This is a genomic window from Petroclostridium sp. X23, from assembly GCF_030013905.1.
Classification (GTDB): Bacteria; Bacillota; Clostridia; order SK-Y3; family SK-Y3; genus X23.
Genome location: NZ_CP124862.1, coordinates 57,672 through 115,342, shown reverse-complemented (window position 1 = coordinate 115,342; position 57,671 = coordinate 57,672). Strand labels below are relative to the sequence as shown.

The following is a 57,671-nucleotide window of genomic DNA, read 5'->3' as shown; positions in this document are numbered from 1 at the left end:
TTATCCAGTCCGTTTCCTGTAATCTCCGCTTCTTGTCCAACCTTTACTTTACCGATATCATATTCGCTAACATTTACTTTGATAATAAGACTGCCGGTATCTGCAATGGTAAATATCGCCATACCTGCTTCCATAAATTGGCCGTTAATGGTATCCAGCTTTGTGACTACACCGTCAATAGGACTGATAATCTTTCCATTTTGCCTATCCAGCTGCTCTTCCAGCCGTTCCAACCTTATATCCGCAAGCCTTACGTTATTTTTCTGAATCGCAATCTCATTTTGCAATTCTAATTGGGCTTTCTGGTTATCTTTTTTAATATTTTCCAATCTGTTTTTGGCACGCTGTAAATTAAGTGATGCATTATCCATTTTTATTTTCACTTCATTTAACTCAACCTGAGAAATGGCTTTCTGCTCATACAGCACTTGATTTCTTGCATAATCGTTTTCTGATTTTTCAAATGCAATTTGCGCTTCTTTTACATCCAATTCCACCTGGCGGGGATCCTGGAGCGTATCTTTTCCCTGTAATTTTTGCAGGTTAAGCCTTTCCATCTCCAGATTGATTCGTGCCTGCTCCACCTGGTTTTGCAGATCTTTAAGATCAACATCCGCCAGTAGATCTCCTTTTTTGACCCTATCTCCGACACGCACGTGTATTTTTTCAACTCTAAGGTCTCCTTCCGCATAAATAATAGAGCTTTCCTGCTCCTCTACCACGCCGGAAGTAGATACCTGAGAAATAATATCCTGTTTTGATGCTTCCACCGTATTCACCGGAAGTCCATTTGTACTTTTGTTTGCACCTGCCATATTTAATGCAATAATTGCGGCAATGACGATAACAATCGCAAGTCCTATCAATATTTTTTTCTTCAATGTGTATTCCTCCAATTATCCAATCATTTTTTGCAGCATTGGAATAGTAAAAAGAGCATAGTATGCTGCTGCTGCAGCTTTACCAATCAACCATGGAACAAATACCATGAGGGCTGCTTGATATTTCTTTATATTTTCTACAATGGAAATACCTACGACTGCAAATATTAATCCTATGAACGTAAAAATATTAATATTAGTGGTAAACCAAAACATAAATCCTGAATGATCTAGAAAGGGAAAGAATAAAGATAGATTTGTATTCATTTTTGCCGGATCTTTTGTAACAATAAGCAATATACATGAAATAAGCGTCCCTAATAGCGTAAACACATAGGTATTTGCAAAAATTGAAAGATCATGCTTATATTTTCCTTCCCCGACAAATATCATAGAAAACAATCTGCATATTACCGCCATTATAAGCCATCCGATAATTGCTAATACAATGGCTCCTCCCATTGTTAGCGCAATGGTTAGTGCATTAGGGATTTGCGCTTGATTTTGCATCATGGGATGGTCCGCAGAAATCCCCATCAGTTCATAAGTATATGCTTTTATCTCATCTTGGTAGGGTAGTGTAAAATATGTAGATATACATACTGCTATAATCATTATAACCGTTGGGAAAATAAAGTTCGGCTTTTCTTTGATCGCTTGAAATGCCTTAACCGGTTCAAAAAGTACCCCAAAATATTTCTTAAAGCTGTTGTAATCTTTTACCCCAGCTATATCGGTAGATTGTTGTACCTCTGTGTTCATTTGCTCATCCATTTTAACCCCTCCATAAATTGTTAAATATCTATCGTTCTATTATACTTACGTAAAAAAAAGTAATTTGTTTAAATTATTTCATACACATTTTTAAATTTCTTACATATGATAGTAATGAAATAAACAGTTGCTGTTATTTCTCTCGCTATCAACGGACAGTAGCTTCTGTTTACTGTTTGTTGTTGAGATACGCCGTGAAAAGGAAACCTTTTCACGGCATTTTATCATTTTGATATTTATGATTTTAATAAACAAGTATGAATTATCTCAATAGGGTAAAAATATAGATGGAGGTGATATTATGACGAATATAAATTGTACATCTAACTGCATATATCAAAAAGATGGTAAGTGTCACTTAGATAATGTCACCACAGTATCCGATTGTTTAAACGACTCATGTGTTTACTTTGTTGATAAAGATGAAAAAACAAATCAATAAATGCGATAATATAAAAAATAACAGCATTCGATAAGATCTGCTGTTATTTTTTATTGTTGCAAATCATAAAATTATGATAATATATTATATATTTCATATTTGGAGTTGATTAAATGCTTACACAAGAAATAAAGGAAATGGCTTCCGATATCAGGGACAAGCTCATTGAAACACGCCGCGCTTTACATATGCAGCCTGAATTGGCTTTTGAAGAGATCAAAACATCGCGGTTGATTGCTGAATATCTTAAACAAATAAATATTGAAACTACCGAGGGCGTCGCAAAAACCGGCGTTGTGGGGCTGATACGCGGCAGTAAGCCGGGCAAAACACTTGCAATACGTGCTGATATGGACGCACTGCCAATCACAGAAGAAAACTGCTGTGATTATAAATCTACCATTGATGGCAAAATGCACGCATGCGGGCATGATGCACATATCACCTGCCTGTTGGGTGCAGCTGAGATTCTAAACAATCTTAAAGACCGGCTGAGCGGCAATATCAAGCTGATATTCCAACCCGCTGAAGAAGGTGTGGGAGGCGCACTGCCTATGATTGAGGAAGGCGTGATGGAGAATCCGAAAGTAGATGCCTGTATAGCGGCTCATGTCTGGCCGGAAGTTCCCGCAGGAAAAATCGCGGTAAAGCATGGCGCCATCATGGCTTCTCCCGATGATTTTGAAATTATTATCAAAGGCAAAGGCGGCCACGGTGCCATGCCTCATGCTGTTATAGACCCTATCGTCATTGGATGCCAGGTAGTGAATGCACTGCAGACCATCGCCAGCAGAAAAGTAAATCCCCTCAAACCGGTGGTAATTTCCGTCTGCTCTTTTCACTCGGGAACATGCACCAATGTTATTCCGGATACCGCCGTCATTAAAGGGACCGCACGAACATTGGACAGAGATTTAAGAAACAGCATCGCAGGATTAATAGAAGAAATCATTGCAGGCATCGTACATTCCATGGGTGGTGAATATGAGTTTAATTTTAAATATTTATATCCTCCCACCATTAATGATACCACCATTACCGATTTGCTCGTCCATTCAACATCAAAAGTGATCGGCCAGGAAAATGTTCTTTGGGCGGAGGATCCTTCCATGGGCGGAGAAGATTTCGCCTTTTTCGCCGAAAAAGCGCCTTCTACCTTCTTCCGCTTAGGGTGCGGCAATGTAGCTAAAGGACTGGTATATCCTATCCATAATGCCCGATTCGATGTGGATGAAGATTGTATTACTGTAGGTGCTTCAGTATTCGCGCAATTTGCAGTGGATTATCTAAGTGAGGAAATGTAACACGGGGACGGTTCTCCTGTCACCCAAAATCATTGTGATATGAAAACCGTCCCCATGTCACATTTTTTCTTCTACGCCTGACTGTAATGTACTTAGTGTTATTTATATAGATAGAATATATGGCAAAAACAGCATAAAACAATGTTTACTTTCTTTCTTTTTATGCTATAATATAAGTAGAGGTAATCGGTACCGCATGGTGCGGTTGCCACGTTGTAGATCAATTATTAATTAATCACACTGCGGCCAGGCAGGGTGATTATTTTTTTATCCTAAAATTTAGGACTGCTATGATCAACATAGAAAACAAAATCATTAAAGACAATGCTTCATATGTACTCACGGCATCACCCCCTTCCACTTGGGAATGAGGTGGCAACCACACCCTGCTTTTCCGATTACCTCTATGCATATAATATCATAATGCCCTATCATCTTCAACAAAAAGACACTGACATAAAACGAATAATTATGAAATTTTTTCAAAAATAACAACTGGGGACATCCCCTCTATTTTTTGTGGTATGTCCCCAGTTGTTATTTTTTTATGCATCCAATAATTCTTTTAATATTTTGTTTATCACCTGTGGATTCGCTTTGCCTCTGCTTGCTTTCATGGTCTGTCCTACAAGGAATCCTATCGCTTTTTCCTTACCGGCTTTATAATCGGCAACAGACTGAGGGTTGTCATCCAGTACTTTTTGAACCATTTCAACCAACGCGGATTCATCACTGATCTGTACCAAACCTTTTTCCTTTACAATCACCTCAGGATCTTTCGCCTCATCAAACATTGCGTCTAAAACTTTCTTGGCTGCCGACCCGCTGATGGTTCCCTTTTCTATTAACGCAATCAATTTGGACATATGCTGTGCAGGGAAAGGAATTTCTTCCGGCTCGATATTCCGGTCTTTCAACATGCGCATCAGGTCACCCATCAACCAGTTGCTAACCGTTTTGGGATTTGCACCATGGTCCACACATTCTTCAAAAAACTGTGCCAACGTCCTCGATGAAGTAATAATCTCAGCATCATACTGCGGAAGCCCGTACTGCTCTACATAACGCACCCTCTTGGCATTGGGGAGCTCAGGAATCGTCTTTCTGACTTCTTCTATCCATTCATCGCTGATAACGATGGGAACAAGGTCAGGATCAGGGAAATATCTGTAATCATGCGCCTCTTCCTTACTTCTCATCGCATAGCTCACTGCTTTCGCATCATCCCATCGACGGGTTTCCTGTTCAACTACTCCTCCCGATTCAACTAATTCAATCTGTCTTTTGGTTTCGAATTCCATCGCTCTCACAGCAGCTCTAAAGGAATTAACGTTTTTCATTTCGGTTCTGGTACCGAATTCCTTCTGACCGAACGGACGAACCGAAAGATTGATGTCGCAACGCAATGAACCTTCCTGCATCTTACAATCGGATACATCGATATATTGGAGTATGGACTTTAAGGTTTCGAGTAAAGCTCTGGCTTCTTCCGGGTTTCTCATATCGGGCTCGGTAACAATCTCAATCAGCGGCACGCCACACCGGTTGTAATCCACCAGTGATCCGGTTCCCCATTCATCATGTATTAGTTTACCCGCATCCTCTTCAATATGAATTCTGGTAATTCCGATCCTTTTTTTCTCACCATTTACCTCGATATCCACATAGCCGTTTTTACATACCGGCAAATCGTATTGGGAAATCTGATATGCTTTTGGAAGATCGGGATAAAAATAGTTCTTTCTATCCTGTTTTCCATATTGGGTAATCTCGCAATTTGTAGCCAATCCGGCTTTTATCGCATAATCAACCACCTTTTTATTTAACATGGGAAGCACCCCGGGCATACCGGTACAAATAGGGCAGCAGTGGGTGTTTACTTCTCCGCCAAATTCGGTAGTACAGTCACAAAAAATCTTTGTTTTAGTCGAAAGCTCTGCATGGACTTCAAGTCCAATGACGGTTTCATATGTCAATTTAATCACCTCTCGATATTAGTGAATAGTGAATAGCGAATAGTGAATAGTTAAAAACCTTGAGAAGGATATAGCAAAACTATTCACACATCACGCTCCACTGATATTACAAATTCGGTCTTATTTTATGGAATTCCGTATTTTGTTCAAATGTATACGCAGTTCTTAATAATGTTGATTCGTCAAAAGCTTTTCCGATGAGCTGCATGCCTATTGGCAATCCCAGACTGTCAACACCGCAAGGAACCACCATTCCAGGCAATCCTGCTATATTCACCGATACCGTGCATATATCTGCAAGATACATTTCCAGCGGATCTTCGGATTTCTCTCCGATTTTAAATGCTGTGGTAGGTGTCGTCGGTGTAATAATTACATCATATTTATTAAAAGCTTCATCAAAAGCCTTCATAATTAAGGTTCTAACCTGCTGCGCCTTTTTATAATACGCATCATAATACCCGGAACTGAGGGCATAGGTTCCCAGCATAATTCTTCTCTTTACTTCTTTACCAAAACCTTCACTTCTGGTCTGCTTGTATAAATCCAGCAAATCGGTAAATTTCTCTGCTCTATATCCATATTTTATCCCATCATATCTCGCCAGATTGGAACTTGCTTCCGCAGAAGAAATCAAGTAATAAGCCGGCAGTGCATATTCTGAAATGGGCAGTGAAAACTCTTCATACTGCGCGCCCATTGCTTTTAGCACTTCTAACGATTTCATGACCGAATCTTTTACTTCACTGCTGATCCCATCACCCAAATACTCTTTCGGAATCCCTATTTTCAATCCTTTTACATCATTTACTAACGCTTTTGTGTAATCAGGATATTGAATATTCACCGAAGTCGCGTCCATAGGATCGTGTCCGGTAATCGCATTCAATACCAATGCACAGTCGGTCACATCTTTTGTTAAAGGTCCTATCTGATCCAATGAGGATGCAAACGCCACCAATCCGAATCGGGATACCGAACCATATGTAGGTTTCATCCCCACTATACCGCAAAAAGCCGCAGGCTGGCGGATAGAACCTCCGGTATCCGAGCCTAATGTAAAGATTGCTTCATCGGCAGCGACTGCAGCTGCAGAACCACCGCTGGAACCTCCGGGCACCCTTTCGAGGTCATACGGATTTTTTGTCTGTTTCATATGGGAGTTTTCTGTCGAAGAACCCATCGCAAATTCATCCATATTTACTTTTCCTAATAATACGGTACCTGCTTTATTCAACTTTTTGGAGACCGTAGCATCATAGGGCGGATTAAAGTTGTTTAATATCTTTGAAGCACAGCTTGTCAACACACCTTCGGTACACATATTATCCTTTAATGCCATAGGAATACCGGCCAAATCTCCCAGTTGTTCACCTGAAGCCATTTTTTTATCTATTTCTGCTGCATTTTCCAGTGCTTTTTCCGCAGTAACCGTGATATAACTTTGTACGCTTTCATCTACCGCACTGATTCTATCCAATACAGCCTGTGTTAACTCCACTGAACTTAGTTCTTTTTTCTTTAGCAAATCTCTTGCCGCATGGGCTGTCAATTTATACAGTTCCACTTGTTCTCACACTCCTTTTGTCTATTCTACAATCTTAGGAACTTTAAAGCATCCGTCTTCCTGCGAAGGAGCATTTTGTAAGATTTTTTCTCTATCGAAAGAAGTCTCAACTACATCTTCACGGAAAACATTTTGAATAGGTATCGCATGCGCGGTGGGCTCTACACCGGTTGTATCCAACTCATTGAGCTTGTCCGCAAAAGCAATAATGTTTTCCATTTCAACAGTCAGTCTTTCTTTTTCTTCTTCAGTCAGGGTTAAGCGCGCAAGATTTGCAACGTGCTCAACCTGTTCTTTGGTAATCTTCATTATCACACATCCTTTTGTCTGGTTATTTCTCAATTATTGCCACTAAATAAGTTATTAATAATTATACATTATCAATTCCTGTTATTCAATGTTTTATTTTCTTGTGTATGCTTCATATGCTCATAACATGAAATCGGCGTTAACACCTATAAAAAGCACCAACGCCGAGCTATCTTTTATTTAATTTTCAAGGGACCCAAAATAGTCGAGTTCCAATTCCATGAGTTAGACAGCTTCATCTTGATTTTTCTTCAAATGAAAATCTTTATGCATCTCACAAATGTCCAAATCCAATTTATCTGTAAAAACATGTACAAGCTGGTCGATTAGCTGCTCTTCATTAACAGGCTTTCTAAGAAAGTATTTGTATCCTAATGATTTCGCTTGTTGTATCTTATCCATGCTGTTATATTCACTTATCAAAATGACTTTATCTGCCAGAGGTTTTAGTAATGAAGGATTAACATAATTACTGAGTATTTGATCATCTATATTCGCTATCACAACATCTGCTTGCTTTACAGCAATATCCCCTTTCTCTTTTATATGGCCTGAAGTATAATCACATACTTCAATTTCAAAAAGAGATAAACTATCTTTTACGAATTTTTTAGTTGTCTCGCAATTTTCAAAAATTACAGCTTCAAACTTTGTCTTTTGACTTAACTCCATTGAAATCCCTCCTGTGCTGTATCAATAATGACCTATGTATTTTACATAAAACAGACTGCAGCATTTCTCCTATATAAAATAAAATGCCAACAATTAGCATCACTAATTGTTGGCAGGTTGCACCACTAGCTCCAAGTCCTCAAGGTGCCCATATTAAGAGAACTCTTCTTCGCTTCCAACTTCACTATATTCATATATCTCTTTTATAAAATCCTTACCCTATACTATATTTCCTCCTCGTTTTTTAATCTATATTACTATTATATAAGCTTTTATGCTCATTGTAAATTTCCGTATTGTTTTTTATAATTTTTGACACTTTATACAATATTCCAATATGTATTTTAGTATATTCTACTAATTATAATGATTAGAAAGATAGAAAGTTGCAACTCTTTATAGCATAATAAAAGTTATGTGATTCCACGCCTTAAAGCGTATGCTCAGAGACTTTTATAACGCTAAGTTACTATTAACAACTTTAGCATTTGACGTTATTCAATGATTAATAATTTTATTCCAGGATATGTTGAATGCTTTCTTCCATACAATGACGTTTGTAAGGAATACTGCCACCATATAGATATAAACGCCATAATCAAATAAAGTACAAACATAATGTATGCCTACAAAAACACCTATTAAAAACATCAGCGGCACTACGATCCAACCTTGTTGCTGTACAGCCTCAAAGGCTTGAGAAAAAGGCAGTGCTTTTTTCAATATTTTAAAACATATGATGGTAAACAATACTATATTTAAAAATACCACAATCAAATCGGGAAGAATCTGAAATCCGAAAATCCACAGAAACACGGTACATTCAATGATATATACCGGCAATATAAGATTAACAATCATTGCCTTTATTGTTCCTCTGAAAATGGGTGCTGTATCTTCGATAGGCATGACTTTATAAATCCATGCACCCTTATATTTTCCCGAATATTGTACCATCATGACCACCGTGGGCAGTAATAAAACGCAAAAATATATATTTAAATACATTCTTCCCGATGCTATATCCTCCCATGCCCCACCTCGAGAAAAATTAAAGATGAATATAAATGGAAAAATCAACGCGAATCCCAATGAGGGATATACTTTTAATTTAAATTCTCTTTCATTTTTCATCATTTTGGATGCAAATTTTAAAAAGACCCTTTCCTGTTGATTAAAACAAATTACTTTAGCCAGCGTATCCCATAACTTATTATTTTCTTTTACTGATCCTCCCGCATTATTATTTAACTTTTGAAGATTTCTCTCAAAAGACGGGATGAGCTTCACATAGATCATAATAGCTATGATGGGAATCATAAAAGCAAGCGTAGAAAAAGCGATCATATATATCCTCTGATCATTGTGGAACAACAACTCAAAGGGTGCGCCAAACCAAACAGGAAGAATAATAAACTGCCACCACTTCGGCTGAAACACCACATCAATATCTATAAAGCTGAATAATCTTCCTATAAGTTGATACCCTATCGTGATGGCTATGGATAGTCCTATTTGGATATAATTTATAATATCCTTTAACTTTTCCCCATCGAAAAACTTTAAAACGATTAAATACAATAACGCCGTCAATACTACAATGAGTAAATCCATAAGGATCACTTCCGCTATGAATAGCATGAAAAACAGAAACCCATGACGTATGAGTGCTGTTACTAGTGCGGCTCCCGAAAGAGAAACAGTAATAAAAAACATATAAATAAATACATGTATAATTTTTGCCAAACTCAAGGTGATGCTTTTTACCGGTTTTGTTAAAATAATATTTTTATCTCTGACATCTAACAGAACCGAGGAAAAATCAGAAATTAAGGTGGTGGTAATCATGAACATCAGTATTCCAAAAACAAAACTCATTTGGAATAAATAATTTTCTCCCATGACCACAAGGGGAATCATGGTTAATCCTATAAATCCATAAAACCACAACGACTTCATGAAACTATTTTCATGAGCTTTTGCAGGATCATCTTTCTTTTTAGACGAATTGCCGAAGACCGTTGGCACTCTCCTGCCATCCATCGTAAGCTTTACCTGCAGTATTGTTCTCATCACATGGTAATCAGCGCCAAACTTTTCAAAAATAATTTTAAATCTATCTAAAAGTTTTAGTACCTTAAAATCTTTCATATCACTGCTCCTTTTCAACAATAGATACAAATTCCCGAGCGAGAGACTGATGTTCATTGAAACCGGTAAGCTGGTTAAAGATCTGCTCTAATGACCCTTCCATGCATTTCTGTCTTAACTCGTCAAAACTTCCGTCAGCTACTATTTCACCATGATTGATTAGTACAATTCTATTGCTGATTTTTTCAACCACATCCATGATATGAGAAGAGTAAAATATTGTTTTGCCTTGCGCAGCCAGCTGCGCGAATATCTCTTTAACCACAATAACGCTGTTGGCGTCCAGCCCGCTTAGCGGCTCATCTAAGAATAATATGTCGGGATTGTGTAATAAACTGGATATAATCAGAACTTTCTGCTTCATCCCCTTGGAATAAGAGGTTATTCTTGTATCATATACTTGCTCTATTCCAAGGATTTTCATAAGCTTTTGTGCTTTGGTATCTGCTTCTTCTGCATCCAATCCGTACAGCTCACCTATAAACGTAATATATTCCCTTGCAGTAAGGTTATCATATATTTCTGCGATTTCCGGGACATACCCTATTTTTCTCTTATACTGTACATCACCTTCCGAGATGTCCTGGCCAAATATTTCTACCGTTCCCGAATATCCTTCCAAAAGACCCAATATGATTTTTATTGTAGTACTCTTGCCGGCCCCATTCGGCCCTATATATCCGATAATCTGACCTTTCCCTACGTCCAGATTGATTCCCTTCAAAACCTGCTTGTTTCCAAAGCTCATTTGCAAATTTCTTATGTTTATTACATTCTCACCTATAGATGTCATACGTTCCTCCATTTTTTTAATATATCCCTTATCATTTTGAATCATTTATATAATCAATATCAGTTAAACACCAAACAGCAAAGTACCCATCACCCAATATACGAATGGCAGTATGAATAGCATCACATTCATCACAAGACTGCACTTCGCGAGACGACTATCACGTTTCTTAAGAGATAGAAGGCCTAAAATAAATCCTACAGCACTTACCAAGGGTGCCAGCAGCAGCGGCATTCCTTCTAATTTCTGATATGGTGTTATTCTAAAAAACCAATTTAATATCAGAGAAATAAGAACTATCGGCATACTCATTGATATAATTCCTGTTAAATTGGTATTACTTTTTAATGACGGCTTGTTCTCCATGGACTGCACCCTCTTTCTTTTTAAAACTTAAATAATCATATCACTTCATCAAAGTCGAAGTAAAGAGAATTTTGTCGAAAGTTGAAAATCCGCTATCTAAGGTTGCTTTTAAATAACTCATTATATCCTCCCTAATGCAGTCGGTGAAGCCCAAACCTTACAAATTATAAAACAAAAAAAGACGCAAAACTCGTAAAGATTTTTGTGTCTTTTTTGACATTAAAATGGCAGTATTATATTTATATCACCATGCATCTTGAGGATTTTGCACGCAAAATTTACCACCTGAAATATCTATAAATGTACCTGTTACATATATAGATATTCCTATTCTAATATCTATGGGAATATTAGAATAAATCTTTTTAATATTGTTTGCTGGTAATTATTTCACCAGTAAATTTTGGCTTCATGATTTCATCGTATCTCCCCATCTTTTTACTAGATTATGTTCTAAACCCAATTGATCCAATATTCTTGCAATCAATTGATTGACTATTTCCTCAATAGTTACAGGATGATTGTAAAAAGCCGGCATAGGCGGTACGATCTCGACACCTAACTTTGCTAACTTCAGCATATTGTCAAGATGTATAGCATTTAGAGGTGTTTCACGGGGAACTAATATGAGTCTTCGACATTCCTTCAAACATACATCAGCAGCACGAATGATTAAATTCTCAGCATAACCGTGAGCAATTCCGGACAGAGTTTTCATACTGCAAGGTATTATGATCATGCCTTGATGCTGGAACGAACCGCTAGCTACCGGTGCTGTCATATCTGACTCCAAATAATAATAGTCAACCAGTTCTATTAAGGACTCTTTCTTCATGTTCATTTCAATTCGCAATGTTTCCTCTGCCCATTCACTTAAAATTAAATGCACTTCCACTTTTTTCGCTTTAAGTTCCTCCAATAGACGCATTGCATAAATTGCCCCGGTTGCCCCCGTAATCGCAACAACCAATCTCATGTTTATCTCCCCTTTAATCTTGCTGTCCATTAATTTAAATAACCGCATTTATAAAGTAGTCATATTGCTAAATCATTTACAACTACGCTAGTCCTAAATCCTGCAGTTTCTTTATGGTTGGTATCCCATTACTATCCCAACCACGAAATGCGTAATAGTCATCTAACATCGCTTCCAATGGGGGAAGATTGTCGGCTGCACCGCCACTTCCCCGCGGTTCCTTGAGAATCCTTTCAGGCAAAGTATCTTCTTTACGGTCAACACCGCATTGGATATTGAAGAGACGCTTTTTATTAAAAATACGCTCTCCACATTTCAGTAATTCTTCCCATGACCAATATATACCTGTTGCCAGAGATATCCACTCTGCAAGAATGGTTGGCGTTACCGCCCCGCCAAGCATAGTAAACTTACACAATGCCGCAGAATCAAAGAGCATCATATAGTTCTGTGACTTCGCTACCAGTTCACCCTTACCTTCCTTTGCAAATCTATCCATGCTTTTTTCAATCCCCAATTCGGGCATGGTTAGGCTTCGTTCAAAAGGATGACTGAATGCTTCACAGTGGCAAGCACCTCTATTTGCTGTAGCATAGCCAAGAGCAAGACTATTGTAAGCCCTTGGTTCGTGAGCCGGAAAGCTGAGTCCCTTAGCAACAATACTGATTTCTTTAACTGCATGTCCATACTTTTTGATTAAATCCGGAAATCCTTGCGATAAAATTGCTCCAAATCCTTTTACTTCTCCTATTTCTTTTACTAACTCAATAAATATTTCGGTATCTCCCCATTTGATTTCTCTGCCGTCCGTATCTTCCTTGGTAATAATGCCTTTTTCATATGCTTCCATACTAAAAGCAATTAGGTTTCCTACTTCTATTGTGTCTACACCATAGCGGTTACACAACTCATTTGCATAACAGATAGCTTCCAAGTCATCAATAAGACATGAACCGCCAAACAAACCAAGGGTCTCGTATTCCGGCCCTGCGCCATGCAAACCGCTATATTTCCCTTTTGTGATGGCAATTTGGCGTCCGCAGCCGATGGGACAAGCAAAGCAGTGAAAACGGCCGGTTAAATATTTTTCCTTCAATGCAACCCCACTGATCTTCATAGCGCCTTCTTCCCAGGAGCCAAGCGTCCAGTTCTTTACCGGAAAATCACCAATTTTCTCACAAGGTATCACTAGCCCGGCTGTTCCCAAATCCGAAGTGCCTTTTGCCCTTTCCCTGATTGTGGGTGTTACCTCTTTTATCTTCTTTAATAATGCTGCCTTATCTGCAAAATGAAGCGTTTTTTGTCCATATACAGCAATAGCTTTTACTTTCTTTGATCCGGCAATGGCACCTAAACCACATCTTGCGGCCGTCCGTCCTTCATGACCATCGGTAAAAATTCCAGCAATTTTAGAAAGTCTTTCCCCTGCAGACCCTATAGATGAAACCTGTGCTTTGGGATGAGTTAGTTTTCGGATAGCTTCCTCAATTTCATAGGTATCCATTCCCCATAAATTTTCTGCCGAACGGATTTCCACTTTATCTTCATGAATCCATATATAAACCGGCTCTGACGACTGCCCCGTAAGAACTACCGCATCGTAACCGGCATATTTCAAAGCCCGTCCCCAATTACCCCCGACACTGGCTTCACCCCAAATCCCTGTAAGAGGTGATTTACCCGCCACACTATGCCTCCCGGAGGACGGTACAGGCGTTCCTGTCAACGGTCCGGTAAAAAACCCTAGAATATTTTCCGGTCCCAGCGGATCTGCGTGGGGCGGTACCATTTCAGACACGACAGCCGCCGCAAAACCGCTGCCTCCAAGCCATGTACGTGCCATATCTTCAGTTACTTTCTCTTTGCGATACTGCCTATTGGTCAAATCTATCCATAATATTTCTCCCGCATAACCACCCAGCAAATTTCCCACTCCTTATCAACCTCCAGCCACATGAAGTAAAATTTTTACTACTTGCCCGTTATTAAGCAAGTAATTATTCTCAGCGATTTGGTCATCAACCATCACCAGCAATGCATTACAGCCATAGTCATCAAACACACCTTCATCTTTAAGACGTTCTAATAAATCCCCAATATTTAAATGCTGCTCTACATTCATTTGCCGTGTTTTATCTCCATTAGGAAACTTTAATGGCGGAAACAGTTCTACAAAAATATTCAACATTTCTCCTCCCAACCATATATTTGCTCTAGTCTATATTATCTTTTAAAACATTATTCTCTTCACTTCAGATATAAATCTTTAAAACTATCTGGATTACGCATCTAAAGGTACCGTGACATCAACGCGTATTTTATCACTGACACCATCCTTTTGGCGGCGTACAGGCATTGATAGAAATTCTCTAACTGCCATTAATATCACCTCCTAATATTGATCTGCGATAACCTAATGCTGCTGATATCTCTGCAGCTGTCTGCATAACGTGAGTAATAATTGTCTGTTTTCCTTCGCCTTCCATATGTGCGTACGAACCGGAAATACTTATTGCGGCACATACCTTATTATTGTAATTCCAAATAGGTACGGCCACGCAACGCAAACTGTCCATAATTTCCCCGTTATCTTCGGCATATCCCTGCTTTCGGATGCGCTCAAGTTCTTTTTCCAGTTCCAAAGGGTCGGTAATGGTATTTTTGGTATATGCCTGCAGCCCTTTTGCGTCTATAATGCGTTTGACTTCTTTAGAAGGCAGATAAGCCAAAAGTGCTTTTCCTACTCCTGTACAGTGGGATGGCAACCGCGCACCAATTTCTGATACGATTTTTAACGATTTATTACTCTCATGTTTGTCAATATACAGAACCTCTCCTTGATCAAGAACCACCAAATGAACTGTTTCGCCTGTTTCTTCCACTAACTTCATCAAATACGGAGCGGCAATTTTACGTACATCCCAGTTACTAGAGACTACGCAACCGATTTCAAAGAGAGTAATTCCCAAACTGTAATTTCCATCAAATTCCGATTGTTCTACATAACCAAAGTCTCTCAAAGTTGAGAGCAATCCATGCACTGTACTTTTAGCCAGGTTCATCTTCTTAGATATTTCTGCTAAAGACATACTGCGTTTATTGGTTGCAAACAGATTTAGAATACTTAAAGCTTTGGCAACAGAACGTATTTGAGATGATCCACTTTCTGATAAGTATCTTTTTTCAATCATTACACTAGCGTTCTCCCTTCCAAAATCGGCACGGCCATTCGTTCGTCATTACCGAATGCCTTTCGCTTTTTTTGATTAATAATATAAGTATTCTACAAAGATTATAAAACTCCTTCTAGTTTAATCTATTTTTTATTCGCTATTACCGAATTCTTTTTGACTATTCAAAATCTATATGGAGTTTATGATAAAACACTCTTAATAAATAAAACTCCTCCTTAGCTTTATATTTGTAATTCTTGCTAAAACCGCATTCACTTTTAAAGTTTTTACTATAATCTAAACTTACATGAAAATATATAGGAAAATTATAGAATAAAGAAAGAACTTTACAAAATGCAGATACAATAAGAAATGAGTACTCTTTTATTTTTAGCAGGTTTTTATGAAAAATGTAGAAGTAATGCCATGATTCTTCAATATACAGGATGGGCGGTGAGCATTTGTTTTTTGTTAGTTAATGAAAATTTAATCAGCAATTCTCAAAATTTGAGAACTATATGCTTAAATATACTCCTTCCCGGTCAAATATATCAAAAAGAAGGAGTATATTCGACTAGTGTACATTTGAGAGTAGAATAAGACCCCTGATTTTAACTAATCATTACTCATTATTTTATATATGCTTATAATGTCCGAGACTTTTAGAAATTTTAGACGCCGTACTTTTCAATGGTTCAATTAATTCAACTATTCTTTCGTCCGTCATCCTTGTGCTTGGTCCGGAAATACTTATTCCTCCCAGCAATTCTCCTTTGTAATCAAATATTGGAGCTGCTATACATCTTAACCCGATTTCAATTTCTTCGTTATCAATACTATAACCATTTTTTCTGATTTTATCAATTTCCTCATTCAGGTTCTTTGGGTCAACTATTGTATTGTCTGTGTATTTTTCAAGAGGTTCTTTTAATATCTCGTTTTGCTTTTCTTCGCTCATAAATGATAACAGGCATTTTCCAACCCCTGTGCAGTGCATCGGATTTCGTTTACCAATAGAAGATTTAATGACTAATGCCCGTGGACTCTCTATTTTATCAATATATACAACCATATTATCATCTTCTACTGCAAAGTGAACTGTCTCTTGATATTTTTCCGATAAGTCCCTCAAATACGGCTTGATGATCTGCCGAACATCCATATTTTCAAGAATTTCAGTACCTATTTCCAAGAACTTAAGGCCTAATCCGTACTTTCCCGTATCTTTATTTTGTGTTACAAATCCTCTGTTTTCAAGTGTGCTTAAAAGACCAAAAGTTGTACTTTTGTGCAAACCAATAATGTCAGCCAGTTCTGTGACCCCTAGTTCTTCTTTTGCATTATACATCGTCTCTACTATTGTTAATGCCCTGTCAACAGATTGTATGATTCCAGTCTTTTTCTTATTCATAAGCATTCCATCCTATATTATCGCTTTGCGCTTTATTTATTAAGTATTATATCATATGTTTTTCTATATGCAATGGTTTATCAAGAAGATTTTAACTATAAAAATTGGATTCATTCATGATATCTTAATGCAAAATCTCCTTAATGAATTTGCATAATCGCTGACTTATAAAATCATATAAATAACGGTGCAAACACCAATGCCACAATTGTCATGAGTTTAAGCAATATATTAATAGAGGGTCCTGCTGTATCTTTAAAAGGGTCCCCTACCGTATCTCCAGTTACGGCAGCTTGGTGTGCAGTACTACTTTTACCTCCATGGTTTCCTTCTTCAATATACTTTTTGGCATTATCCCAAGCACCTCCGGCATTCGCCATTTGAATCGCCAGCATTACACCTGTAACTAAAGCACCGGCAAGTAATCCTCCAAGTGCCTCTTTACCTAAAACCATTCCTACAATAAGCGGTGACAACACCGCAAGTAATCCGGGAGAAATCATCTTCTTCAAAGCAGCTCTGGTACTGATATCCACACACAGGGCATAGTCCGGTGTAGCTTCGCCTTCCATAAGCCCTTCTATCTCTCTAAACTGCCTTCTAACCTCTTGAATCATGGAAGAAGCCGCTTGGCCAACAGATTCCATTGCCATAGACGAGAATAAGAACGGCAGCATTCCTCCCAGTAAGAGACCTATGATGGTTTTAGCATCTACTAGATTAATGATTTCAAGCCCTACAGCCTGAGAATATGAAGCAAATAATGCCAAAGCAGTCAGTGCCGCAGAACCAATAGCAAATCCTTTGCCTATGGCCGCAGTTGTATTTCCAACCGAATCCAGTTTATCGGTAACTTTACGGATCGCTTTATCCAAATGCGCCATTTCAGCAATACCACCGGCATTATCGGCAATAGGACCATACGCGTCAACCGCCACTGTCATCCCGGTAATAGAAAGCATTCCTACCGCTGCTAAAGCAATACCATATAGTCCCATCGTTAGATATGAAATATAGATGCCGACACAGATGAGAAGAATTGGAAAAGCAGTACTCTTCTTTCCAAGAGCTAATCCCGAGATAATATTTGTAGCAGCACCTGTTTCAGATTGCTTTGCAATTTCTTTTACAGGATTATAATCTGAAGAAGTGTAGTATTCTGTTATTTGGCCTATCATAATTCCTACAACCAATCCCGTTATTACCGCCCATGCTCCTCTTAAGCTTTCCAAAACCAGCAAACTGATTACCAGTGCAGCAATGATAAACAATCCCCCACTTACATACGTTCCCACCTGAAGAGACATATGAGGATTTTCACTTTTTCCTTTTTTCACAAATATACTGCCGATAATAGATGCGATAATCCCTGCTGCTACTAACAACATCACAAATACCGTACCATTGATTCCAAAAGTCCACATCCCTAACGTTATGGCAGAAATAATGGCACCTACATAGGATTCAAATAAATCCGCTCCCATTCCGGCAACATCTCCTACATTGTCTCCTACATTATCTGCGATAACAGCGGGATTACGAGGATCATCTTCCGGGACACCCGCTTCTACTTTCCCAACCAGATCTGCTCCTACATCAGCAGCTTTCGTATAAATACCGCCTCCAACTCTGGCAAATAGCGCAACAAAGCTGGCTCCTAAACCAAAACCGGTAATTATGGTCGTATCTCTGAAAATGATCCATAAAACACTAAGGCCAAGTAGCCCTAATCCTACCACAGACATTCCCATCACCGCGCCACCTGAAAAAGCAACTTCCAAAGCGGGTTTAATACCCTGCTTTGCAGCATTGGCTGTCCGTACATTCGCTTTAGTCGCAATCTTCATACCAATATATCCTGCAAGCACCGAACAAAGTGCTCCTGCCATAAAACACAGTGCAGTATAAATTGAAATTTTCCATGCAAGCAATAGAAATAGCAGGACTGCAATACCACTTTGTACCCTATATTCCCTTTTAAGAAAAGCAAGAGATCCTTCATGAATATATTTTGCTATTTCCTGCATCCTATCATTACCAGGATCCATTTTATTAATATTCTGAGCTAAAAAATATGCAAATATCAGCGCAGCCAATGCACATAGCGGCGGAATATACAAGTAATCTATCATTTCCATGACACTGTCTCCTTTACTTTCACATCTCTTATAGATTAAAAAGCTTAATAGTTCTACTACTTTATGAATTTTGCTTTTACGCTGCCAACTCCATCAAAAGTAGCTGTAAAAACATCTTCTTCTTTAATCTCTAGAGCCTTGGTAAACGCGCCCGCCAGAATGATTTCACCCTTTTTTAATACAACATCGTATTTTGCCATTTCATTTGCCAGCCATGCAACCGCTAAAGCCGGATGTCCCAAAACTGCCGCACCTGCTGCGGTATCCACTATTTCTCCGTTCTTTTCCAAGACAAGACCTGTATATTTCAAATTAATGCTATCAACAGGAACCATTTTACTTCCCAACACAATCATTGCACTTGATGCATTATCGGCAATAGTATCCTCAAGCTTAATCTTCCAATCTTTAATCCTGCTATCAATAATTTCAAAGGATGCCATTATCCCTTCAGTTGCCTGCAATACTTTTGATATGGTGACGCCAGGTCCTTTTAGGTCTTCCTTTAATACAAATGCCAACTCTGCTTCAACCTTAGGTTGTATAAATCCCTTCAAACTTAGAGGAGTCTCTTCATCAGCAATCATATCCTCCATAATAAACCCATAATCCGGACTATCCACACCCAACATTTTCTGCATAGCTACACTTGTAAGTCCTATTTTTTTTCCGATTACACTTCTACCCATCTGTATTCTTTTTTCAATGTTCTCTCGCTGAATCGCATATGCCTCGGCAATACTCATTTCAGGAAACATCTTTGTTAGCTGTTCTATAGGCTCTTTAGTTTTACTTGCTTGTTCCAGTAGTGTTGAAGCTTTTACGATATCTTTTTTATCCATTTGGCCTTCTTCCTTTCATATAGTAATCAAGTGTCTATTGATGAGAAAGCTCATACGCAACATCAATAATCATATCTTCCTGCCCACCTACTGTTTTTCTTCTTCCCATTTCGATTAATATATCTCTTGCGTCTACGTTAAACTTTTCTGCTGCTCTTAAGGAATGAAGAAGAAAACTTCCATAGGTTCCTGCATAACCAATGCTCAAAGCCTCTCTTGTAATCACTTGAGGCCTATGAAGTTTCGGAGCTACTACATCATCAGCTGCATCCATAATTTTATAAAAGTCTATCCCCGTCTCATATCCCATCTTCTTAAATACCGTTGTTAAAACTTCTGTCATTGCATTTCCGGCAGCAGCGCCAAGGCCCTTACAGGTACCATCTATGATTTCCGCTCCTGCTTCAACTGCTGCTAGGCTATTCGCGATGGAAAGGCCTAAATTGTTGTGTGAATGATGGCCTATAGGTAAAGATATTGCTTTCTTAACAGCTTCAATCCTTTCTTTTACCTCTGAAGACGCCATCGCACCGGCAGAATCTGTTACAAATACCGCATCTGCTCCATAGCTTTCGAAAAGCTTGGCCTGCTCAACGATTTTTTCTGCACTTGCCATATGAGTCATCATTAAAAATCCGATGGCTTCCATACCAAGTTTTTTTGCCATCTTTATATGTTGCTCACCGATGTCTGCTTCTGTAACATGCGTAGCAACTCTAACCACGGTCGCTCCATTTTTCGCAGCTTTTTCCAGATCTTTTTCCGTCCCGATACCGGGTAGTAACAGTACAGCTAATTTCGTTTTTGTTAAAACTTTAGAAACTGCCTCCAGATATTCCTCTTCTTTTGCTTTAGCAAACCCATATTGAAAAGATGAACCCCCTAATCCATCTCCATGGCTCACTTCAATCGTATCCACCCCGGCATCATCTAACGCTTTAGCAATTTCAGCCATATCTTCGGGAGTAAATTGATGACTCACCGCATGCATCCCATCCCGCAAAGTGGTATCTATAATTCTGACTTTTTTCATTACACTTCACCTCTTTCTTTTAGCAATTTGTACGCAATCTTTTCTCCTACTGCTTTTGCTGCTGCTGTCATAATATCAAGATTTCCCGAATATTTAGGAAGATACATACCGGCACCTTCCACTTCCAACATTACGGTCACCTTATCACCATCAAATAATGGACCTGCTTTCACTCTATATCCGGGCACATATTCTTGCACTTTTTGTTCCATCTGTTTTACAGCTTTTGTAATCTCTTCTTCGTTAGGATCTTTTACCTTCACATATACCGTATCTCGCATAATGATGGGAGGTTCAGCCGGATTTAACACTATGATCGCCTTACCCTTTTTGGCACCACCTACTTCACATATTGCCTTGGATGTTGTCTCTGTAAACTCATCTATATTTTGCCGTGTACCCGGTCCTGCACTGCGGCTGGATATGGTGGCTACAATTTCCGCATATTCTACAGGTTGAACCGAATTTATGGCTGCAACCATAGGTATGGTAGCCTGGCCACCACAAGTTACCATATTTACATTATCGGTATCGAGATTTTGTTCGATATTTACTGCAGGAACCACAAAAGGACCTATCATCGCCGGTGTTAAATCTATGGCAATCTTACCATCTTCTTTATATAGAGGAGCATTTGCCAAGTGTGCTTTTGCGCTGGTTGCTTCAAAAACAAGCTCTATCTCTTTATTACCCAATATTTCTTTTACCCCGTCAGAAGTAGCTTTAATTCCTTTTTCTCGCGCCAGCTGCAATCCCTTTGATTCTTTTACTACACCAACCATCGTATCTACTTCTATATAAGAACTGTTCAAAAGCTTGAACATCAAGTCTATTCCTATATTTCCGGGACCGACAATTGCTGCTTTAATCTTTTTTGTGCTCATATTACACCTCCAAAATATTATAAAAAGTTAGTATTAAATCTTCTGCTAAAATACCATTGGTAACAGATAATGTATCTAAAATGTAGGGGCGGATTCCATATCCGCCCCTACAAGTAATTGAACTTATTAGTATTCGGAAATTTGGTTACCTATATTTCATTGCCCTTTTTATAGTTTTATAGAATTGATATCTATTCCTCTTTGCTTCAGCCACTTCGGCAGCATTTCTTCATCCACTTTCTTATTTACAGCAGGTGCTTTTTCTATTAATAGCTCTGCAAGGGATGTGCTGATATTAACGCCTCCTACCGCACCATCAAATATGATTACCTTATCTGTCTTCGCTTGCTTATATGCAAATTCCATAGCTGTATCTAAATGATCGGCTATGACTCCATATTTCATATATTCAAGATTTTGAGAATCTTTATTAAATAGATCTGCTTGTTCTCTGCCCACCACGATAGTCGGAATGTGCTTGCTAAAAAATGCACTTGGGTATCCGCCCCATGCGTAATTATGTACAACCATCTTAATAGCAGGATTAACCGGTGGAATCTTTGATGTTAATGGAACAGAGTCTTTATTGTAAAACGCTTCGGTATACCAAGTATAGGGTGCCAATGCATTATCCAGATCGAACAGATCGCAATTTGCTCCTGCAAAATTCGCATAAATTACACCTGCTGCAAATACATAAGGTACTGGGCAGGGAAAGTCCAGTCCTACAATACATTCATCTATTTCTCCAAGAAGCGTCATAATTTTCCCATAGTATCGACATCCGGATATAAGCATCCTTTCATTTAATGCCATAAGATCATTATCCGCATCAACACTGATTACCCCTGCAGGAGACATTTCTAAAAATGCCGCAAATGCAAACTTGCTTTGTACAAATTCAGAACCGAATATAGCTCTTGCCACGAAATTCGCTGCTCTTGGTCCAAGATTCTGGTGATAAGTAGACCGTGTCTCAATTCTTGCATAAGACATTCCGAACGGTTTTACCGCTCTATCTACCTGCCTGTGAAAATGAACCTCTCTTACATCACTATTATGGCAATGGACGATCCAATCAGCATCATAGATGGCTTTTAATCCATATAGCGTCCCTATTTCCGTTTCAATAGGAATTCCTTCATCGATGGGAGCCACACCTTTCGCTTTACCTTTAAAATATGTATCAAGGCCGTATCTTTTAATATATTCTTCCGTTTCTCTGAACCGCAATCCTACGCCGGCTCTTATACGAATATTGTCAGTTCCTGTTCTCTCACTGATTACATCTCTCAAAGCTTTTATAAGCTCTGCATACGGCTGTCCTCCAACCATTGTAAATCCATGATGAGAGCAGCATATATTCACTGAATCTCCCGGCTTGATAAAACTCATATCTACATTTTCCAACGCTTTCAATGCAGATTGTTTTACAGAAGATATTCCTTGCTCACTGGGATAAATGACGTCGGGCGTATCTGCAAACAAGTCTTTGATCATCAAAGATGTGATATTATCATATTGATACATCCTCTTTTTTACCATTCCAGGAACAATCCCGTATTGTGACGATCTAGGTTCAATCGGTATAATAGGTTGTTTCATACTCTTCACCCTTTCTTCACCCTTGTTTCTGATATTTCGTCCAATAATTTTTGATCTTCCTCAAAGTAGAAACCGCTTTTATTATACTTTTCTCTTACATCAGCCGGGATGTCCCAAACTGTTGGCGTCTTTCCATACCACTGCCATCCCTTCGGTTTTTCAGGAACAATCCCAGCCGCATCAAGAAGTCTTAATATAGGCTGAATACATTCTACACCGCACCCTGTTCTAATCCCCGTCATTTGAGAAATCTTCTCGGGCGTATCTGCTCCTTTAAGTATTGCCGCTGCAACCTCGTCTGCCCTGGTTTCAGTACAATAGCAGATAATCTGCTGGGGATTGAATTTAGCTTTTTTGCAGATTTCATCTACTTTCACAGCATCCACAGAGGAAACATCCACCTTTAATTTTAGTGGTTGGTCCCTTTTAATTAATTCAATCGCATAAACAGGACATCTCTGATTACAATTTGCGCATCCGGTACATAAGTTAACATCCACTATCGCTTTTCTTTCTTTCATCTTGATGGCATATACAGGACACACTTTTTCACAAGTTCCACACCCGATACATTTTTCTTCATTTATTTCTGCTAACCATGTTACAGTCTTCACCACTAACCCCCCTTAAATAATTTGGTCATAAAATATTTAATTAGAAAACTCGGCTTATCATTCTAATAAATGATTATATATAATCTTCTTTTTTCATTACGTCCAATCCGGGAATTGTCATTACATCAAATTTGTTATTATCTCTTTTAATTGGCAAGGTAGCATCCATACCTACTTTATCCGATATCCCTTCATCTGAGGATGGATCTAACTTCGAGCCTAAGCTTCCTTTCACAACAATCATATCCTTCCCTGCTTGAAAACGTGTGGCCACAGCCCATTCTACGCGGTCGTGATCAAAAATATCTATATCATCGTCTACCACAATCACCTGCTTTACTTCATGACTGTTGGAGAATGCGGCCAAAATTGTATTTTTACCTTCCCCTTCGTGTTCCTTTTTAATAGATACGATTGCATGATATCTGCAGGATGAACCAAAGGTTAGATGAACACCTTTTACTGACGGAACTGTATGTGAAATTGTCTTGATCATAGAAGCTTCTCTTGCAATTCCTCCTAAGAGTAAATGTTCTTTTGTTCCGGGAAGAATTGTGTGGTATAGCGCATCATTCCGGTAACCGACCGCAGTCACTTTTATTACCGGTCTATTGCCTGCCGGCCCGTAATATCTTGGGAACTCTCCAAAAGGACCTTCTTCTTTTCGCATGCCCGGAATCAGTTTTCCTTCTATTACAATTTCTGTATTTTCCGGTACATCAACGTTTACAGTCTCGCACTTAGATAGCTTTAAATTGTTATTTAATAGCGCATTGGCTATTTCCAGTTCATCAACACCATAAGGTGTAATTGCTTGTGAAGCTAACATGAGTGCAGGCGCATTACCAATACAAATGGCTATATCAAGTTCTTTCTGTTCTTTTTCATATTTAGAAAATATGTGCCACAAATGTCTGGGTAATATCAAAATACCCATTTCATTTTTATTAAAGACCTGCAGCCTGTGAATGGATACGTTCTGCTTGCCGGTGCTGATGTCTTTGACAATCAGCAAACCTGCCGTAATATATCTGCCTCCGTCCTTTTCATGATGAATAGGAATAGGAAGTTTTAGAAGGTCTACCTCATCCCCTAGTAACAAATTCTGTTTAAATGGAGCAACGTTACTTGACATTTCACATTTTATAGGCACCTCCATACTATCCAAAAATTTGCTGACCAGGTTTTCTTTGTTTGACCCAACGGATACAGCAATGCTTTCCCTATCGTATACGGCGTTTGATATTACAGGCATTTCAAATCCGTCTACATTATTGAATAAACATGCTTTTTCTCCATCATAAAGTTTAGTGACTCCCGCAATTTCAAAATTGATAGAGACTTTTTTCTTGATTTCTGAAATCATATTATTTTCTTTCAGAAAACTAATCCATTCTCTTAATGAAGTAAACAATAATATCCCCCTCCTTCTATTTTTTAAAATCTTTTTGTTGCCTATAACGCGCTGTTAAAAAGTGTTGAGTCCGTTTTTTCACCATCTTTTAATCAAATCATGTTGTATTTTAAAATAGTTAAATACCTTTCCAATCGTGTGATTGACAATATCTTCAATCATTTTCGGTTTAACCATTTTATCAATCTATATGAAATCAATGTTTGAACTTATTTCCTATCTTATGTTTTAATACATGGGCCATTGCATTTGCTATCACATGTTTATCCTGATTTGCTTCCAGCAATGGTTTTATAGCTTTTAAAGCTAATCTAACTTCGTCATTAGGACCCGGGAAAGCAATAATATATGATAATCCTGACTTCCCTACCGCAACCCTCACCCCATCTTTGACGTGTCTTCCTGTTCCTTTTTCAAATTTCACAATATATGGTGATGCTACATCAGGATCTATCTTTCCAATGGCTTCAACAGTCTTATCTTTATCTTCAGCACCAACCCCTCCTGTGGTAATAACGATGCCATAGCCATCATTGACTGCTCTCCGTATATTTCCGGAAATCAAATCTACATCGTCGTCAAGGACTTGACCTATATCTACTTTATATCCTGACTTCTCTAATTCATCTTTTATATAAATCGAATTGGTATCTTCGATCATGCCTTTCTTTAGCTCAAATCCTGTCGGAAATACCTTGACCCTTTTAATTACTTTATTTTTTATTTGTACACTCATTTCTTCCGACATTCTCATGGATTCCTTTATTTCTGCTTCATCCAAATCAATAATACCCAAGATGCCATGGGAACATATTCTTGTTTCTTCAAACACATTGCATCCTTTTATGCTGCTTAATCTTTCAAGTAAAATTTTCTTTTTGCCCATGATTGCAGACGGTTCAATTTCTTCAATTAAAATATCAAGGCTTATATGATCTTCTCTTACATCTACTACTAATACTTTATCACTGGGCAGGCTTAATACTTCGGCAGTTAATCTTGCAATATCAGTTAAATTTGCATTCTCAAGTTTTATAGGGCCTATCCATACCTCGGTTTTATTTAGCATATTCAAACTCATTTTATTTCTCCTTCTAAAGTTTACTCACATCAAGTTTCATATCAAGTAATGGTGCATCTATGATTTGTTTACCGAAACATAAAAAATCTACGCCAACCTGTGCATATTCAGGTATTTTCGAAATAAGCAATTCACTCGCAAATCCCAGTTTTATGTTTTCTTCCACTTCGCATTGCCTAATGACATTTTTAGCTGCAATCATGTCTTCCATTTTTCCCGTATCAACCATTATGATATCAGCATGATATTTAATTGCTGTATAGGCCTCTTCTTCAATACTGCTTTCTTCTCCCTTTAGTTGAATCACTTTCTTCCAACCAGAGATATTGTTAACTGCTATTAATGTATTTTTTATACTTCCAAACATTCTGATATAATTTTTATCCAGATATATAAAAGTTTCTTCTATTAACCTTGTACTTGCTCCACCAATTCTTACAGCTTTTTGTATCATTGGTTTGATTTCTTTCGGCATTTTTTTCCACGCTCCGGCAACAATTTTACACTTTCCATTTGCCAATCGTACAGATTCCCTTGTAGCTGTTGCAATGCCCGAAGCTTTTGCCATCTTTCCTATTACTACTTCTTCCGCTTTAATAATTTCCTCGGCTTTCCCAAAAACGGTACAAATAGTATCTCCAGCCTTGACCTCTTCCCCGTCTTTATAAAAAAATTCATATTTCATACTCAACTCGGATAACTCTATCTTACTTTCTTCACTGCCTGCCAGAATCCCATTTCTTTCAACTTCTATCTGCGCCTTATAATTGCAATTTTCTATTGATTTAAGAATCTGTTTTCGTATATCAATCAAAGCAAGCCCTCCATTTTTAATTAATTCTTTATTCGGATTTATACAATGCTATTTCTTCAATTTTTCATAGTCCAAAGCATTTTTTGAGCCTACCGCCGTTACAACCAAATCAAAAGATTTAAATATATCAAACAGACTCTTGTATACTTTAAATACTTCTATTTTATCATTTATGGGATTTACTAGAAAGATCTTTCTGTTTAAGCTCATTTCTCTAGAATATCGAAGAATCTGATTATTGGGATGGTCTTCTTTCACAGAAATACCTTGCCACTGCTATACCTCTAGGATTAAAAAACTCGCTAATACTTATTTCAGTAACCTTTTATGAACTTTTTGTATGTCTTTAATAATTAGTGCTACATTATCGTACTGCGTTTTGATATTTCGTTAAATAAATATTCATCTTCTACTAAAGTATAAAGATGAATATTTATTTGTTTTATATAGCCGAATTATGTTCTATTAATAATATACCATATCTATTAGAAATTTTCAAACGTTTTTTATATTTCTTTAAAAAAATCACGTGTTAACTTTCAATCTTCAAAAATCCAAAAACAAAAGAAAAGCTTTAAAAAAGAGGATTAATCAATAACCACTTATTGACTAATTCTCTTTTTGTATTAACGAATACTACCTGCTATATACGAATAGTTAAGATTCAACTTTACAGTACTCCTATCGATGTTAGAAGAATTACTAAACTAGTGCCAATAGCAATACTTGTAACGGGCGGATCAATATAAGAATTAGTCTCTGGGATTGTTAAATTTTCAATACATTTGCATACAATAGCTACTACAACTCCCATGATAGCAGCCCAAATCAATCCATACATACTTCCTTGCTCTTGCAATCCAACGATACCTCCGATAAGCACGATATGATGCCATGTTAATCCCTTGAATCCCATTTGCAAATATAGTATAAATAATAATGCAATACCAAAAGGAATTAGCGGACTGCCAATTTTATAACTCGCTAATCCTCCGGCAAACCCGATCCCTGCCCCCATTACAATCAGAGTAGCCAGCTCATCACCTTTCGGAAACCACCCACTATTATTTTCTGCTAATTTTTCCCTTCTGTTTTTCAGCCAATTTCTATCAAAAATTAACCGAGACAGCCAACCTGCTACCACTACAGATAAAGCAACATTATCTGTGGGAATTGCTAATGATGTACCAACACGCTCAATAATCATCCCTATAATCCCAAAAATACCGCCAACCAAAAGAATATCCACTTTCTGAAAGCCTGATAACGGCTTCAGAATATCCAACCCGGTTTCAAGCTTGCCTTTTGACCAGGCATATGCAGCAGCTGCCGCTCCACCAATAAAAACGACTTGAGCACCAAAAAGAGGATTGAATCCAAAATCCCAAACCATCGCAGCATTCCCGGTAGCTATACCAGCCAAACTGGCTATCAGCAATACAGCACCCCACAACGTAATAGCAGGAAGTCCTCCTAAGCATGCCCCAAGGATTCCTCCTCCTGCTGATGCAAGTATCATGATCAAACTAATTCCCATATTAACGCTCCTCCTTGTATTATTTTTAAATAATGCGGAGTATATTTAATACTCCGCATCAAAAATAATTATTCATTTCTCAGCATTACTATAAAACATCAACACCATGATATGCACAAGTAAAGACCTTCTTAATATCATCAATTGTAGGGATTCTAGGATTTGGAGGTGTACTGCCGTCAGCCATAGCATTCTTAGCTAACATATCCAAATTCTTCATGAAATCTGCTTCATCAACACCGGCTTCTTTTATAGACATAGGCATATTGAATATCTTCTTTAATTCAACAAGACAATCAATAAACTTACGTGCACCCTCAATCGGTGTTTCTGATTCAATACCGAATGCTCTTGCAATGTCAGCATATCGACTGGCTGCAACAGGCAAATTATATTGCACTACATAAGGCAGCATAATTGCATTTGCAAGTCCATGAGGGATCTTATATTCAGCACCTATCTGATGTGCCGTACTGTGACATATGCCAAGAGCCGTATTAGTAAACGTAAATCCTGCCATCAAAGATGCATTATGCATTTTTTCACGTGCTTCCTTATCAGCGCCGTTAGCATAAGCTTTAGGTAGCCATTCCATTACCATCGAAGCCGATCTTAAAGCAATAGGGTCAGTCAAATCCGAAGCATTTCTCGAGACATATGCTTCGGTTGCATGTACGAGAACATCAAACCCTGTATTTGCAGTTATTGAAGGCGGCATAGTTGATGGCAATTCAGGATCGCATATGGCAATATCCGGCGTAACTTCATAAGAAAGGGTAAAGTCTTTAGTATTAGGATGAACATCACGATTTGTTATGACAGCAGCTAGCGTAACTTCTGTAGCTGTTCCGCTGGTAGAGGGGATCGCAATATAATGCGCCTTATTACGTAATTTAGGTACACCAGTAAAAGGTACAAAAATTTCATCCCACTTTGCATCAGGATATTCATAAAATATCCACATACCTTTACCAGCATCAATACAGGATCCTCCGCCAAGACCTATAATTAAATCCGGTTGGTGCTTAAGCATAAACTCCGCACCCTTTTTCACTGTTTGACGACAAGGATCCGTTTCAACTTCATCAAAAACAAAACTTTCAATTCCAGCCTCGGAAAGATAACTTTTTATTTTGTCTACAAAACCTAGATTTTGCATCACTTTATCAGTGACAATCACAGCTTTCTTGCCATCCAAACTCTTTAAATACTCAAGACTCCCCCAGCCAAAAACGATATCCTTCGGAATTCTAAACCCTTTGTAATCAGACATTGTAATTTCCTCCTTTATTTTTTATTAAGTTATATGAATATATAACTTTTCTCACTTTTTAGGTATGTTTCCCATAAAAACTAAGCTTTCAATAGAGAAAATCTAAGATCATGTCTACTAATATTAGAAGTTATATTTCTGCATAAATTAAAAATAAGTTGGTTTAATATCAAAATTAATATGTTTTATTTCTGTACACTCTAACAAGGCTTCTTCCCCATGAGTTCTACCGATACCACTTGCTTTATATCCGCCAAATTCTGCTTCTGTGTAGAATTTATTGTACGTATTAACCCATACGGTTCCTGCTTTAATTTCTCTTGCAACACGGACAGCTCTATTGACATCTTTAGTCCATACCGCTCCAGCTAGACCGAATTTGGTTCCGTTTGCAATTTTGATTGCTTCTTCTTCCGTATGGAATTTCTGCACAACCAAAACAGGACCAAAAATTTCTTCCTGAACTAATCTTGAATTATCATCCAGTTCCGCTATCACAGTTGGTGCCACAAAGAATCCATTGTCAAATTCTTTGCCGGTTAATCTGTAACCCCCTGTTATAACTTTACCTTCTTTTTTACCAATATTAATATATTCCATTACCGTATCAAGTTGTGTCTGCGATACTACCGGACCAATATGATTGCTTGCATCTAATCCGTTTCCAACTTTAAGCTTCTCTATCTCTTCTTTTAACGTCCTTAGAAATTCATCATAGATTGTATCCTGCACAACAAGCCTTGTTCCGGCCATACAAAGCTGTCCTGATGTGAAAAGAAATGCCCATATAGCTCCTGGAACAGCTTTACTTAAGTCAGCATCTTCAAAAACTACGTTAGGCGATTTTCCTCCAAGTTCTAAAGAAAGTTTTTTAATAGTTTTTGCAGCCGCCTCGGATATAGCTACCCCAGTACTTTCATCTCCTGTAAAATTAATAATATCCACATGTTTGCTTCTAACCATTGCATCGCCTACACTTCTGCCTGGTCCAGTGACAACATTAATAATGCCTTTGGGAATATCTTTTACTTCAGAAAGAATTTCAATTAATTCCATTGATATTGCAGCTGTTAAGGTTGCAGGTTTTACTACTATTGCATTCCCGGCAGCCAGAGCAGGAAGCATTCCCCGGATCATTAACCAAGCCGGCCAGTTCCACGGTGAAATAATACCTACAACACCAACAGGTTCTCGAACTAATACTCCTAATGAATCTTCAGAAGGGACTACACTTTTTCCGAATACATTTCTGGACAAACCTGCATAATAACGTATACCGTCAATACAACCGTTTATTTCTGCATGCGCTTCACCGATTGTTTTTCCATTATTCATTGTCAGCAGCTGGGCAAGTTCTTCTTTTTTGTTCTCAACAAGATTTGCATATTGCATTAATGTACTACAGCGTAAAGCGGAATTATATCTCCAGTTCGTGTTGTGAAATGCAGTGTCGGCTACTTGAATAGCATTCTCAATGTCATTTTCATTTGACTGCTGTACATATCCAACAACCTCTTGATTCGCCGGATTAATACAGCTAATGGTTTTACCACTGCTTGATTTAACAAATTCTCCATTGATGTAATTTAAGTACGTTTTGACTTTGACCATTGTACACTTCCTCTCTACAGTTGATGATTAATTCTTTTCTCCTATTAATAGTTTAATCCGTTAAGTAATTACAATCATCATATCACCTCACTCATATATTAGAAAGTTGGTGTTCAGCAAAGCTGAACCCCTTGATTCAACTTGATTTTATCAACTGGAAACAATTTTCTTCACCTCACAGCCCTCAAACCTGCTAAAATAGAGAATATTTTAGAAAGGGGCTGATGTCATTGCTTCCACCAAACCAGAGTCACCTGGCTTATAAACTTAATTTATTTCTATCTGTCAGTGAGACTGACAGCATTGCTAAGATAATATCAAAGATTGATCTATCTCGTGTTTATGACTTCTGTTTACATTTTTATTCACAAAATCCTGCAGGACGTATTGCACTTTATCGCCCTCAAGATGCTTTAAGGTCTTTACTTGTGATGTACCTTGCTGGCTTTACATCCATTAATAAATGGGTCAAAGAACTTAGGGATACACCAAGATATGCTTATCTATCAGGTTTCTCTCCTGACAAGACGCCCTCTAAGGCTTATTTCTCTTGGTTTATCTCTAATCTTTTCGGCGATGAAAACGTTGAAGATGTCATGCTTCAAGGTTCTCTAATCCGTAAAATATTTGAATTGTTATTTGTCAAAGAATCTATCGAATTAGGAATCATTGATCCCCATGATAAAGTAATCTTTGACGGCTGCAAGGTAAAATCTTTTTGCAAACAAAAGTATGTTCCTGAAAAATATTGTAGATGCTATGCCAGTAATATAAAACCCTTTAAATGCTCTATGTGTACTGACTCCGAAGCCACAAAAGGTTATGATCATAATCTTGATGAATATCTAATGGGATACGGTCTGCATTTTGCAACAACTCCTATGATAGATAATCCATCTAAATGCCTACCACTAACATTCTTCGTCGAAGGTGCTGATGTCCACGATGTTAGAATGACACCACATCTAATAATGCATCTTTATCACAACTTGAAAGTTGACTTTCATTATGTCATTGCTGATTCGGGATACGACGCTTATTATGTTTACTGGTGGATTAGTTTACTAGGCGGTAAGCCTATTATTGCAATTAATCCAAGAAATTCTCAAACTCCAACACCTACTAATGAGTTTGGTTTGCCTGTTTGTGCTGCTGGTCATACATTTTACTATTGGGGTATTGATAAGAAAAAAAGACGACTAAAATGGCGGTGTCCAAGAAAAGCTTCTAAAAAATTGGCTGAAAAACTAAAGTGTGATCATCCATGTTGTGATTCTGGCTATGGCAAGACAGTCTATACTCACATTGAAGATGATATTCGTTGGTTTACCCAAGTTCCCAGAGGCTCACAACTCTGGAAAGACATCTATTCAAGAAGAGCACGTATAGAATCCGTTATTGGAGATATTGTACTCAACAACGGTCTTAAATCTCCATTATTTAGGGGTACCAAGAACTTCTTCGTGAGAACTGCCTTAGTTTGCATGCTCCAACATGCAAAAGCCATAGCCATAACCCTTGAGAATAAAGAATACCATAAGACTGCTGCATAAACTACAGGAAAAATATTCTTACTATTCTCTTGCATAGGGAATCTCCGACCATTTTTAGATACCAAATTATTCCTATCATCCATTCTTTAAATTTTCAAAGTACACATGAACATAGTTTATTGCTATAACCTAAAACTTTAACATTCTATACCATTTTGTTGTTATTTACTGAACATCTACATATTAGAAACTTTTTCAAAACCAAAAGTCCCTTAAATTTATATTTCAAAAGAAAAGTAAACACATACTTTTCTTAAGACTTCCTCAAAAAATGATCTACAAATCCATCGAACTGCTTTTTATTACAAAAGACATCTGTTCGATATTGCCGTATATCGTTCTGTTTATGTATCAAAAAAAAATCTTAATTACATATTGCTTAATCCAATAAAAAAGTCTTTATAGTTCACCCGAAACAGTATATTGAGCTATTTCTTCAGTCCCAAGATCAAAGCGGTATGCAACCGTTCATCGTTTGATGAGTCAATCATTTATATAACTGTTACAAGATGCTCGACGAACATCCCTGTAATACATTGTACAAGGTATAAACTTTGATAACCACGGTTCTATTTCTGTAATTATTCCAAGAAAAAAGAGTGATGCACGGCTTAAAAGCTTTTATGCTATGCTAATGAATAATAGTGATTCAACATTTTTCAATATTATAAAATTCACTTAATCGAATTATTAAAAAAACATTATAATACAGCTAAAATAAGAATCAATATTACTTGATTAAATTGATTAAATTAATGTGATAATTGATACGACTAAAAGCAAAGAAATTTGTAAAGTCCTATAAACATGTAGCAATGACCTTCTTTACTAATTACTAGTAATCAACAGCTATAGAACTGGAGTGATTGTTAATACTTTTATTTCATTATAACACTAGTCCTGAATTTTTACAAGATATTTTTGAAAAAATTAAAAAATTTAAAATATGGAAATTTTTATTACAAACCTATATAAGATTGCTCTGCAGCATAGTAACATCAGACATAAGTGATCCCCCCTAAATATGTTAGTTTTATATCTTTAGTCAATATAAAACTAACATATTTGGAGGATCTCACTTATATTTTTTTGTCATTTATCTGCCAATGCAATTATCGGGTACACTGCTAATTACATTTGTTTACAATTTAGTATATACCTCTAAGTTACAGTAATTAAAATTTATCCGCAGCCTATATAAGAAAATAGGTAAAAAGTTTCATTATTATTTATTATTTCAGCCTTTTCTACTTATGTAAATTATATTTTTACTCAACTTTAAACGCATAATTTTAAACTATAGATGAAAAACTCTAAAGTTAGAAATAATCTTACCGGAATGCCACATGGAGACAGTTCTTCAGTAGCATCAAAATCATATGCCACAGACGAACCGTCCCCAAGTAGCATTCCTACTTCCGTGCTCTAATTTTTACTTTCAGAGTTTTTTATCTGTATTAATATGCTTCTTCTAAAATTTCTCTAATTTGTTTTTTATCCGCACTTCGTACGTTGAATTTCAACATTCCACTTTTTAAAGCATCTTCCGCTACCAAATCAAGTTTCTTCTTATCCACACCTATTTCGCTTAATTTGCTTGGAAGGGAACAAAGTTTGTTTAAATTCTCTATTTCTTTTACAAATTGATATCCCTTATCATATTTCCCTTCAGAAGAAACATTATTTTTAATGATATCATAAGCTTTAGCATATTTATCAGCAGCTGCCGGCACATTGTACTTAACTACATAAGACAGCATAACAGCATTAGCTAAACCATGCGGGATATGACAGTGAGCACCCAAAGGACTTGCTATGGCATGAGATAACCCTAAAAATGCATTATTAAAAGCAATGCCCGCGTATAATTGTGCTTTAAGCATTTCGCTTCGTGCTTCCAAATCTGTTCCTTGATTCACTGCTTTAGGCAACCAGTCAAATATTAGTTTTATACTTTCAAATGAAATAACATCTGCCAAAGGTTGAGCTATTATAGAGGTTAAAGCTTCAATTGCATGAGTCAAAGCATCAAATCCTGTAGCAGCAGTTATTCCCGCTGGCAGCCCAATGGTCAGCTGCGGATCTAGTATGGCATAATCAGGACATATCAAACCACTTGTAACGGTAAATTTTAAATCCTTTTCCAAATCACTCAGAACCGCAAATTTAGTAACTTCACTACCCGTACCTGCTGTAGTTGGAATTGCCATCATTGGTGTAGAAATTTTATCTACTTTTTCAACACCGCTACAGTCCTCTAATTTAACATTGTTATCCATTATAATTCTTATACCTTTAGCTGTATCAATGGGACTGCCCCCTCCAATGGCAATTAACATATCTACATTATTATCTTTCGATATTTTAGCCGCTTTTTCTATCATTTTAGTACTTGGGTCTGCTTCAACCTCTGTAAATTCAACAAAGTTTATTTGTGAATTTATTAGTATATCAGTAAGCTGCTTAAAGACTCCGGATTTTACCAATCCCTGATCTGTAACACACATTACATTTTTACATTTTAATTTCTTTATTATATTTGGTATTTTATTAATTGAATTTATACCAAATTCTATTTTAGTATTATGCTCAAATGTAAAATTACTCATTTTTATCTCTCCTTTATGTTTATGATAATATTTATTTCATTAACAGATTTGGTAAAAACGTTATTACACCCGGGAAATAAGTTATTATCAACAATATTAAAAATGATACTGTAATATACGGAACTATTATTTTTGATAGTCGTTCTATACTTACATTACTCATACTAGTGCTTACAAACAAACATATCCCTACCGGTGGAGTGATCATACCGATGATCAAATTTACTGACATTACAATACCAAAGTGTAGTGGATCAATATTTAATTGAGCTAAAAGAGGACTAAAAACCGGAACCAACATTACAATCGCTGCGAATGCTTCCATTACACAACCCACAAAAAGCAAGAATATATTTATAATTAATAAAATTACATACTTATTTGTACTAATAGACAATAAAACTTTTGAAATCAATTGAGGTATTTGTTCAACAGCCAATGTCCACCCAAATACATTTGCTGTTGAAACAATAATTAAAACAGATGCCATCGTAACAGCTGTATTCGCTAGCATAGCAGGAATTTTTTTGAATTCCAGGTCTTTATATATAAAACCACCAACTATGATGGATACAAAAACTGCAGCACCCGCCGTTTCAGTTGGTGTAAAAACTCCGCCCAACATTCCGCCTAGTATAATAACAGGTAGCATTAACGCCGGTAATGCTTTTAACGTCACATTTATACATTGACTTAGTGTAGCTCTTTTATTTTTAGGATAATTCCTTTTTTTAATATTAAGATATGCCAAGAACATAAATCCTACACCCAATAGAAGTCCTGGTATAATACCGGCTATAAACATACCTCCGATAGATACTCCGGCAGTTACACCATAAACTACAAAAATCATGCTAGGAGGAATAATCGGTCCTATAATAGAACCTGCCGTACTTACAGATACAGCCAAATCCTCATCATATCCATCCTTAATCATTTCAGGGACTAGTGTTTTACATTGGATAGCTGTTATGGCAGTTGCCGAACCTACAATTGCCGCCATAAAAGTAGAAACTAATATGCTTACATATGCTAACCCCCCTCTAACATGCCCAATCAATACTCTGGCGAAATCTGTCAACCTCTTTGTAATTCCCCCTGAATTCATTAGCTCCCCTGCAAGAATAAAAAGTGGCACACATAACAAGCTAAACATATCGATTCCGGCAAACATTCTTTGAGATACATTTAAGAAAAAAGTAAAATTTCCAGTAGTAATAATATGAACAACCGCTGTTAAACCCATCACAATAGCTATAGGAACGCCAATAAGTAAAGAAATTATAAATACTGCTATAATCATATTGTGTCACTTCCTTCTTTTCTATTAAATATGTGCAAAACATCTTCTAAAATAAAATACAGCAACAATGTGGCACCTAAAGGTACTGAGAAATACGGAATATACATTGGTATCTTCAACGCTGGAGTTATTTGCCTTAAAACAGAAGGAGATAAAAGTTGTTTCGTTCCAAAAAATATTGTTATACTTAGAAAAAATATACTCAATGCTAATGCTAGCAACTCTATGTATTTACGTATTTTCAAGGGGATTTTTTCTACAAAAATTGTTATTCCTGTTAATGTTTTTCTTCTATAAACGCAGGGTAATGCTATATAAGTAGCATAAACCATACAGTATCTTGAGAGTTCATCAGCCCAACTTAGGGCATTTCCGAAAAAATATCTTAGAAATATTTGGATTATTACTATTGCACTTGCTACTCCAACAGCTGTTCCTGATATGATAAGAGACACCCTATCAATACCATCTCCTATTTTCTTTATAATTTGCATCATATACACAGACTCCCTATCATTTATATTATAAGTAGCAGTTTATAAAATAAGATTCACTCTTGTCTTATTGATTATTTGATAAACCACCAGTTTGCTGGTGGTTTATCAAATTGGACTGGATTTTAAATATTTATGCTTTATTTGTATTTTTTTACTTCATCTACAAAATCTAATATACGTTTATCCTTTGCAGTATATTGATCGTAGATTCCAGATACGGCTTGTTTTAATTCCTCTTTTTCTTTATCAGATATGGTATTAAAAGTAACACCTTCTTTTTCTAAATCCGTTTTTGATTTATCATCCATCTCTCTAATGATTTTATGATTATACTCATAACATTCCTTTGCAGCATCCGTTATTATCTTTTGGTCTTCTGCTGACATTGAATTGAATAGTTCAGGGTTCATCACAAGAGCAAAAGGCCATGAAAAATGTCCTGAAATAGTAACGTATTTTGCTACCTCGTAATGTTTTTCTGCGACAATAGCAGGCATATCCATATCGGCGCCATCCACTGTGCCTGTTTGAAGTGCTGTGTATATTTCACCGTATGGTATAGGAGTAGGACTCGCTCCAAGAGCCTTGTATATCTCTATTAATAGTGGTGCTTCAGCAACTCTATATACTTTACCTTTTAAGTCCTCCAAAGAAGCAACACTTGCCTTAGGGTTAATAAAGTATCTGAATCCGGAATCATATATACCTAAACCTTTTATACCAATTTCATCTAGGCCATCTAGAAGAGCATTAGAAGCATCACTGGGTATTACTTTGTCTATGGTATCGTATGATTCAAGCAAGAAAGGCAATTGCAGAGCGGTTAACAAAGGAGTAAAACCCTCAAAAATACTGGAAGAAATCGCTCCCATCTCCAGACTACCATTTTGCACCATTTCTATTAAATCCTTATCGCCACCAAGTTGTCTTGCCGGATAAATCGTAATATCAATTCTGCCTTCGGATTTTTCTTTTACTAACTCAGCAAACTTCATTGATGTAAGATGATATGGATGTGATTCTTGAGTTACATGGCCCAATTTAATCTTATAAGTTTTTTCTTTCTTAGCATCTGTTCCCTGACTTGCATCTGCTTTAGTATCCGGTCCCTGACTTTCATCTGTTTTGCTTGCACTACTACAACCTATAAGACTGAGCAACAGGGCTGCAATACAAATAAAGCTGATTAGTTTTTTTAGTTTTTTCATTTTTTTCATGTTCCTCTCTCCTTTTAATTAATTTTTTTGTTAATCTATTTAAAATTAAATAGCTTCTAAAGTATTATTTATTAATATTTAGATGTTTTGAGAGATGAGTAAGCAATGTTTTATTACCCTCAAAGTACATTTTCACTTTTCAAGGGATATTTCTCTTTCTGTAAATTTTAGATCGCATTTTTATATAGCATTAATTATGAAAATCAATCAGCAAACATCTATTATCAATTACTTTTTTGCTGTTTTGTATTACCGTATATTGTTCTTGTGTATTGACCTTTTAGTAGCCACGATCAATGTCATCGCAGCATAAACTTAAAATCAACTGCTGATTTATTTTTTTGATTAGGCATTATTCCGAAAGAAGAGTCTAAATTCATTTTTAATCTTATATGTATATTATCTTCAACACTCTTAGAAATAGTTTTTATATAAAACGATAGTTATACTCGATACTAATGACTAAATATTTTTGTTGTTTTACATTATCGTACAATGTTTTGTATTATACGACAAACAATTGCATTTTTATTATAGTATAAGTATACTACTTTTTTATTTGTATTGCAATATTTTTTAATGAATTTGCATAGAGTTTCTAATCCATTTACCATAATATCTCATTGTAGCACATGTGATTATGTCCCAAATCAAAATATTGTATAATACAACCTCATGACAATGGTTATGATGCAACCTCACTCATTAACATTTCAATATCCCCAAGCAGCATTAGTGCTATTCATTCTGCTACCGTAGCATAATACATCCTTACAATTCTTCTTTGGCCTCATGCAAAAGTAAATAGATTTTTTTGATATACTCATCAATTTCAGTATAAGATGAATTGATTTCTTCTGTCATAGCAGCTTGATATTCTGATGCATTATTAATATCAGAAATATATTCCGCAATAATTTCTACCGCTTTTGAAATCTGAAGTAATTTCTTAGATGTCTCATCTACACCATCTTGAGAAGTTACTGCCAAATTTCTTATTTCTTTTGCAACTACTGCAAAGCCTCTCCCTGCATCTCCTGCACGTGCAGCTTCAATAGTTGCATTTAAAGCCAATAGTTTTGTTTGATCTACTATTCCCTTTATCATTTTTATTACTTTTTCTATTACGGCTAAGCCTTCTTTCGTTTCATCCGTAATTTCTAAAAGCTTCCCTATGGTTTGTGAAAGTTTAACTGCGTTATCAGACATTGTATCGATACCTTCTAACGTTTGACCCGATATATCGGAAAGTACAGACCCTATTTTATTTAATAACTCAAGCCGTTCTACTGAAGATGTAATTGTTATACCTCCAACCACTCGGCCATTCTCATCTGCTACAGGAATACCAATCCCCGTATATGAATATCCGAATTTTGATTTTTCCTTACTAACATACAAAAAGTTTCTTTTTTTTTGATTCATAGCAATATCAATAATTGTTCCCTTAGGCAAATGATCACCTTTTTTTAAATCAAAGCTTATTTTATTGCCATTTAAATGTAGATAAATTCTTAAATTTTCATCTACGACTGTAATACTACTATTCCCCCCAAAAGCTTCATAAATATATTTTCCTGCAACAATAGCCTCATTTAATACTTTAATTTTACATTCTTCCAACTGCTCTGTTCCTCCCTTCCTACATACCAATAATCATCCCATCACATTCTAGTTTTATTTCTTCATGAGGGCCTAATGATGTAATAACATTGGATAAATCCATAAAAACATGACGTTCCAAATATCATCTTCCATTCAAACTTCTACTACCTAATATCAAGACTCAAGTCCAATAAAGGTGCATCAATGATTGCCCTTCCTACACACACAATATCTCCCCCTAAATCAGCTACTGCCTTTAAACTTGCTTGATTAACACCGCCGGCAAAAGCTATACGCAAATCATTTCGCCATCCATGTCTAATTGCCGTCTCAATTACTTTTTCCAGGTCTTCCATTTTTCCGGTATCAACCATGACTATTCCAGCTCCAGCTTCTACTGCTTCAGTCGCTTCATCAAATATGGGCCGCGTTTCGCCTCGGATCTGTACAACTACTATACGATCGGTCTTATAAGCCTTTGCCCGTGCTACAGCATTCCCAACACCATCAAGAAGACGCACATAGTTTTTATCCAAATAAACAAATGGCTGATCTGTAATACGCATTCCTGCGCCACCGGCAATAATGGATTGTCGCAAGTCTGCTCTACTCTCCGGAGCCACTTTTTTCCATCCACCGCAAACCACCTTAGTCTTATCTCCAGCCACTTGAACTAAATCTGCTGCAGCGGTTGCTATTCCTGAAGGTTTCGCAATGACACCTAAAAGCATCTCTTCTGCTCTAATAATTTGCTCAGGATTTCCAATCGCTTCTAGAACACAGTCTCCCGGGTTTAATCTTTTTGCTTCATCGGCTATGTTTATGACCTCTATCTTCAATTCATCCGCTAATTGTTTTAAACGTAATGTCCCAGACAAAACTCCTTTTTCTTTAGATATTATAGTAAACTCTCTTCTTTTATTTTCTATGTTTGTAAATAGAAATTCTCTAACTTCCATTGATATCTCCTCCTAATACTGATCTGCGATAACCTAATGCTAAAATTCCTCAAAGTTGAAAGCAATCCATGTACTTGTACTTTTAGCCAGGTTCATCTTCTTAGATATTTCTGCCAAAGACATACTTCGTTTATTAATTGCAAGCAGATTTAGAATACTTAAAGCTTTGACAACAGAACGTATCAGAGATGATCCATTTTCTTACAAGTATCTTTTTTCAATCATTGCATCAACATTCTCCCTTCTAAAATCGACATGGCTACTGATTCGATATTGCCGAATGCCTTTCGTTTTTATTTGATATAATAGTTATTCTACGTATATTACAAAAATCCTTCTTGTTTAATTTATTTTTGGTTCGTTATTATCGAATTATTTTTGACTATCCAAAGCTCTTATTGTGTTTATGATAAAACCATCTTATAAACAAAGCTCATCCTTAGCTTCATATTATAAATTCTTGTTAAAAAGGAGCTTATTTTTGGAGTTTTTTACTACAATCTAAACTTACATGAATGTATAACGAAAATCACAGATTTAAGAAAGAACTTACTGAAACAAAAAGCAACAAGATATGACTACTTTTTTACTAATCAATGAAAATAACCGGGTTTCATCAGCACTCGGATACCCGGTTATTAAGATAGATCCTATATACTTCGATTCAAACAAGCCGCTTTTGCAAATAAGCTTTGTCCAGCATTGATTAACTACTTTGTCATTTCCTCAAACCCCTGTTCACTAATGACCTTTACGCCCAATTTCGCCGCTTTATCCAATTTACTGCCGGCTTCTTCTCCTGCCAATACATAAGTAGTTTTTTTAGATACGCTTCCCGAAACTTTACCGCCATAATTCTCGATGATCTCCGTAGCTTGGCTGCGGTTGTATTTGGATAATGTTCCGGTGAGGACGAAAGTAAATCCTTCAAAACGATTATCCTTTCTTTCTTTTTTGTTCTTGCTTTCCATATTTACTCCGGCTGCTTTCAGCTTTTCAATGGTATCTATACTCTGTTCCTGCATAAAGAAATTGACAGCACTTTGTGCCATTTTATCGCCAATTTCATGAATGGAACTAATCTGTTCTACACTTGCCTCTTTTAATCCATCTAAAGAACCAAAATGATCTGCCAGCAACTTAGCGGCTCTCTGTCCAATCAACCTGATACCAAAAGCAAAAATCAATCGGCTCAAATCACTATCTTTTGTTTTTTCTATCGCATCCAATAGGTTTTGCGCCGATTTTTTCCCCATCCTCTCCATATTGACCAAATCTTCGAAATTCAGATAATAAAGATCGGCAGCACCTTTTATCAAGCCCTTTTCCAACAACTGTTCAATGATCGCCGGCCCTAATCCGTCAATATTCATAGCGTCTCTTGATGCAAAATGTATGATATTCCTCAATAATTGCGCAGGACATTCGATACCGGTACACCGCGTAACCGCCTCTCCCTCTTCTCTCGTTACCGGGGCACCGCATTCCGGACATTGTTCAGGCATGCTGAACTCTTTTTCGTCGCCGTTCCGTTTGTCGATGACCACTTCAACCACTTCAGGAATAATATCTCCCGCCTTCTGCACAATGACTGTATCTCCTATGCGGATATCTTTCTGACGAATATAGTCAATATTGTGCAAGGTAGCTCTGCTTACAGTACTTCCTGCCAACCGCACCGGTTCAAGGACAGCATTAGGTGTTAACGCACCGGTCCTTCCCACTTGCACAAAAATATCTTTTATCACCGTTTCTTTTTTTTCTGCCGGGAATTTGTACGCTGCTGCCCATCGAGGGCTCTTGGAAGTACTTCCCAACATTTCTCTCTGACGCAGTGAATTTACCTTTACCACCGCACCGTCAATTTCAAAAGGAAGTGTTCCCCGTTCTTCACCAAGCCGCACTATCTCCTGATGAACTTGCGCGATATCATGAAATACGTTATATGTAGGACTCACCTTAAAGCTCTGGTGTTTTAGATATTCAAGGGTTTCGGTATGGGTCTCCAATTCAGCCCCTTGCACCTGTTGAATATTAAAAATATAAATATCCAGCTTTCTTCCTACGGTAACCTTTGGATCAAGCTGCCTAAGAGAACCGGCAGCAGCATTTCGGGGATTTGCGAATACCGGCTCCTCTAGAGCTTCCCTTTGTTCATTCAATTTGATAAAATTATCCCTGGAGATAAACACTTCACCTCTTACTTCAAGAAATGGGATGCTTTCTTTTAGTCTGAGAGGTATGGACTTAATGGTCCTCAAATTCTGGGTAACATCTTCACCAACTATACCGTCTCCTCGTGTGGACCCTCTGACAAAAACACCATTTTCATATTCCAATGATACGGATAAGCCGTCAATCTTTAGCTCGACCACGTATTCTACTTGCTGAGGCGCAATGGCTGTCCGAACCCTATTATCAAAATCAAACAATTCCTGTTCATCAAAAACATCGGATAAGCTCTGCATAGGAATCTGATGTACTACAGTTTCAAACCCCTCAATAGGCTTTCCGCCAACACGTTGTGTAGGAGAATCGGAAGTGACCAGCTGTGGATACTGCTGTTCCAATTTCTCTAGCTCCCTAAGCATTTTATCGTATTCAAAATCGTTGATCTCCGGTTGATCTTCTACATAATATTTATGGTTATGATACTCAATCTTTTTTCTCAATTCTTCTATTCTTTTTGTTACTAATTCCAAGTTCATATCCTTCTACCTCCAAAATAATCATGGCATTACTAGTATACCATGATTTCTTATTTCTACAACTCAACTGTTGCTTACGCTTACATTCTCTCTAGGCGTGGAATTACTTGCTTTAATATCCAGCAATATACCTATTAGGATACTTACGCCTCCAAAAAGGGCGTATATGGTTGGTATTTCGTGAATAAATATCACTACCCATATCGGATTCAAAATAGGTTCAATCAATGCTATGATAGTTGCTTTAAGCGGTGCTACGGTCTCTAACGCCTTGCCATAAAAAATATAGGCTATTCCTATTTGAAATATCCCTAGGTAGGCTAAGGACATCCATCCAACCGTACTTATACTCGAAACACTAATAGGATAAGGAATAAATAATACCATACACAATGCGGCAGTAAGATTACATAAGCTAATCAGACCCACACCGGCAATACATTGAGGTTTACTCATAAAATAAGACAATGCGGCGAAACCTATACCACTTGAAAGAGCCATTAAGTTACCTGCTGCATTTGTTCCTGACACCGGTTCCATTAAAAAAAACAGGATACCTCCGCCGATAAATGCCATAGGTATAATCCTGGCTAGTGACACCTTTTTTGTCATAATAACAGTAAAAATAAACAGCCATAACGGTGCAGTATACTGTATCGCAATAGCGTTGGCAGACGCTGTAAGCTTTGTTGCAATTACAAAAGAACACAGCGTATATGCATAACTTACAAGCAGCGCTGCAAGGCCAAAGGAAAACCTAAGTTTTTTAAAATCTATGAACGGAAGTAGTATCAAACCGGCGATCGCCGATCTTGCTGCAGCAATAAATATGGGGTCTGCATCAATGGCTTTGATAAAAACGCCTCCTGTACTCCATAAAAATGCTGCAATAAGAACCTGAACAATCCCTATACTGAAATTTTGCATATTAAATTCTCCTTTATGTATTATGATAAATCTATATATAGTATAAAGTATTAAAGCAGCAATGACAATATACCGCTTGTCCAATTGTACCATCAAAAAAGCCAAGCCGGACATTACTTTAGCATTCTAAATCCAACCTGACTGTTATCTTTCCATCATATTCAATATGGTATCCGATGGATTGGTGGTAGCACCTTCTACATTGATGTATTGATCCGGAACAGAACCTACGATAATGGTTTCTGCTACCGGTATTGCTGTCGTTACTTCCGAATTGCTCTTTATCATAGGCAGCAGCACCGATACATTACTATGTATTTCAAGTAAAATCTGGTGTTTCGTCTGATTAATCCCTGCTGTTTGAAAGCTGCTCTTAAAATCGGCTTGTGCTGTTCCTACAGGTAATAATTTAACCGGTATTCTCGGCCCCCATCCGGCCAGCATTTGACTGTTAATAACATTTCCTATAGGCACATTAATCTGTGTGGAATCTATATTGACAATTTTCTGTTGTATGCTCATGGAAATGGCAGTCTTCAATTGGTTCATCTTTATAATATTTGCTTGAAGCGCCATGATCTGACCTTCATTATTCTTTTGAAAAGTAATGAGGTCCTCATACCGCAGATTATCCTCTGCAATCTTTTCGTTGACCGCTTCATTAATTGCTCTTGAAGCGATATATTTTGCTCTTGCCTCCGCGATAGATACAACAGTTGGCCTGATCTTTCGATCAAATACTGAAAGCGAGTAAATCATCATCAGTATAATTAAAGCAATCATTAAAAATACATTGTATCCTTTATTCTTTCTTTTTCTGTATTTAACTCTATACGCCAAACCCCTGCGTGTCCATAATCCCATACTTAGTCCCCCCATATTATCATATGATAATGTGAGAAACATGTTCACTTTTATATACATCTTTTTCATCACTTCTAATATATTATTCATTGAATGATTGTTATAGAAGAAAAATTTGTTGCTAAAAATTAGAATAATTGTAGACAAAAAACATGTATGATAATATAATACTGGCATACAATATTAAATATATTTTTTTATGGTAACAAAAAATATATACCATCATAAAAGGAGGACTCTTAATGTTTAACGCTCATATTAATCCAAAACAAAGTAATATCCAGATGTCATATATTATTAAATCAAAGGTTGATCATGAAAGATATGTCTCAAAATCAAATGATGGCAATTACTTCTTATCTACCCTCACAAAGGTATATCCATTTGACAACGAGCAGGAAGCAAATAAAGTAGCAAATATGCTTAATAATGATAGTCAGGAAGTAGAAGTATTACAAATCCAAAATAGAACAATGTGGTAAAAAGTATAAAAGCGAAGTGTTAGATATCATCTAATTGCTTCGCTTTTCTTTGATACCTTATTTATGGTTCGGTAGTGAAATCTGCACCATATTCCGTAATTATAATTTCACCCTTTCCAGCCTTTAGCCGCATATGATCCAGACGTTTATTGATTTCTTCTTCTATTTCTTTTTGCTGTTTGTATAAAAGATCCATTTGCCGTTTATTTGAAAAATAATAAAACATCAATCCATCATTACCAATTTTTGTTATATCCATTTTTACACTTCTTTCCGTCTACTTTTATGATCTTAAGTTTATTTTACTTCAATGTGTGCAATTTAATCATAAAATTATCATTTATAACAGATATTACACCTGTATCATTTTTCACAAAAAAATGGGAATAAACAGCACAGATAAAATACGTCTAAGCAGCTTGATTCCCATTCATTATTTTTATAAATTTTCTTTATCTATTATTACTAACAATCACTTTCCGTCAGTATTCTTATTGGCATCCGCTTCATAATCGTGGAACGGCACTCGGGGAAAATCATCAAAAGCACCGCCACCTGTAACCTTTCCTAACTCTTCTTCTGCAATCATCGTAGTTTCTTCAACAGATGCTTCCTGTTTTTTTACATTTTTTTTATCACTCAACCTAATCACCTCCTTACTTAAATATCTCTGTATCAAGTCAGCAAAATCATTTAATCATAAGTTACCTAGATGCTATTTCGTTATATCTTTTTAAAATCACAGTAATAAGCTTAGCTGCTTGTGCGCGTGTAAGCTGATCCTCCGGATTAAACATATTTTCCTCATCACCTTCTACGATAGACTGCCTTCTTAGCATTTCCACCGCATCTTTTGCCCATGAAGCGATCTGCCTATCATCTTCAAAATCACTTCCATCCCTTTCTTCAAATTCTTTTTGAGACAGCGCAATAAACTTACTGAGCATGACAGCCATTTCTTCACGGGTAATAGGCTTTTCGGGACCGAAGGTTTGATCCTCATAGCCATTTACAATATTATTCGCTGCACCCCATCGCACATAATCGTAGTACCAACTGTTTGCATCAACATCAGAAAAATGTGCTTGTCCTTCTGCTTCGGTATTGAGGATATCGCTAACCTGTAAAATCTTTAGAAACTCAGCCCGTGTTACCGGTTTTTCAGGTTTGAAGCTACCATCCTCATACCCGTTCAAGATGAATCTGGCGGCAAGAAAGCCTATATTTCTGCTTGCCCAATGGGCTTGAACATCGCTGAAGGATTTCGGATTTTCCAATATCTGATACTCTCCGGACCCGATTAGAGGTATATACAGTTTACCTTTATCCTCATCATAAAACCCTTGTGTAATAATTTGATCCTTATACTTAATAATAATATGATCAGCAAGGCTGCCTTCATCCAAATCATAATTCATCAGTACATACCCTTCTACAGGCACTTGTTCGTCATCATCGGCCATAATCTTTACGGAAATTCCTTGCTGCCCTTGTTCGGAAATCATCAATACTGCGTCCGTTCCTGTATTTCTGATGGCCTCTACAGTATCTCTTAAGAGTACAACATCCGCATTTAGGGTACTGATTTGAATTGCATCAGTACTATCTCCGATAGCATCTTCCCCTATACTCAGTTCTAACGCTTGTGCCCCATTTGTCTCTGATATGCGCAGTACTTGCTCTGTTGTATTCTGTTCCGCGAATTCCTTATCGATAGCGATTGCATCGTTTGCCGGAGCAGTTGGTGATACAACATCATCGTCACCATCATCATCCGATGATGAACCGCCTTTCACTCTAACGTCGAAAGTCTTTTTGGTGCCGTAGGGCTGAATATACGCTGTCAATACAGTCTGTCCATTATGAATACCCTTTATTACATCTCCTTCAATAGCGATAACGGAAGTATCTTGTACAGTGTATTCGATGTCTGCGTCAGGATAAATACTAGCAGGTTCATAACTCAGAGTCAAACGGAGACTTTCCCCTTTTTCTATCGTTAATCCATCCTCCGCTGCACCCTGCAATGAGATTTCCAAAGGCTGGGTAGTAAACATATCGGTTGAAATTCCTTTTCCTTTTTCCTGTTCAACTGCACTATCAGTAACAACCGTATAGGTTTTTAAGAAGCCGAAGCGGTTAAACGCTTTACCCGGCACATCCAATTTGCCTTCGAATGCTTTGGATTCTCCCGGCAAGATCGTGCCTACTTCCGCTTCATAATAGACTTTGTTGTCAATACCTAATGCATCGGATGAAACAAATGGCCCGTTGAAGTTCACTCTAACAATATCATCTTCTACCGATGCCATATTACCGGTATTTACGATATTAAAGGAAGTCTTCATTCCTTCTTCATCCTGGTAGCATTGCATATCTTTGATCTCATATTCCGACACCATTTGGATTTCTTCACTGCTTCCCGATGTGATCCGATTGGTGTCTTTATCGGTGATCACTGCTTCCAATGAAAGATTGTTGATATCCTCGGGCAGTGTCCATTCAAATATGCCTTTTTCCTCATGCCCGGCCAAAATTGCCTGATCACTATCAATGACGGCAACCAGTTTTCCTCTTACACCATTCTTTACTTCATAGATATCCGCATGATATCCTTTTACAACCGGAAGAAGACCTTCATTCTTTATGTCCATTCCTACCATGACCATTTCTCCGGAATTTGGTGTTTTATCCGACATGATGAATTTTTCAAATATCAAATTGCTGTCCGGCATAAATTCCGTTACCCTTAGCTTCATATCCTCAATCAATACAGGAGCATCTGCGTTATCGGTATATTGCTGGTCAAACTCATTATGAACAACATATACTTTCCCGCTTTGGTTCACAGCTATCGACAGCTCATCATTAAACAACCCTGATTCGGTAACCTGGCATTCCTGTGACCAAACAACCGTTTCTTCACCCTCGGCTGTTTTCGTTTCAATCATCGCAGCCGCGAAAATCTCCTGGCTGCCTTTTCCGGTCTCTTCGTCCACTACAGGCTGTGCCCAAACAACATATATGTTATTATTGGGGTCTTGAACCACTTCGTAACCATTTAAGATAGGCTGGTTATCCGTATACTCCGACAACAGCGTTACCGTACCGATTTTCATATCATAACCTTCTTTGATCGAGCCGTCCGGATTAATACCTTCTTCAAGCAGTGCCGTAATATTAACATATCTTAATGCCGTATCTCCCTGCAGCCAGAACAAATAGGTTTCATTTCCTTTTCTAATGAGTTTCGGAATCGCATCGTTCTTAACATTATCTGTAATGCCGACAGGCCAGTAAGTTTTATGGGTATCGAAGTCATATACCTGGAAGAATAACTCCCGATCACTGGATGTATCCTTGATATTATCTTTATCGATGGTATACGCATATACACCGGTTCCGTCATAGCTGATTGCATTAAAGTCGGTAATAATAGGATCCATCATACCATACTTCTCAATCGGAGAACCGAGGAACCTTTGCCCTTTAAACCTCTCTATTAATATTTCCGCATCTGCGGGGTCGCTTAATTCGTTATCATAATAGTAATCCGTCAGCCATCTTCCTTGAGCACCATCATACAGCATATACACGATGACACTATTGTTTTCTGTTACATCTACCGCGGTCACAAAGTCACTTTCATTATTCACGCTGCTTTTTACATAGTACACCCCAATATCTCCGGTAGTCTCATCATAAATAGCATTTGGCATGGAATCATAAAAGTCATCTTCGGTCAATCGTACCATATTGCCAATTGTTCCGTTGTTTTTATTAAACATTGCCGTGTAGATTTCCGTTTTCTTCAGAAATTCCTTTGGATCATCCGATGTAACGGCACCCGGCGGTGTGGATATCCATGTAATGATTACATTTTCTCCTGCATCCATTATATTTGGCGTAAAGTCTGCGGTACCGTCATCTTGTATGGTTACAGGCTGGCTCCAATTGCTTCCGTCAAAAATACTGTATTGCAATGCGGTTCTCTGATTTGCTTCTCTTTCTTTTTCATCTGCCAAGAATACCAGAAGCATTTTACCGCCACCAATATCTATTAATTTCGAGTCGGGCCGGTCATAGCCGTTTTCGATCAGGGTTGTCTGCTTCAATCCTTCGGCAGCACCGAATAGTCTCATACTGTAAAGCTTATTATTCTGCGGCAGCCATTCGGACATTTCATCTAGATAATCCCTGTCTTTATACTGTACGCCGTCTTCATCTCCCGGTGTTGCCAACGCATTTGGTGCCTTTAGCGTCTTTGGCTCTTTTGCATTAGCAAGATCTTCATAGTACCCGAAATTCAAATCATCAAAGGTATAAATAGGAATAGGAATACTTACCAAATACGCATCCAGCCACAATCTAAGAGAAAAAGTAAGCCTCAAACCATGTGTATGGTAATTCGGGTAGAATTTTGTCACTGTCGGATACCAGATATAGGCTGCATCCATCTGACCACCTCCGCGCACCCCGATCGTTCCGGCCAACCCTACACCAGCAAATATCTGGAGGCTTCCCAAAGCTTGGAGTGAAGCATCAAACTTCATACTCTTATCTAACTCATAGGACTGATTATTTAATCCCCCTACCGTAACCAGCGGACCGGTAGGATCTGCGATAAATCCTCCTTCCAACAGCGCCGATATATTGCCTGCAACACCTACGTAGCATGGAATATAAACTACCGGCAGCAATGTATACCAAGTCACTTTAAATGCGGCTGTGACTCCCAGGAAGACCCCACCGCCCATTAATTCAAAATCACCATTATCCCGGATGCCAAATGTAAGCGAAAGTCCGACTACAGGACTCACCTTGAATTGAGGTGCTCCCATCGCTGCCACCGCACCTTTATAGGCCGATGCATCCGAAAATCCGTCTCCAAACGCCTCTTTAACTCCATCAATTAAATCCATCGCGTTATATTGCTTAAAATTATCAGTGGACATACTCATATTGATAGGCGCATAACCAAATCTCATTTCGATTAAATTATTCGGCTTTTGTGTAATGCTAAACATTACATTACTAAATGCAAATGCGGCGTTGAAGCTTCCGATGAGCGGCAGATCAATAAATGAAGCATTTGTCGGTACTGTAAAGTTCTGCGTAACCGGCTCTTTATATGTATCGGACACAAACACAAGTCCCGTATCCTTTGCCATAAGCTTTGTTGTGGTAAACTGCCCGGCACCTTCTGCTGCTGAGACCGGAGGTGTATTAATCTCCATCTGCACGAACAGCTTATCTCCCGGGGCATAGCCTTCATCGCCCGCCGTTGTCAGCATGGACATACAACCGAACCTGTTTGTACCCGAATAGAGACGTACTCCCTGCTTTGTGAACTTCTTCTTATTATCCTTATCCAGTACGATAAAGTCTACGCCGGCAATTTCTTTTCCTTTTGCATCTATATCTACTACATAATTTACTGTTTTTTCATTAATGGTAACCGCATTATCGTAATCTGCTATAGGTACATTTCCCGAATATACGCTAACCGATGTAAATTCCGGGATATCCGTACCATCACTAGGTAAAACCACCTCTGAAAGATTTACTGTTTCAGCTTGTACTTTCTGTGTCTTAGTTTGATTTGTCTCCGGGTCAAAGATGGTGGTGGTAAATTCCTTTTTTGTCCCTTCTCTTGTTGGCAACGTGTACTCTCTCAGTCCCTCTCTGCCATCACTCGCAACAAGGTATCTTACCGTCCCGCCATAGACGCCGCGAAATGGAGAGAGTTCAAACTTCCCGTCGGCACCGACCAGTGCCATATTTCCACAGCTTGCAATCGCCGCCCCTTCGGCCGGAAGATAGGGTTGCGCCCCATATTTGTTTCTAATGGAAGTATTATTATGATAGGCTATGCCGTTCAAAGAAAAATAGCCTGCTTTAACTTTTGTGGCATCCTCCGCACTCAGCCATATAATATTTTCACTGGTAAGGGTCTTTGCAGAAAAATAGAAAATATTACCGTTGTACACAGTATCATTTTTTGCTTCTTTCCAGGTCGGAACATATTGACTGCTCTTAGGTTGTATTGTCAGCACGTAATTGCTCTGAAATTTAGGATTGGTATCAATCACATACTGCCAGTAACTTCCGCCATCTGTTCTATTCTTATAATTCAACACTCCGCTGTTCGCAGTAAAATATTTGCTGATATCGTTTTTATTGATGCGTACCACAATCTTATTGTCTTTTTTCTGGAAGACCGGTGTTAATTGCACAACAGGAGTATTGATCGGATAAATATAGGTATCTCCCGATGTCACATCGTACGTGCCGCTGACCTCTTTGTTCTGATTCTTATTTTCCTTTGTTTTATACCTGACACTTGCCGCCCTGTAATCCTCCGGTGAGAAAGGCATTAATTTAAGCTTCAGCTTATCTCCCAAATGATAAACTTTATCCACATATTGACGACCGGAAGATGGATTAAACTTGTCAACATATCCTTCTTGCGCTTTAAATATCCGTACATCCGCATTAATATATTCGAAAACCGGTTGTACAGTGAAACTGCCTTTCTTTGACCCCGTCACCCCTGATACATCATTATATGAAATAACGTCTTTATACTTCTGCAAAAACAGATTGTCTATTTTAATATTTACAACAGTCTGACCAGGTCTGGCAGTATATATAACCTTTGAATTATCATCGGTTACGATTCTAATCTCTTTTAGTCTTGCCTTCGCGGTATTTTTTACAGCGATGGAAAACTGCTCATCGGCATATTTTGCAACGATCCCGCTGTCATTCGCACCTTTCAGCTCTGCAGCCGTATACTCGGGAATAGGAATTTTATTTCCATTTCCGTCATCATAGGTAAGAGGAGCCGCCGCCTTAAAATGAACGTCGAATTTTCTTTTGATAGGTGTAATTCTGTATATATTTGCCGTAGCATGATTTCCTTTACGACGTTTTTCGTTTTCCACTTCCAGCATGATTACCTTTTCTTGTCCGAAGTAAAGTGTATCTGTCTTTTTCCCCCACCGCTCATCTTCCGTATCATAGAGCGATGTTTTATCTCCTGCATTATCAATTGCTCTGACCCTGGCTGCAACAAAAGCAGGCTTACTCGAATTTTGCTCCCACTCGATTTCTACGCCGTCCCAGTCATTCCTTCCATCTAAATACCCATCTGCAAGAAACACAGGATCATAGGAGATACTGTTACCCCAAGCTTGTATCGCATCTATTGTATTCTGATCCATAAGATTGATCCTGGCTTTTGACCTTCCGGTCCATGTGCCATCCCAAAAACTATCATATGACCAGCCTATACTGTATTTATCCCCATTGTACTTATTGATTCCTCCAAAATTACTCGAATTGCTCTCTGCATACATGGTCGTCAAATCAAGGTCAGCCGCTTTCGTAACATCGGATCCGGTTGTGTTAGAATCAGTACTATCGGATGCCGCCCGCAGTGCAATACGGGATATCTTTCCTTTTTCAATATTTACAACCGCTTCTCCATTCCCATTGATCACACATTGCTTCGCATCTTCCAACACCAGCTTGAATTGCGCCATATCATTAATATATTTACTGTTGACAGGAATCTCAAGCGTCCGTTTTTCTATACCGATGGGGAAAATAACATCCGCATCAACCGGCGAATAATCTCTTCCGGCAACAGCATCAACCGCAACGGTTTTCATATGTATCGAGGCAATGGAGTTAAGAGAGCCTTCACGGTAAATTTCAACCACCGCCAGGTCCTCTTCCGCATAGATCATTTCCTGATCAAAATACACTTGCGATAATACTTTTGGCTCATCATCCTCTATCGTAAACATAGCGCTGGACAGCGAACTGTTACTCATCCCTTCGGACGCTGCCCCAAGGACAACGGCAAAAATTCTCTGCCCATCGGAAACCTTGTTGTCCAGTACTTCGATCTCTAAATATCTTTCTTTTTGACCGGCCTTGAAAGGTACATTCAATGTCGCTCCCACGAGATTGCCTGTTAAATAGTTCGCAAGCTCACCCATCCCGTCAAGCATATCCTGTTTCGCAGACATGGGCTTTCTATCCGATTTAATGCCGGTAAACATCTCTTTTCCTCTTAAAAGAGGATCTATCGCCCCTTGCTCATATACAGCAGAATATACCGCTTCCGGTACAGTTGCATCCTGTGAATCTGATTCGATTGCATCGGGCGTTGTTTCTGCTGTTAGGATAATCTCTTCCTCCTGCTTACCATATACGGCTGAAAAAACAGATTCTTCATCATTCCCTGCCGCCTCAAGCATTTCCTCCACCATTTCTTCATCAGGGTCCGCAGATGTCTCTCTTAAATCCTCTGCCCCGCTGATCATCTCCAGCATGGACTGGTTTTCCTCCGGATTCTTAACCCTATCGCCCCCAATAAGTGAAGCACCTTTTAAATTTATCCTATAATCCTTTGCGTATTTTGCAGTAATGTCTGTAATTTTAACCTGTACATTGGCATCGTCTAAGGCCTGTCCGCCCCTTCCGATTTTTAATAAATACTTCCCGCCTTCACCCTCATTCAATACCTGTGATGCAGTGGCTATATAAAACAGGTCATTTTCTAAGATTTCTTCCGGTATGCTAAGCTGTTCCAGATCTTGCGCTTCCTGATCCGATGCAAAAACCAACGTTTGTGGAAGTAGCATACATATTATTAAGACCATAATAATCATTCGTCTTAATACTTCGTACTTTTTTGTCCTCACAATTGCTCCCATTCCCGCAACTCCTCCCTCTACTTTTTCTGCGATATCATTCTGCAAAATATCATAAAAATATATATTCTCCGGCTTTTTTACATAATCCTTCTTTTTTAGGATATTATTTTCCATATTTTTTATATTTTTTATATTTTTTTATATTCTTTTTACAAAAATCGTCAAATCTTGGTTCTACATGGATAACGGTAAATACGCAAAAAAAAGGATGCTGAGTTATCCTGCAATCAGCACCTTCTATTATTTATGCTATCATCTTTCTGTAATTTTTATGATAGATTATTTATGTTAAGAATATTAGTACCCTATCGATAAAAAATTCAGAATGATATATTACGAAGTTATATATCATATGTTTCCTCGTATTTTATTCTTATATTTTATTTAATCCTGTGAGATCAATGATGCGAGTGCATATCCGATCTGCCAGCGCATGATTATGAGTAACAACCAATAGCCCCATGCCGCGCTTTTCAACTGTTTGAAGCACATAATTCCATATTTGTGCTTGCGTAATCACATCAAGCATGGTGCTCATTTCATCGGCAATTAGAAATTTTGTTTTCTCGCCAAGTACCCGTGCAACACAAAAACGCTGCATTTCTCCGCCTGAAAGCTCATTAGGCCAGCGATCAAGCCACTCTCTTTCAATTCCCATGGAATCAAGCAGCTCTACATCGGGCTCAAGCCCCTCATACAGGGAATCCCGGAGTTTCCAGCGTGGGTTGAGGGCTTTTTCCGGATGCTGATAAACGAGCTGCACCGGACAGTATCCTTTGGCAGGCAGCGGCTTTCCATCAATTAGCACCTCACCCTTCGTAGGCTTCAGATAGCCTGATAATATCTTGGCAAGTGTGCTTTTTCCATAGCCGCTCGGTCCTACCAAACCGACCCTTTCGCCCTTATCGATAAATAAATTTACATCCTTTAATATGAAGGACCCATTGCCATATCGAAAACTTATATTCTTAGCATCAAGTCGCATGGATACACCTCACTGTTCCGCCCCTGAGCTCCCTCATCGGAATTTTATTGCCGCATACCTCTGTCATATACTGACAGCGCGGCGCAAACAAACAGCCTTTTGGCAAATCCCCGACATATGGCTGAGAACCCGCTATGGGCTTAAATCCTTTTTGCGGAAGCGCATGATAAAGGGCTTTTGAATAAGGATGCCTCAACGCTTCTCCACCCATGCTAAAATCCGATGCTGCCGCAGTTTCCACGGTTGTACCTGCATAAAATACGGCGATACGGTCTGCAATGCCGAACGCAAGTTCAATATCATGGGTAATAAGCACCACACCTTTTCCGCTATCAGCAAGTTCACGAAAAGTTCTAAGCATTTCCATCGCAACCTCCGTACCAAGACCCGGTGTCGGTTCATCCGCAATAATGAGCTGCGCATCGGATATGAGTGCAGTACAAGCAAGCACACGTCTGGCCATGCCTCCTGAAAGCTGGAAAGGATACATCTTCTCCGTCTCCTGCTCTAGGTCATAACGTTTAAAAGCTTTCCTCTGCGCTGCCACGGCCCCATTCCCCTTCAGTGTCCCTCTCACCTGCTGTCCTACCTGCATGAGAGGATCAAGATAAGTAACCGATTGGGGCACCAAAGCTATTTTTGTTCCTCTCAGCCGCTGCTGCAATTCCGGTGTTAATTGTTGCCCGTTATAACGTATAGACCCTTTGCATATTGCATTTGACGGAAGCAGCCCCAACACAGCATGAGCCAACAGACTTTTCCCCGAACCACTGGAACCGGCAATTGCCAATATCTCACCCTTTCGTACGGTAATGCTCAGATCGGATATCACCTGAAGTTCCTCCTGATGTATAGCCTTATCATACATGCGGAAAGCAACGGAAAGATCCTGCACCTCAAGCAAAGGTACCTTATCTTTAATCTCTCTCAATTTTCTTCCCCCTTTATTCATGCGCACTATACGGATCAATGATGGTTTTAAGATTTTCACCAATGGCGTCAAACATCATAACAACCATCAGCAACGCAAGCCCAGGGAAAAAGGCCAGCCACCACATGCCCGTTGCAAGATGCTTCATCGCTTCGGAAAGGATCACACCAATAGCCGGCATATCCATAGGCAGTCCATAACCTAAAAATGTGATAGAAGCTTCATGAAGGATCGCATGGGGAAATAAGAGTATTAATCCGACAATATATTGAGGAAAAACATGGGGAATGATATGCTTTTTGGCGATCCACCAATTATTTTTTCCTAATTTCCGTGAAGCCTCAACGTATTGCGCACTTCGGATTTGCATAACCTCTGCCCGCACTACACGGGTCAGGTTTGGCCAGTGGGTAACCGCAACCCCGATGATCACTCCTTTGATGCCCCGTCCCATCATAAAGGAAATCAGCATCAGCATAACAATGTGCGGCATCCCCATACATAAATCGACGGCCCAATTTACCAGCTTATCCACCTTTCCTCCTGCCATAGCAGACAAAATGCCAAGAATCAATGAGATCACCGAGCTTATGGTTGCCGCAAGCAGGCCAATTAGAATGCTGGTGGATAATCCTTTAACAGTTCTAAAAAACATGTCGCG

45 protein-coding genes and 1 riboswitch (2 of these 46 cut by a window edge) are annotated in these 57,671 nt (G+C 38.0%); of the genes, 3 read left to right on the top strand and 42 right to left on the bottom strand.

Annotated elements, in window-relative coordinates:
• Window positions 1–881, bottom strand: the 5' portion of a protein-coding gene (locus tag QKW49_RS00540; RefSeq protein WP_282865646.1) for an efflux RND transporter periplasmic adaptor subunit. It extends 418 nt beyond the left edge of the window; the window shows 881 of its 1,299 coding nt (coding positions 1–881); its start codon is at window positions 879–881; its stop codon lies beyond the left edge, outside the window.
• A 15-nt stretch (window positions 882–896) separates the two neighbouring features.
• Entirely contained in the window at window positions 897–1,655 is a 759-nt protein-coding gene (locus QKW49_RS00535; RefSeq protein WP_282865645.1) for a YIP1 family protein, read from the bottom strand.
• Window positions 1,656–2,210: 555 nt separating this feature from the next.
• Here QKW49_RS00535 and QKW49_RS00530 point away from each other — a divergent pair.
• Entirely contained in the window at window positions 2,211–3,401 is a 1,191-nt protein-coding gene (locus QKW49_RS00530; protein WP_282865644.1) for an amidohydrolase, read from the top strand.
• Between the two features lie 545 nt (window positions 3,402–3,946).
• Here the strand turns inward: QKW49_RS00530 and gatB are convergent.
• From gatB to QKW49_RS00405, 25 genes are all read right to left on the bottom strand, one after another.
• Window positions 3,947–5,377: an Asp-tRNA(Asn)/Glu-tRNA(Gln) amidotransferase subunit GatB gene (gatB, locus tag QKW49_RS00525; RefSeq protein WP_282865643.1), complete on the bottom strand. Its 1,431-nt coding sequence runs from the start codon at window positions 5,375–5,377 to the stop codon at window positions 3,947–3,949.
• 106 nt (window positions 5,378–5,483) lie between these two features.
• On the bottom strand, window positions 5,484–6,944 hold the full coding sequence (gene gatA / locus QKW49_RS00520; protein WP_282865642.1) for an Asp-tRNA(Asn)/Glu-tRNA(Gln) amidotransferase subunit GatA: 1,461 nt from the start codon (window positions 6,942–6,944) through the stop codon (window positions 5,484–5,486).
• Between the two features lie 21 nt (window positions 6,945–6,965).
• Window positions 6,966–7,253: an Asp-tRNA(Asn)/Glu-tRNA(Gln) amidotransferase subunit GatC gene (gatC, locus tag QKW49_RS00515; RefSeq protein ID WP_282865641.1), complete on the bottom strand. Its 288-nt coding sequence runs from the start codon at window positions 7,251–7,253 to the stop codon at window positions 6,966–6,968.
• Between the two features lie 225 nt (window positions 7,254–7,478).
• The gene (locus tag QKW49_RS00510; protein WP_282865640.1) at window positions 7,479–7,925 is read right to left on the bottom strand and encodes a hypothetical protein; all 447 of its coding nucleotides are present in this window, start codon (window positions 7,923–7,925) and stop codon (window positions 7,479–7,481) included.
• Between the two features lie 102 nt (window positions 7,926–8,027).
• Window positions 8,028–8,111, bottom strand: a riboswitch (cyclic di-GMP riboswitch).
• Window positions 8,112–8,423: 312 nt separating this feature from the next.
• Entirely contained in the window at window positions 8,424–10,076 is a 1,653-nt protein-coding gene (locus tag QKW49_RS00505) for a hypothetical protein (protein ID WP_282865639.1), read from the bottom strand.
• A 1-nt stretch (window position 10,077) separates the two neighbouring features.
• Window positions 10,078–10,869, bottom strand: coding sequence for an ABC transporter ATP-binding protein (locus QKW49_RS00500; protein ID WP_282865638.1), 792 nt, complete (start codon window positions 10,867–10,869; stop codon window positions 10,078–10,080).
• Between the two features lie 63 nt (window positions 10,870–10,932).
• Window positions 10,933–11,235 (bottom strand): hypothetical protein, encoded by a 303-nt coding sequence (locus QKW49_RS00495; protein WP_282865637.1) that lies wholly within the window; start codon window positions 11,233–11,235, stop codon window positions 10,933–10,935.
• A gap of 409 nt (window positions 11,236–11,644) precedes the next feature.
• Window positions 11,645–12,211 (bottom strand): UbiX family flavin prenyltransferase, encoded by a 567-nt coding sequence (locus tag QKW49_RS00490; protein ID WP_282865636.1) that lies wholly within the window; start codon window positions 12,209–12,211, stop codon window positions 11,645–11,647.
• Between the two features lie 82 nt (window positions 12,212–12,293).
• Window positions 12,294–14,144: an aldehyde ferredoxin oxidoreductase family protein gene (locus QKW49_RS00485; protein ID WP_282865635.1), complete on the bottom strand. Its 1,851-nt coding sequence runs from the start codon at window positions 14,142–14,144 to the stop codon at window positions 12,294–12,296.
• A 6-nt stretch (window positions 14,145–14,150) separates the two neighbouring features.
• The gene (locus QKW49_RS00480; protein WP_282865634.1) at window positions 14,151–14,399 is read right to left on the bottom strand and encodes a MoaD/ThiS family protein; all 249 of its coding nucleotides are present in this window, start codon (window positions 14,397–14,399) and stop codon (window positions 14,151–14,153) included.
• 181 nt (window positions 14,400–14,580) lie between these two features.
• The gene (locus tag QKW49_RS00475; RefSeq protein ID WP_282865633.1) at window positions 14,581–15,402 is read right to left on the bottom strand and encodes an IclR family transcriptional regulator; all 822 of its coding nucleotides are present in this window, start codon (window positions 15,400–15,402) and stop codon (window positions 14,581–14,583) included.
• Between the two features lie 616 nt (window positions 15,403–16,018).
• Window positions 16,019–16,795, bottom strand: a complete 777-nt coding sequence (locus QKW49_RS00470) for an IclR family transcriptional regulator (RefSeq protein ID WP_282865632.1) — start codon at window positions 16,793–16,795, stop codon at window positions 16,019–16,021.
• 173 nt (window positions 16,796–16,968) lie between these two features.
• Window positions 16,969–18,933, bottom strand: a complete 1,965-nt coding sequence (locus QKW49_RS00465) for a sodium-translocating pyrophosphatase (protein ID WP_282865631.1) — start codon at window positions 18,931–18,933, stop codon at window positions 16,969–16,971.
• 56 nt (window positions 18,934–18,989) lie between these two features.
• On the bottom strand, window positions 18,990–19,775 hold the full coding sequence (locus tag QKW49_RS00460) for a fumarylacetoacetate hydrolase family protein (protein ID WP_282865630.1): 786 nt from the start codon (window positions 19,773–19,775) through the stop codon (window positions 18,990–18,992).
• Between the two features lie 34 nt (window positions 19,776–19,809).
• Entirely contained in the window at window positions 19,810–20,808 is a 999-nt protein-coding gene (gene dmpG / locus QKW49_RS00455; protein WP_282865629.1) for a 4-hydroxy-2-oxovalerate aldolase, read from the bottom strand.
• Window positions 20,808–21,692 carry an acetaldehyde dehydrogenase (acetylating) gene (locus QKW49_RS00450; RefSeq protein ID WP_282865628.1) on the bottom strand — a complete coding sequence of 295 codons (885 nt, stop codon included), beginning with the start codon at window positions 21,690–21,692 and terminating at the stop codon, window positions 20,808–20,810. The genes dmpG and QKW49_RS00450 overlap by 1 nt, the downstream gene beginning before the upstream one ends.
• Window positions 21,693–21,860: 168 nt before the next feature.
• The gene (locus QKW49_RS00445) at window positions 21,861–23,297 is read right to left on the bottom strand and encodes a hypothetical protein (RefSeq protein WP_282865627.1); all 1,437 of its coding nucleotides are present in this window, start codon (window positions 23,295–23,297) and stop codon (window positions 21,861–21,863) included.
• A gap of 5 nt (window positions 23,298–23,302) precedes the next feature.
• Window positions 23,303–23,911, bottom strand: coding sequence for a 4Fe-4S binding protein (locus tag QKW49_RS00440; RefSeq protein WP_282865626.1), 609 nt, complete (start codon window positions 23,909–23,911; stop codon window positions 23,303–23,305).
• Window positions 23,912–23,984: 73 nt separating this feature from the next.
• The gene (locus QKW49_RS00435; protein WP_282865625.1) at window positions 23,985–25,325 is read right to left on the bottom strand and encodes a UbiD family decarboxylase; all 1,341 of its coding nucleotides are present in this window, start codon (window positions 25,323–25,325) and stop codon (window positions 23,985–23,987) included.
• Window positions 25,326–25,521: 196 nt separating this feature from the next.
• Entirely contained in the window at window positions 25,522–26,406 is an 885-nt protein-coding gene (locus QKW49_RS00430; protein WP_282865624.1) for a molybdopterin-binding protein, read from the bottom strand.
• Window positions 26,407–26,419: 13 nt separating this feature from the next.
• Entirely contained in the window at window positions 26,420–27,220 is an 801-nt protein-coding gene (locus QKW49_RS00425; RefSeq protein ID WP_282865623.1) for a quinolinate phosphoribosyl transferase, read from the bottom strand.
• A 48-nt stretch (window positions 27,221–27,268) separates the two neighbouring features.
• Complete coding sequence (locus tag QKW49_RS00420; RefSeq protein ID WP_282865622.1) at window positions 27,269–27,478, bottom strand: hypothetical protein; 210 nt, start codon at window positions 27,476–27,478, stop codon at window positions 27,269–27,271.
• 412 nt (window positions 27,479–27,890) lie between these two features.
• On the bottom strand, window positions 27,891–28,757 hold the full coding sequence (locus QKW49_RS00415) for a hypothetical protein (RefSeq protein WP_282865621.1): 867 nt from the start codon (window positions 28,755–28,757) through the stop codon (window positions 27,891–27,893).
• Between the two features lie 88 nt (window positions 28,758–28,845).
• Window positions 28,846–30,030, bottom strand: a complete 1,185-nt coding sequence (locus QKW49_RS00410) for an iron-containing alcohol dehydrogenase (RefSeq protein ID WP_282865620.1) — start codon at window positions 30,028–30,030, stop codon at window positions 28,846–28,848.
• 147 nt (window positions 30,031–30,177) lie between these two features.
• Entirely contained in the window at window positions 30,178–31,641 is a 1,464-nt protein-coding gene (locus QKW49_RS00405) for an aldehyde dehydrogenase family protein (RefSeq protein ID WP_282865619.1), read from the bottom strand.
• Between the two features lie 224 nt (window positions 31,642–31,865).
• Between QKW49_RS00405 and QKW49_RS00400 the strand changes: the two genes are divergently transcribed.
• Window positions 31,866–33,194, top strand: a complete 1,329-nt coding sequence (locus QKW49_RS00400; RefSeq protein ID WP_282863714.1) for a transposase — start codon at window positions 31,866–31,868, stop codon at window positions 33,192–33,194.
• Window positions 33,195–34,651: 1,457 nt separating this feature from the next.
• Here the strand turns inward: QKW49_RS00400 and QKW49_RS00395 are convergent.
• The 9 genes from QKW49_RS00395 to yunB form a co-directional block, all read right to left on the bottom strand.
• Complete coding sequence (locus tag QKW49_RS00395; protein ID WP_282865618.1) at window positions 34,652–35,803, bottom strand: iron-containing alcohol dehydrogenase; 1,152 nt, start codon at window positions 35,801–35,803, stop codon at window positions 34,652–34,654.
• A 31-nt stretch (window positions 35,804–35,834) separates the two neighbouring features.
• A complete protein-coding gene (locus tag QKW49_RS00390; RefSeq protein ID WP_282865617.1) occupies window positions 35,835–37,106 on the bottom strand; it encodes a TRAP transporter large permease in 1,272 nt (423 codons plus the stop codon).
• Window positions 37,103–37,603 (bottom strand): TRAP transporter small permease, encoded by a 501-nt coding sequence (locus QKW49_RS00385; RefSeq protein ID WP_282865616.1) that lies wholly within the window; start codon window positions 37,601–37,603, stop codon window positions 37,103–37,105. The genes QKW49_RS00390 and QKW49_RS00385 overlap by 4 nt, the downstream gene beginning before the upstream one ends.
• Window positions 37,604–37,740: 137 nt before the next feature.
• Entirely contained in the window at window positions 37,741–38,820 is a 1,080-nt protein-coding gene (locus QKW49_RS00380) for a TRAP transporter substrate-binding protein (protein WP_282865615.1), read from the bottom strand.
• 771 nt (window positions 38,821–39,591) lie between these two features.
• Window positions 39,592–40,443 (bottom strand): methyl-accepting chemotaxis protein, encoded by an 852-nt coding sequence (locus QKW49_RS00375; protein ID WP_282865614.1) that lies wholly within the window; start codon window positions 40,441–40,443, stop codon window positions 39,592–39,594.
• 146 nt (window positions 40,444–40,589) lie between these two features.
• On the bottom strand, window positions 40,590–41,384 hold the full coding sequence (locus QKW49_RS00370; RefSeq protein ID WP_282865613.1) for a nicotinate-nucleotide pyrophosphorylase: 795 nt from the start codon (window positions 41,382–41,384) through the stop codon (window positions 40,590–40,592).
• Between the two features lie 710 nt (window positions 41,385–42,094).
• On the bottom strand, window positions 42,095–44,092 hold the full coding sequence (gene ligA / locus QKW49_RS00365) for an NAD-dependent DNA ligase LigA (RefSeq protein ID WP_282865612.1): 1,998 nt from the start codon (window positions 44,090–44,092) through the stop codon (window positions 42,095–42,097).
• A gap of 63 nt (window positions 44,093–44,155) precedes the next feature.
• Window positions 44,156–45,019, bottom strand: a complete 864-nt coding sequence (locus QKW49_RS00360; protein WP_282865611.1) for a DMT family transporter — start codon at window positions 45,017–45,019, stop codon at window positions 44,156–44,158.
• 144 nt (window positions 45,020–45,163) lie between these two features.
• Window positions 45,164–45,883 (bottom strand): sporulation protein YunB, encoded by a 720-nt coding sequence (yunB, locus tag QKW49_RS00355; protein ID WP_282865610.1) that lies wholly within the window; start codon window positions 45,881–45,883, stop codon window positions 45,164–45,166.
• A 242-nt stretch (window positions 45,884–46,125) separates the two neighbouring features.
• On the opposite strand from yunB, the gene QKW49_RS00350 reads away from it, so the two are divergent.
• Window positions 46,126–46,365 (top strand): hypothetical protein, encoded by a 240-nt coding sequence (locus tag QKW49_RS00350; RefSeq protein ID WP_282865609.1) that lies wholly within the window; start codon window positions 46,126–46,128, stop codon window positions 46,363–46,365.
• Between the two features lie 61 nt (window positions 46,366–46,426).
• Here the strand turns inward: QKW49_RS00350 and QKW49_RS00345 are convergent, their stop codons facing one another.
• The 6 genes from QKW49_RS00345 to QKW49_RS00320 all read right to left on the bottom strand — a co-directional run.
• The gene (locus tag QKW49_RS00345; protein WP_282865608.1) at window positions 46,427–46,624 is read right to left on the bottom strand and encodes a hypothetical protein; all 198 of its coding nucleotides are present in this window, start codon (window positions 46,622–46,624) and stop codon (window positions 46,427–46,429) included.
• Window positions 46,625–46,837: 213 nt separating this feature from the next.
• A complete protein-coding gene (locus QKW49_RS00340) occupies window positions 46,838–47,008 on the bottom strand; it encodes a hypothetical protein (protein WP_282865607.1) in 171 nt (56 codons plus the stop codon).
• 61 nt (window positions 47,009–47,069) lie between these two features.
• Complete coding sequence (locus tag QKW49_RS00335) at window positions 47,070–55,208, bottom strand: S-layer homology domain-containing protein (protein ID WP_282865606.1); 8,139 nt, start codon at window positions 55,206–55,208, stop codon at window positions 47,070–47,072.
• Between the two features lie 259 nt (window positions 55,209–55,467).
• Window positions 55,468–56,079, bottom strand: a complete 612-nt coding sequence (locus QKW49_RS00330) for an ATP-binding cassette domain-containing protein (protein ID WP_282865605.1) — start codon at window positions 56,077–56,079, stop codon at window positions 55,468–55,470.
• The gene (locus QKW49_RS00325) at window positions 56,069–57,010 is read right to left on the bottom strand and encodes an ABC transporter ATP-binding protein (RefSeq protein ID WP_282865604.1); all 942 of its coding nucleotides are present in this window, start codon (window positions 57,008–57,010) and stop codon (window positions 56,069–56,071) included. The genes QKW49_RS00330 and QKW49_RS00325 overlap by 11 nt, the downstream gene beginning before the upstream one ends.
• 13 nt (window positions 57,011–57,023) lie before the next feature.
• A protein-coding gene (locus QKW49_RS00320) for an ABC transporter permease (RefSeq protein ID WP_282868021.1) crosses the window boundary here: on the bottom strand, window positions 57,024–57,671 show its 3' portion. It continues 156 nt past the right edge of the window; 648 of the gene's 804 nt are visible here — the last part of the coding sequence; its start codon lies off the right edge, out of view; its stop codon occupies window positions 57,024–57,026.

Coding starts and splice junctions, on each gene's coding strand:
- QKW49_RS00535 (WP_282865645.1), bottom strand. CDS start 1,655: ATGGATGAGCAAATGAACACAGAGGTACAACAATCTACCGATATAGCT.
- QKW49_RS00530 (WP_282865644.1), top strand. CDS start 2,211: ATGCTTACACAAGAAATAAAGGAAATGGCTTCCGATATCAGGGACAAG.
- gatC (WP_282865641.1), bottom strand. CDS start 7,253: ATGAAGATTACCAAAGAACAGGTTGAGCACGTTGCAAATCTTGCGCGC.
- QKW49_RS00510 (WP_282865640.1), bottom strand. CDS start 7,925: ATGGAGTTAAGTCAAAAGACAAAGTTTGAAGCTGTAATTTTTGAAAAT.
- QKW49_RS00505 (WP_282865639.1), bottom strand. CDS start 10,076: ATGAAAGATTTTAAGGTACTAAAACTTTTAGATAGATTTAAAATTATT.
- QKW49_RS00500 (WP_282865638.1), bottom strand. CDS start 10,869: ATGACATCTATAGGTGAGAATGTAATAAACATAAGAAATTTGCAAATG.
- QKW49_RS00495 (WP_282865637.1), bottom strand. CDS start 11,235: ATGGAGAACAAGCCGTCATTAAAAAGTAATACCAATTTAACAGGAATT.
- QKW49_RS00490 (WP_282865636.1), bottom strand. CDS start 12,211: ATGAGATTGGTTGTTGCGATTACGGGGGCAACCGGGGCAATTTATGCA.
- QKW49_RS00480 (WP_282865634.1), bottom strand. CDS start 14,399: ATGTTGAATATTTTTGTAGAACTGTTTCCGCCATTAAAGTTTCCTAAT.
- QKW49_RS00475 (WP_282865633.1), bottom strand. CDS start 15,402: ATGATTGAAAAAAGATACTTATCAGAAAGTGGATCATCTCAAATACGT.
- QKW49_RS00470 (WP_282865632.1), bottom strand. CDS start 16,795: ATGAATAAGAAAAAGACTGGAATCATACAATCTGTTGACAGGGCATTA.
- QKW49_RS00465 (WP_282865631.1), bottom strand. CDS start 18,933: ATGGAAATGATAGATTACTTGTATATTCCGCCGCTATGTGCATTGGCT.
- QKW49_RS00460 (WP_282865630.1), bottom strand. CDS start 19,775: ATGGATAAAAAAGATATCGTAAAAGCTTCAACACTACTGGAACAAGCA.
- dmpG (WP_282865629.1), bottom strand. CDS start 20,808: ATGAAAAAAGTCAGAATTATAGATACCACTTTGCGGGATGGGATGCAT.
- QKW49_RS00450 (WP_282865628.1), bottom strand. CDS start 21,692: ATGAGCACAAAAAAGATTAAAGCAGCAATTGTCGGTCCCGGAAATATA.
- QKW49_RS00445 (WP_282865627.1), bottom strand. CDS start 23,297: ATGAAACAACCTATTATACCGATTGAACCTAGATCGTCACAATACGGG.
- QKW49_RS00430 (WP_282865624.1), bottom strand. CDS start 26,406: ATGAGTTTGAATATGCTAAATAAAACCGAGGTATGGATAGGCCCTATA.
- QKW49_RS00415 (WP_282865621.1), bottom strand. CDS start 28,757: ATGGGAATTAGTTTGATCATGATACTTGCATCAGCAGGAGGAGGAATC.
- QKW49_RS00410 (WP_282865620.1), bottom strand. CDS start 30,030: ATGTCTGATTACAAAGGGTTTAGAATTCCGAAGGATATCGTTTTTGGC.
- QKW49_RS00405 (WP_282865619.1), bottom strand. CDS start 31,641: ATGGTCAAAGTCAAAACGTACTTAAATTACATCAATGGAGAATTTGTT.
- QKW49_RS00400 (WP_282863714.1), top strand. CDS start 31,866: ATGTCATTGCTTCCACCAAACCAGAGTCACCTGGCTTATAAACTTAAT.
- QKW49_RS00395 (WP_282865618.1), bottom strand. CDS start 35,803: ATGAGTAATTTTACATTTGAGCATAATACTAAAATAGAATTTGGTATA.
- QKW49_RS00390 (WP_282865617.1), bottom strand. CDS start 37,106: ATGATTATAGCAGTATTTATAATTTCTTTACTTATTGGCGTTCCTATA.
- QKW49_RS00385 (WP_282865616.1), bottom strand. CDS start 37,603: ATGATGCAAATTATAAAGAAAATAGGAGATGGTATTGATAGGGTGTCT.
- QKW49_RS00380 (WP_282865615.1), bottom strand. CDS start 38,820: ATGAAAAAAATGAAAAAACTAAAAAAACTAATCAGCTTTATTTGTATT.
- QKW49_RS00370 (WP_282865613.1), bottom strand. CDS start 41,384: ATGGAAGTTAGAGAATTTCTATTTACAAACATAGAAAATAAAAGAAGA.
- ligA (WP_282865612.1), bottom strand. CDS start 44,092: ATGAACTTGGAATTAGTAACAAAAAGAATAGAAGAATTGAGAAAAAAG.
- QKW49_RS00360 (WP_282865611.1), bottom strand. CDS start 45,019: ATGCAAAATTTCAGTATAGGGATTGTTCAGGTTCTTATTGCAGCATTT.
- yunB (WP_282865610.1), bottom strand. CDS start 45,883: ATGGGATTATGGACACGCAGGGGTTTGGCGTATAGAGTTAAATACAGA.
- QKW49_RS00350 (WP_282865609.1), top strand. CDS start 46,126: ATGTTTAACGCTCATATTAATCCAAAACAAAGTAATATCCAGATGTCA.
- QKW49_RS00345 (WP_282865608.1), bottom strand. CDS start 46,624: ATGGATATAACAAAAATTGGTAATGATGGATTGATGTTTTATTATTTT.
- QKW49_RS00335 (WP_282865606.1), bottom strand. CDS start 55,208: ATGGAAAATAATATCCTAAAAAAGAAGGATTATGTAAAAAAGCCGGAG.
- QKW49_RS00330 (WP_282865605.1), bottom strand. CDS start 56,079: ATGCGACTTGATGCTAAGAATATAAGTTTTCGATATGGCAATGGGTCC.